Genomic DNA, 56,223 nt, shown 5'->3' with positions numbered 1-56,223 from the left:
CAGGGCCGGGGTCTCGCCGCGCGGCGTGCCGGAGACCAGCAGGGTGGTCTCCGCCATGCCGTAGCAGGGGTTGAACTGGTCGAGCCGGAAGCCCGCCGGGGCGAACCGCTCGACGAACCGGCGCAGGGTGGCGGCGCTGACCGGCTCCGCGCCGTTGCCCGCGCTGACCAGGCTGCCCAGGTCCAGGCCGGCCAGCTGGGCGTCGGTCACCCGGCGGGCGCACAGGTCGTAGGCGAAGTTCGGGGCCGACGTGTGGGTGGCGCGCCGGCTGCTGATCAGCTCCAGCCACAGGTGCGGGCGGCGCAGGAAGGCCATCGGGGCGAGCTGGTAGCCGAGGGCCCCGACGTACAGCGGCGCGATCAGGGCGCCGATCAGGCCCATGTCGTGGTGCTGGGGCAGCCAGCAGGCGCCGCGGCTGTCGTACTCCAGCGCGAAGGCCCGCGCGATCAGGCCGATGTTGTGGCGCAGCGAGCGCTGGGTGACCATCACGCCCTTGGGCGCGCTGGTCGAGCCCGACGTGTACTGGATGAACACCAGGTCGTCGTCGGCGGTCGGCGGCACCTGCCAGTCGGGGGCGGGCGCCAGGTCCAGCAGGTCGGTGGCCACGCAGGGCAGCTCGGTGACACCGGCCTGCTCCAGCATGGCGACGGCCGTGCCGTGGTTGGCCGAGTCGGTCAGCACCAGGCGGATGTCGGCGTCCCGCACGATGCCGTCGACGCGGGAGCTGTGGCCGCGCTGGGTGCTGGGCTGGGGCGCCGGAACGGCCACCACGCCCGCGTACAGGCAGCCGGCCAGCGCGGTCACGAACTCGGGTCCGGCCCCGTACAGCAGCATCACGCGCTCGCCGACGGCGCACCGCTCGCGCAGCCAGGAGGCGACCGAGCGGGCCGCGCGGTCGAGGTCACCGAAGCTCAGCGGCTGCTCCGACCAGCCGTCGGAGGCGGCCTCGACGAAGACCAGGGCGGTGCGGTCGGGGGTTTCGCGGCCGTGCCGCTCCAGTCGGGTCACCAGGTGATCGGCCATCAGCACGGCCTCTTTTCGGTCGGGGGTGGACGGTGGCGGGGCGGGACGCCGGCGCCCGCGGGGACGGCGACGGGCGGGCGCGGCGCGGGCGGGGCGGAGCGGGGTTCAGGCGCGACCGGTGCCGAGCACCTGGCGCAGCCGCAGGTCGGACTGCAGGTGCCCGGCGATGTGGGCGAGCAGCTGCTTCTCCTGGGCCTGGAGGTAGAAGTGGTCGCCGGGGAAGATCCGCAGTTCGAAGCCGGCGCTGGTGGTGTCCGACCAGGCGGCGACGTTGTCGGGCTCGCACTCGGCGTCCCGGGCCCCCACGTAGGCGACGACCGGCACCCGGTGGCGACCGGCCGCGGGGTCGGGCCGGTAGGCGGCCGACAGCCGGTAGTCGGCCCGGATGCTGGGGAGCACCAGCTCCAGGAGGCCCGGGTCCATGTCGGCCAGCGAGCTGTGGCCGAGCTGGCGCAGCTCGGCCAGGAAGTCGGCGTCGTCCGCGGCCGCCGACTCCTCGCGCTCACGGCGGTGCGGTGCCTCGGAGCCCGAGACGAACAGCCGCACCGGGCGCACGCCGTGCTCGGCGCCGAGCCGCAGCGTCACCTCGTGCGCGACCACGGAGCCCATGCTGTGGCCGAACAGGGCCAGCGGCACTCCGTCGGCGGCCAGAACGGCCAGGGCGGCGGCGATCTCGTCCGCCATCGCGTGGACGGAGGGCGCGTAGGGGTCGCCGAGGCGGTCCTGCCGCCCCGGGTAGCAGGCCGACAGCACCTCGATGTCCTCGGGCAGTTCGCGGGCCCAGGACCAGTAGGCGGTGGGTGCTCCGCCGGCGTGCGGGAAGCAGACCAGCCGCAGCCGCGGGGCCGGAGCCGTGTGGTAGGTGCGGAACCACAGCGCCACGGAGTCGGTCATGAGCGTCCTTCGGGGGAGGGGTGCGGCCATGGAGATGCCGATCTATCAGCACCGCCACGGTGCCGCCCGCTCCTATACCGCGCCCATATCGGGCGGTCGGCCGCGCGAGTCCGCCGCCCCCGCCCGGTCCGCTACAGCAGCGCGTAGAGGGCCGAAGCGTCGTCGTGCGCCTTGCCGCGCGGCCACCGCTCGCAGGCCGTGTCCGACCGCTCGACCGCCCGCACCTGGGCGATCAGCTCGCCCGGCCCCGACTCGGCGAGCAGTCGCAGGGCGTCCGCCCAGCTGCCCAGTCCGAAGCGCTCGGTGTAGCGCGAGGCGCCGTCGCTCAGCGCGGCCACCGCGTGCAGCCGCTCCAGCTCGACGAAGCCGGTCTCGGCGTGCTGCGCGGCCTTGGGGCTGGCGGCGGCGATCCACGGGCCGGTGCCGGAGTTGCGGGCGGCCCGGACGGCCAGCGCGTACTCCAGGTGCAGCGCGGCGCGCTCGGTGGAGCCGGGCACCGTCGACCAGACCTGGCGGCGCACCTCCTCACCGGCGGGGAAGCGCTGGTTGTCGCCGATCACCTTGAGCGGCCCGTCCTTGTACTGCAGCACCAGCAGCGAGTCCCCGAGCACCAGGTACTCCAGCGCACTGCCGTGCCGCCGGGCGGCGACCACCATGGCGGCGGGCGTGTTGGGGTGGGCGAGGTCGCAGCGGCCCCCGTGCAGCGCCGCCGTCTCCACGATGGCGTCGGCCAGGCACTCGGCGATCGAGCGGTCCGCCCGGTCGGTCAGCCGGGCCAGCAGGTGCACCCCCAACCGCCGTACGTACCAGGGGGTGCCGTGCCGGCACCCCGACTCCAGCCCGGTCGGCGAGCTCGCGCCGTCGAGCAGTACGAGCGCCTCCGGCGAGGCCGCCGCGAAGTCCTCGCTCTCGCGGTCCGGCCGCCGTGCTTCCCCTGCCAGCTGTACCTGCATCCCGACAGTGTGGACGCCGGGTGGGGCGCGCGCCCAGACCCGTGCACGCGGTGCGCGCCGCCGGCGCCGGACCGTCCGGTGGCAGCGGGGGTAATTCGGCCATACCGTCGGATATCGAGTGGATAATTCGGCCAATCAGGGCCTGTCAGGTTTCGCGGTCTCCTTCGAGGGGCCGGGCCGCACGGGACTGACGAGGACGAGGAGCGACGGATGTTCTGGCAGTTCATCGTGCTGGTGGCCGCGTCGATCGGCTTTCCGACCGCGGCCCTGCTGTTCCTGATCGGCGGCCCCCGCTTCCCCGACGAGCAGCGCGACCGGCGCTGACCCCGCCCGCCGCGCCGCTCAGCGGGCCGGGCCGCCCAGGGCCCGCTCCAGCGGCGCGGCCAGGGCCAGCAGCGACTCGTCCGCACCGGCCGCGCCGACCACCTGGAGCCCGAGCGGCAGGCCGTCCGCGCTCACCCCGGCGGGCAGGCTGACGGCGGGCAGCCCGGCGTAGCTCCACGGCAGGGACATCCCCGCGTCCCCGGTGCTGCCCAGCCCGGACGGAGCCGGCCCGGTGGCGGAGGGCGCGACCACCAGGTCCACCCCCGCGGCCGCCCAGGCCTCGGCGAGCCGGGCGCGGACGTGCTCGCGGACGCCGAGCGCCGTCTCGTGGTCCTCCGGCCGGACGGCCTGGCCGTGCCGGATGCCGGCCGCCGTCTCCGGCCGGTAGAGGCCGCCGAACCGGGCGAACCAGTCGGCGTGGCCGCGGGCCTGCTCGAAGCGGTTGATCGTCCGCACCTGCCGCACCAGCCACGCGAAGTCGGGCAGCAACTCGATCTCGCGCACCGTCGACCCCGCGGCGGCCAGCCGGTCCAGCTGCGCCCGGAAGGCCGCCAGCGCCGCCGGTCCGGCCTGCTCCAGGTACGGCCCGGCGGGCACCCCGAGGACGGGCGGCCCGTCGCCGGGCGGACCGCCCTGCCGCTCGCCCCGCCAGTCGTCGCAGAGCAGCGGCGCCGCCAGCGCCGCCCCGGCGAGGTCGGCGGTGAACAGGCCGACGGTGTCGAAGCTCGGCGCGTTGGGGATCACCCCGTCGAGCGGGATCCGCCCGTACGTCGGCCGGAAGCCCACCACTCCGCAGTAGGCGGCGGGCCGGACCACCGAGCCGATCGTCTGGGTGCCGATCGCCAGCGGCACCAGCCCGGCCGCGACCGCCGCCGCCGAGCCGCTGCTGGAGCCGCCCGGCGTGTGCCCGGGGTGGTGCGGGTTCCGGGTCGGGCCCGGAGCGCTGCCGGCGAACTCGGCGGTCACCGTCTTGCCCGCCACCAGCGCGCCCGCGGCCCGCAGCCGGTCCACCACGGCGGCCTGCGGACCGGCCAGCACGCCCGGGGGCAGCGCCGATCCGGCGTGCGTGGGCAGGCCGTCGACGTGGACGATGTCCTTGATCCCGACCGCCACCCCGTACAGCGGCGGGGCGGTGGCCGGATCGGGGTGGCGCGCGGCCAGCGCGCGGGCCTCGGCGTGCAGCCGCTCCGGCCGGCCGGCCTCGGGCACGAAGGTGTGCAGCAGCGGGTCCAGCCGCTCGATCCGGCCGCAGAGCCGGTCGACCCGCCCGGCGAGGTCGGCGTCACCGCCCCGCGACCGCGCGACCTCGTCGGCCAGCGACCGCGGACGGACCAGGGACTTCTCCATGCCGACCACGCTAGGGCCCGCCCGGCGGTTCGCGCCGCATCAGCGCGCGGCCGGAGCCGCCGGACGCGCCACGGGCGGCCGCCGCCGGGCTACGGGTGTTCGGTCGCCAGGTACGGGGTCTCGCGCAGGAAGTACGCGCCGCAGGTGTGGCAGCAGAGTTCGGGCGTCTTGCCCCAGTCCGCCGGATCCCGCAGCTGCGCCCCCTCGTCCAGCTCCCGGCCGCACATGGCGACGGCTTCGGAGCCGCGGACCATGTGCCAGAGCCTCACCCCGGCGGACGGACCGCCGTCACCGTACTCGGCGCGCATCTGGTGCATCATTCCCCCATCGTCCGGCGGCCCTCCGGCCCCGGCAACCGGGGGCCGACGGCGCCGCCCGCCCCGGCCGTACCCGGTCAGACCAGGCTGCCGTGCAGCCGCAGCCGGGCGATGCCGCCGTCGGGGAAGACGTCGAGCCGGACGTGGGTGGCGGGCCGGGGCGCGTCCAGCACCAGACGGTGGACGGCGTCGGGCTGGAGCCGGGTGCGGGGCACCAGCTCGAACCACTCCTGCGGGTCGGCGGCCCGCTCGTCCCGCCCGTAGAGCGCGGCCCAGCCGGCCGCGTTGCCGACGTAGTAGCCGGTGTCGATCTCCACCGCGCGGATCGCGCCGCGCCCGGCGAGGCGCAGCAGGACCCAGTCGTGGCCGGCGTCCCGGCGCCGGCGGTTCTCCCAGCCGTCGCCCATCGCCCGGGACCGGCCGGGCAGCGCGAGGTTGGCCGGGGGCGAGAAGAAGCGGTCGGAGGCGTCCTCGACCGTGCCGCCGTGCTCGATCGCGGCCAGGTCGAAGGTGCCGAGCGCGGCCAGCCAGGCGGTGTCCGGCCGGGCCTCGCCGTGCACCCGCAGCCGGGCGATGCCGCCGTCGGGGTACTGGCTGAGCCGCAGGTGGGTGAAGCGGCGGCCGTCCTCGACGGCGAAGCCGTTGGCGGCGTGGCCGCGCACCGGCGAGGCGGGCACCAGCGGGTGCCAGACGGTGGAGTCGGCGAGCAGCTCCTCCGGGCCCGGGGTGCCGGGGAGTTCGGCGCCCTCCAGGGCGATCCGCTGCGGGTAGTTGCCGCGGAAGTGCGCGGTGTCGACGATCACGCCGTGCACGACCCCCGGCACTCCCAGGCGGATCAGCGCCCAGTCGTGGTCCTCGGCGGTCGGGTGCGGACGGTCGGTGCCGGCGCCGCGGCGGCGGCGGGTCTCCCAGCCGTCCATGATCTGGCCCTTGTTGCCGAAGGTGTGCGGGCGGAACTCGGCGGGCTCGGGCAGCAGCAGGTTCTCCCGCTCGGCGAAGAGCTCGTCGTTGGCGGCGATCACGGCGCCGCCGAGCCGGCGGTCGGCCAGGTCGGTGAGGGCGGTGAAGGCGAAGCTGCCGGAGCGGTAGTCGGCGTAGGGGTTGCCGCCCGCGTAGGGCAGCGCGTCGGCGGTCTCGGTGGCGGCGGTCTCGGTGGCGGCGGTCTCGGTGGCGGTCGCGTCGGTGGTCATGCCTCCACGGTCACCCCGGCACACCCGTCAGGTCCATCACAAAGATCTGATCAGAACGTTCAGCCGGACTGAACGTCCCGGGCGGCCTCGGCCAGGGCCGCGAGCACCCGGCGCAGCGGCGGCGTCCCCTCCGTCCCCGCGCGGACCGCGGCGACCACCCGGCGGGTCGGCAGGTCGGCGGGCAGCGCCCGGACCACCGCCCCGCCGACCCGCCCCGCCGAGGCCAGCCGGGGCACCAGCGCCACCCCGAGACCGGCCGCGACCATCGCCAGGATCGCCGACCAGTCCGCGGCGGTGTGCGCACGCTCGGGCACGAACCCGGCGTCCGCGCACGCCGTCAGGGTGATCTCCCGCCAGGGGCCGGCGGCGCCGTAGATCCACGGCTCGTCGGCGAGGTCCGCGAGCCGCAGGCCCGGGGCGTCGGCCCACGGGTGCCCGGGCGGCAGCGCCACGTCCAGCGGGTCGCTGAGCAGGACGGACTCGACGAAGCGGGGATCGCCGCCGGCCGGCCGCACCGCGAGCGAGAGCGCCAGGTCGACGTCCCCCGCCGCCAGCAGCCCGTACGCCCCGGCCGCCTCCGCCTCCACCACCCGCACCGCCAGCCGCGGCGCGTCCGCCCGCAGCCGGGCGATCGCCGGGACGAGCAGCCCGCCGATCGCGGTGGCGAAGGCGCCCACCCGCACCTCGCCCGCCTCGCCGTGCAGGTACCCCGCCAGCTCCGCCTCGGCCCGCTCCAGCTGCCCGAACACCACCTCGGCGTGGCGCAGCACCAGCCGCGCCGCACTGGTCAGCCGGACCCGCCGCCCGTACGGCTCCAGCATCGGCGCGCCCACCTGCCTGGCCAGCGCCGACACCTGCTGCGAGACCGCCGACGGCGAGAGCCGCAGCCGCTCCGCCGCGGCCGTCACCGTCCCGCACTCACCGACCGCCCACAGCACCCGCAGCCGCCGCAGATCCCACTCACCCACCGCACCCATCGCGCCAGCGTAGTTCCGTCCCGGCCGCCCCGGAGGGCGCGCCCGGCCCGGCGCCGGGCGGGGTGTCCGCGGTGGTCAGCAGGCCCGCAGCAGGGCGCCGTCCTGCCACTTGAGGATCTTGTCGAAGCTGACGATCGCGCCGCGCAGGGGGTGGTTGCGGAGCTGGACGTGGTCGGTCAGGGCGTGGATCAGGAAGAGGCCGCGGCCGGACTCGGCGGTGAGGTCGGGGAGGGTGTCCAGGTCGACCGGGCGCAGGGTGGGGGCCGGGGCCCCGGCGTGGCAGGGGGGCAGCACGTGGGTGTCGTAGGGGCGGTCGTCGCGGCGGGGGCGGCGGGTGGTCAGGACCGGGCCGGGGACGCTGGCGCGGCCGCGCCGGGGGCGGCGGGTGCCCCGGCCGGTCGCGGCCGGGCGGGCCGGCGGGGCGGCCGGCCGGCGCGGCGGGAACGGGGCGGGGGCGGCGGGCGCGGCGAGGCCGGGGCCGGAGTCCGTGACCTCGATCCGCAGGAGGTCCCCGCTGATCGACGCGGTGACCTGGAAGCCGTCGTCCGAGCGGCCGCAGGCGCCGTGCTCCACGGCGTTGGCGCAGGCCTCGCTGAGGGCGACCCCGAGGTCGTCGGCGATCTGCGGGTCGACGCCCGCCGTCGCCATGGCACCGAGCAGGATGCGCCGGGCCAGCGGAACGCTGGCCGGGTCGCGCTTGAGGTGCAGAGTCCACCAGATGTCCACGGGAGGTCCCTCCTGGCTGCGGCTCCACATACAACTAGGTATCTCCGGGCGATCATGCGGTGAACCGTGCAGGGGGTCGGCTACCGCCCGTTCGGCGGATGGACTGGGGCCGGGGTGTGTGCCGAGCGGCGCACACCGGGGGCCGCACGCCGGGCCGAACGGGGCATTCGTAGGGATTTCCCACCCTGCCCTCGGTGGCGCGGGGGGCGATGAGATGATGGCCCGGCCATGACTGCCCTCGCCGCCGCCCCGCACCCGGGCGCCCCCGCACCGGACGCACCGGTGGGGGCCGCCGCCTGGGACCTGCGGCTTGCGCGGGCCGTCCCGTTCGCCCTGGTCTGCGCGCTGATCGCGGCCGCCGGGCACGCCCTGGCCGGCGGCGGGAACGTGGCCCTGCCCGCGCTCGCGACCGGCTTCGCGGCCGTCCTGGTGCTCGCGGTGGCCTTCGGCGGGCGGGAGCGCTCGCTCGGTGCCATCGCCGGCGCGCTCGGTGCGGGCCAGCTCGGGCTGCACTGCCTGTTCCACGCCTTCGGCGGGCACGCCACCGCGGCGGCCGGCGCGATGGCCGGGATGCACCACGGCGGCTCCGGCCCGCTGACGCTGCCCCAGGTGGCCGGTCGGCTGATCTGCAACGAGGCCAGTCCGGGCACGCTGGCCGGCCTGCCCGGCAGCCCGTCGGCCGAGCAGCTGGTCGCCGGCGCGGGGCTGGACCCGCGGGCGTTCGCCGTCGCGCCCTGGTGGCAGGACGGCCTGTTCGGGATGACGCCGTCGATGCTCGCGGGCCACTTGGCCGCCGCCCTGGTGGCCGGCTGGTGGCTGCGGCGCGGCGAGGCGGCGCTCTGGCGGCTGGTCAGGATCACCGCCACGGCCGCCCGGGAGCACTGGACCACCCCGCTGCGGACGGCGTTCGCGCTGGCCGCGGCGCTGCTGCGGGGCCTGCTCGGCACGCCCGCCGGTCCTGCCCGCCGCTCCGGCGCGCGGGCCGGGGACAGCCGGCCGCCGGCCCGTGCCGCGCTGCGGCACAGCGTGGTGCGGCGCGGTCCCCCGTTCGGGGCCCTCGCGTACTGACCCGCCCCCGACGGAGTGCCGGCAAGGCCCCGTACCGGGTCCGGGTGTACGCGGCGACCGCGCCGTACCCGCCGCCCCCCGCGGCGTGCGGCCCCCACTCGTCCCCACGCCGCGCGGCCCCGCCGAGGCACGGATCACCGTGTCCGGGAGCGGTCCTGCCGCCGAGCCTCCGAACGGAGACCCGAATCATGCGTTCCCTCCCCACCCGCCGTATCGCCGCCGTCGCCCTCACCGCCGCCGCGTCGGTCGTGGCGCTGGCCGGCCCCGCCTTCGCGCACGTGACCGTGAACCCGGGCAACGCCCAGCAGGGCGGCTACACCGCCGTGGACTTCCGGGTGCCGAACGAGAACGACAACGCGTCCACGGTGAAGCTGGAGGTCAACCTCCCGCTGGACCACCCGCTGGCCTCCGTCCGCACCCTGCCGATGCCGGGCTGGACCACGACCGTCGAGAAGTCCAAGCTCGACAAGCCGATCAAGGTGCACGGCAACGACGTCAACGAGGCCGTCTCCAAGATCACCTGGACCGCCGACGCGGGCACCAAGATCGCCCCCGGCCAGTTCCAGGAGTTCCGCGTCTCGATCGGCCCGCTGCCGACCGACACCGACAAGCTGGTCTTCAAGGCGCTGCAGAGCTACGACAACGGCGACGTCGTGCGCTGGATCGACGAGGCCAAGGACGGCCAGCCCGAGCCGGCCAAGCCCGCCCCCGTGCTGGCCCTCGACAAGGCCGCGGCCGGCGGCGAGCACGGCGCGACCGCCGCCCCCACGGCCACCGCCGACAGCCACGGGCACGGCGACGCCACCACCCAGGCCGCCGCCGCCTCGGACAAGGGCAGCGACTCCACCGCCCGCGTCCTCGCCGTGGTCGGCATCGTCGTCGGCCTGGTCGGCGCGGCGTTCGGCGTGCTCGGCCTGCGCCGCAAGAACGGCGGCTCCGCCTCCTGACCCCCGCACCGGCGGGGCCGCGCCCGTACCGCACCCGGGCCCGGGCGCGGCCCCGCCGGTGATCCACCGCGCACGATCGGATCCCCCATGTCCCGCACCCTCCGCACCGCCCGGCTGGCCGGCGCCGCCGCCGTCGCGCTCGCCGCGGCCCTCACCCTGACCGCCTGCGGCTCCGACGGCTCCACCGGCCCCGCCAAGGTCACCCAGCAGAAGGCCGACTCCCCGTACCAGGGCACCGTGCTCGGCAAGCACTTCGACAAGCCCGACCTCCAGCTGACCGACACCGCCGGCCAGCCCTTCGACCTGCGGCAGAGGACCAACGGCCGGAGCACCCTGCTGTTCTTCGGCTACACCAGCTGCCCGGACGTCTGCCCGACCACGATGGGCGACATCGGCGTGGCGATGACCAAGCTCTCCCCCGAGGAGCGCCAGAAGGTCGACATCGTCTTCGTCTCCACCGACCCCCAGCGCGACACCCCGCAGGTCCTGCGCACCTGGCTGGACTCGATGGGCAAGGACTTCATAGGCCTCACCGGGGACCTGGCCAAGGTGAAGGCCGCGGCCAAGTCCCTCGGCATCCTGATCGAGGACCCGGTGGTCAACGCGGACGGCACGGTCACCTCCACCCACGGCGCGCAGGTGCTGGCGTTCCTGCCCTCGGACGACAAGGCGCACGTCCTCTACCTCAGCGGCACCGAGGAGAAGACCTACGAGCACGACCTCCCGCTGCTCGCCCAGGGGGTCGCGGCATGAACGGCGCCGGCGGGCCGCGCGGGTTCCGGCGGACCGCGCTCGCGGGGGCGGTGCTGGCGACGGCACTGGGCGCCGGCGCCATCCTGGTCGCCTGCGGCGCGGGCGACGGCGAGGCCCGGGCCGACGGTCCGGCCCTGCTGAGCGTCGCCGACTCCTACATCCCGCTGCCCCCGGCGGGCGGGATGGCGGCCGGCTACCTCACCGTGCGCAACGACGGCGGCGAGGACCAGCTGGTCAAGGTCTCCAGCCCGGCCGCGCAGTCGGTCACCATGCACCGCTCCACCGCCTCCACCATGGAGCAGGTCGAGCGGCTGGACGTCCCCGCGCACGGCGCGTTGGAGCTCGCCCGGGGCGGCAACCACCTCATGATCATGGGATGGCGGAAGGCCCCCGCCCTCGGTGACGAGCTCGAACTCGACCTGACCTTCGCCCGGACCGGCACCGTCTCGGTCAAGGTGCCGGTCCGGGAACTCACCTACCGCCCCGGCCAGCAGTAAGGGATCCAGGAGATGCTGACGGCCGCGTTGCCGAACCCCACCACCCGCCGCCGGATCGTCGGGCTGCTGGGCCTGCTCGGCGCGGTGCTCGCGCTGCTGCTCGCCGGCGCCGGCCCCGCCTCCGCGCACGCCACCCTGCAGTCCACCGACCCCGCGCAGAACTCGGTCGTCGCGACCGCGCCGCAGGCCGTCACGCTGACCTTCAGCGAGTCGGTGTCGCTCTCCGGGGACTCGGTCCGGGTCCTCGACCCGGCCGGCAAGGCGGTCGACGGCGGCAACCCCGCGCACGCGGACGGCAAGGACAACACCGCCCGGGTCGGGCTGAACAGCGGCCTGGCCAACGGCACCTACACGGTGGCCTGGCGCGCGGTCTCCGAGGACTCGCACCCGATCGGCGGGGCGTTCACCTTCTCGATCGGCGCGCCCTCGGACACCTCCGTCTCCACCACCGCGCTGAGCGGCGCCGAGGCCGACGGCGTGGTCGCCGCGCTGTACGGCACCGGCCGGACCGTCGCCTACGGGGCGTTCGCGCTGCTCGTCGGCGCGGCCGCGTTCGTGCTGGCCTGCTGGCCGGCCGGGGCGGCGCAGCGCGCGGTGCAGCGGCTGCTGATGACCGGATGGGTGGCGCTGCTGGTCTCCACCGTCGCGGTGCTGATGCTGCGCGGCCCGTACGAGCGCGGTTCCGGCGTCGGGCAGGCCTTCGACCTGTCGCTGGTGCGCGCCACCCTCGACGAGCGGATCGGCACCGCGCTGGCCGCCCGGCTGCTGCTGCTCGCGGCGAGCGGGGTCTTCCTGTCGTTGCTGGTCGGCCAGCTCGGACAGCCCGCGCCGGCCGCCCGCCCGGAGGAGGCGGACGACGCGCGGGCGAGCGGCGACGCACGGACCGCCGAGGAGGCGGAGGAGGCCGAGCTGCGGCAGCTGGAGCGGCGCGCCGCCGAGCGCCCGCAGCACGAGACCCGGCTGGGCCTCGGGGTGGCCGGACTGGTGCTGGCCGTCGCCCTCTCGGCGACCTGGGTGGGCGCCGACCACGCCTCGGTCGGCATCCAGGTCTGGCTGGCACTGCCGCTCGGCATGCTGCACCTGATCGCGATGGCGCTCTGGCTCGGCGGCCTGGCCGCGATGGCGGTCGGGCTGCGGCACGGGATCGGCGCGGCGGCCGCCGAGCGGTTCTCCAAGGTCGCCTTCGGATCGGTGGCGGTGCTCGCCGCCACCGGGATCTACCAGTCCTGGCGCGGCCTCGGCAGCTGGAGCGCGCTGACCGACACCGAGTACGGGCGGCTGCTGCTGGTGAAGACCGGCTGCGTGGTCGCGATGCTCGGCGTCGCCTGGATCTCCCGGGCCTGGCTGGCCCGGCTGCGGGCCGCTCCGGCGGAGGCCGAGGCGGCCCGGCCGGTCGAGGCACCGGAGCCGGTCGCCGTCGCGGCCCACTCCGACGACCCGGTCCGGCAGGCCCAGCTGGACCGCCAGCGGGCCGCCCGGGCGAGCGCCGGCCGCGACCGCGGACTCACCCCGACCCGGGCCGGGCTGCGCCGCTCGGTGCTGATCGAGTCGGTGGCGGCAGTGGCCGTGCTGGTGGTCACCACGATGCTGACCAACTCCCCGCCCGGCCGGGTGGCGAGCGAGATCGCGGCGGCCGGCACCGCCAACGGCGCCACCGTGCCCGCGCCGGGCGTGCCCGCCCCGCAGACGGTGCCCGGCCAGACCATGGAGCTCAAGCTCCCGTACGACACCAAGGGCCGGACGCCGAACGCCAAGGGCACCGCGACCGTCACCCTCAACCCGGCCCGGACCGGCCCCAACGAAGTCCACCTGAGCCTGGACGGGGCGGACGGCAAGCCGGTCGAGGTCCCCGAGGTGGAGCTCGCCTTCACCCTGCCGGACCGCGACCTCGGCCCGCTGCCGGTGCCGCTGACCGCCGAGGGCCCGGGCCGCTGGAGCGGTACCGGGCAGCTCCCGCTGGCCGGGAACTGGGTGGTGTCGGTGCAGGTCCGCTCCTCGGAGATCGACCAGACCACCGAGATCAAGCAGCTGAAGATCGGGTGAGCGCGATGGGCAGCACCACGGACACCGGCCGGCCGCCCGGCGGCGCGGAGCCCGGCCCGCGCGCCGGCGTCACCCGGCGGGCCCTGCTGGGCACCGCCGGGGCCGGGCTGGTGGCCGGTGCGAGCGTGGGCGCGGCCGGGGCGGTCGCCCTGGACCGGGCGCCCGCGGCCGTACCCGCCGCCGGGCCGAGCGGCGCGCTCGGCGCCGGACGGGTGCCGTTCCACGGCGAGCACCAGGCCGGCATCCTCGAACCGCAGCAGGCCCGGGTCCAGCTGGCCGCCTTCGACCTGGCCGCCGGCGTCGGCCGGGACGGGCTGCGGACGCTGCTGCGCGACTGGTCCCGGACGGCCGCGCTGCTGGCCGCCGGCGAGCCGGCCGACGCGTTCGAGAACCAGGTGGCGCTGGACGCCGGCCCCTGCTCGCTGACCGTCACCTTCGGCTTCGGCGCCACCCTGTTCGACCGGGCCGGACTGGCCGACCGCCGCCCGGCGGCGCTGGAGCCGCTGCCCGCCTTCCCGGCGGACGCGCTGGACCCGGCCCGCGGTGACGGCGACCTCTTCGTCCAGATCGGCGCCGACGACGCGCTGGTCGCCGTCCACGCCCTGCGGGTGCTCCAGCGCCGGGCGGCCGGCACCGCGGCGCTGCGCTGGCAGGCGGCCGGCTTCGCCCGGACGCCCGGCGCCACCGCGCGGCCGATGACCGGGCGCAACCTGATGGGCCAGATCGACGGCACCAACAACCCCCGGCCCGGTGAGGACGGCTTCGCCGGCAAGGTGTTCTGCGCCGCCGGTGACGAGCGGAGCGCCTGGCTGAACGGCGGCTCGTACCTGGTGTTCCGGCGGATCCGGATGCTGCTGGACTCCTGGGAGGCACTGCCGGTGGACCGCCAGGAGCGGGTGATCGGCCGCCGCAAGACGGACGGCGCGCCGCTCTCCGCGCCCGCCTCCGCCGGCGAGACCACGCCGGTGGACCTCACGGCGCAGAGGGCGGACGGCACGCTGGCCGTCCCCGCCGACGCGCACATCCGGGTCGCCGCACCGGCCGCCAACGGCGGGGCGGCGATGCTGCGGCGGGGCTTCTCCTACCACGACGGCCTGCTGGCCGACGGCTCGCCGGACGCCGGGCTGCTCTTCCTCGCGTTCCAGGCCGACCCGGGCCGGGGCTTCACCCCGGTGCAGCGCAAGCTCTCCCGGGGCGACGGCCTCTCCCGCTTCCTGCGGCACGAGGCGAGCGGGCTGTACGCCGTGCCGCCCGGCGCGCCGGAGGGCGGCTACGTGGGGCAGACGCTGCTGGAGTAGCGGCCGGCCGGGGGCCGGGGCACCTCCCGCGCCCGGGCCGGCCCCCCGCCCGGGATTCCCACGGACCGGAACGCGGCGGTGGGAGGCGGGCGAAGTGACTAAGGTGATCTGCTCGGTAACCCTTTCGCATGGAGGCGGCATGTCGGCCACCCGCTACACCTACCTCGGCCCGGCGGGCACCTTCACGGAGGCGGCCCTGCGCACCCTGCCGGAGGCGGCGACCCGGGAGCTGGTGCCGCTGGCCTCGGTGCCGCTGGTACTGGACGCGGTGCGCGCGGGCGAGGCCTCGGGCGCGTTCGTGCCGATCGAGAACTCCGTCGAGGGCGCCGTCACCGCGACCAACGACGAACTGGCCGCCGGCACCCCGCTGATGATCTACCGGGAGGTGCTGCTGCCGATCTCCTTCGCGCTGCTGGTGCGGCCCGGCACCGAACTGGGCGACATCAAGACCGTCACCAGCCACCCCGTCGCCCAGCCGCAGGTGCGCCGCTGGCTGGCCGCCAACCTGCCGGACGCCCGCTGGGAGTCCTCGGCCTCCAACGCCGACGGCGCCCGGCTGGTCGCCGAGGAGCGGTTCGACGGCGCCTTCGCGGGCGAGTTCGCGGCGCCGATCTACGGCCTGGACCCACTGGTCAAGGACATCGCCGACGCGCAGAACGCGACCACCCGCTTCATCCTGGTGGGCCGGCCGGGTCGGGTCTCCTCGCCGACCGGGGCGGACAAGACCTCGATGGTGGTCTGGCTGCCGGACGACCACCCGGGCGCGCTGCTGGAGCTGCTCCAGGAGTTCGCGGTGCGCGGGGTCAACCTGATGCGGATCGAGTCCCGCCCGACCGGTGAGGGGCTCGGCAGCTACTGCTTCCTGATCGACTGCGAGGGCCACCTCGCCGACCGCCGGGTGAGCGAGGCGCTGATGGGCCTCAAGCGGATCTGCCCGCAGGTGCGCTTCCTCGGCTCCTATCCGCGCGCCGACCGGCAGGTCACCAAGCACCGGCGGCCGGGCACCTCGGACGCCGACTTCGGCGCGGCGGCCGACTGGCTCTCCCGCTGCCTCGACGGGCGCGGCGACATCTGAGGCGCGCGGGGCCGCCGGGGCGAACGGGGCGACCGGGGTACCCGGCTCCGGGTGTCCCGGGCCTGCGGGGCGGCGCGGCCGGCTGCGGCATCCGGGTGACCCGGGCCGCCCGGACATTTGATCGCCGGCTTTCGTTTTCCTGTTCTTTCTTGACTGTTTTCGACTGAACTCAGCCACCGGGGCAGGTGACCGCACCCGTCGTCCACAGGCTCCACAGCGGCGGAACCGGCTGTCCACAGGGCCGGTGGCTGTCCACAGCCGAAAGTTATCCACAGACCTGGGGACGAGTCGACAAACCGGTATAGCCATCGGCCGTTTCGGTCGGAACACCGGTTAGCGGCGCAGAGATGACTAATCGGACCAGAGTCACCCGTGTGCCAGCAAATCACCCGTCTGAGTGCTTCAATTCCCTCACCCGGGAAGGTCAAATGAGGTTTGAAACCTCAATTCCTAGGTTGCGGCCTCTCTCCCCACCCGGATCCCGGCCATCCACAGCCCACCCGATCCACCTGTGGATAACTCACCCCCCGGCGCTTGCCCACAGGAGTTATCCACAGGATGGAGCGAGTTATCCCCAGGGGAAATCCGCTACCGGTGGACGGGCCCCCGCCCGGTAGGCTTGGCCCCGTGATTGACCTTCGCCTGCTCCGTGAGGACCCTGACCGAGTGCGCGCCTCGCAGCGCGTCCGTGGCGAGGACGTCGACCTGGTCGACGCCCTCCTCTCCGCCGACGAACGGCGGCGGTCCTCGGGCAGTCGCTTCGACGAGCTCCGCAACGAGCAGAAGACGCTCGGCAAGCAGGTCGCCAAGGCCCAGGGCGAGGAGAAGACCGCCCTGCTGCAGCGCACCAAGGCGCTCGCCGAGGAGGTCAAGGCCGCCGACGCCGAACAGGGCGTGGCCAAGGAGGAGGCCGAGCGCCTGCTCCGCTCGCTGGCGAACCTCATCGACCCGGCCGCCCCGGTCGGCGGCGAGGAGGACTTCGTCACGCTGGAGGAGATCGGCACTCCGCGCGACTTCGCCGCCGAGGGCTTCGAGCCCCGTGACCACGTCGAGCTGGGGCAGATCCTCGGCGCGATCGACACCGAGCGCGGCGCCAAGGTCGCCGGCGCTCGGTCCTACTACCTGACCGGTGTCGGCGCGCTGCTGGAGCTCGCCCTGGTCAACATGGCGATCACCCAGGCCACCGCGGCCGGCTTCACCCCGATGATCACCCCGGCCCTGGTCCGCCCGGCCGCCATGGACGGCACCGGCTTCCTCGGCCAGGCCGCCGAGAACGTGTACTTCCTCGAAGAGGAGGAGCGCTACCTCGTCGGCACCAGCGAGGTCCCGCTCGCGGCGTACCACATGGACGAGATCATCGACGCGGACAAGCTGCCGCTGCGCTACGCCGGCTACTCGTCCTGCTTCCGCCGCGAGGCCGGCACCTACGGCAAGGACACCCGCGGCATCATCCGCGTCCACCAGTTCGAGAAGGTGGAGATGTTCGTCTTCACCACGCCCGAGGACGCCGAGCAGGAGCACCGCCGGCTGCTGCAGTGGGAGAAGGACTTCCTGAACGCCCTGGAGCTGCCCTACCGGGTGATCGACGTCGCCTCCGGCGACCTCGGCTCCTCGGCGGCGCGCAAGTTCGACATCGAGGCGTGGATCCCGACCCAGGGCAAGTACCGCGAGGTCACCTCGACCTCCAACACGACCGAGTACCAGTCGCGCCGGCTCTCCATCCGGATGCGCGAGGAGGGCAAGGTCCGCCCGCTGGCCACGCTGAACGGCACCCTGGTCGCCGTTCCGCGCACCATCGTGGCGATCCTGGAGAACCACCAGCAGGCCGACGGCTCGGTGGTGGTCCCGGAGGCGCTGCGGCCGTTCCTCGGCGGGCGTTCCGTCCTGCCCCCGGTCAAGTAACGCCCACCGCACCACCGCCCGAATGCAACTCCCGGGAGACGCACGGCCCATGAGCAGTACCAGCCCCAGCCCCGTCTCCCCCGGCGCCGGTGGCGACCTGCCCTTCCGGCTGGTCGCCACCGACCTCGACGGCACCCTGCTCACCAGCGAGGAGACCGTCTCCGCGCGCACCCGCACCGCGCTGGCCGCCGCCACCGGCGCCGGAGCGGTGCACATCGTCGTCACCGGCCGCTCGGCCGCCTGGGCCCGGCCGGTCTTCGACGAGATCGGCTACCGGGGCATAGCGGTCTGCGGCCAGGGCGCGCAGGTCTACGACGCCGGGGCGCACAAGCTGCTCACCTCGCTCACCCTGGACCGCAGGCTGGCCGCGCTGGCGATCGCCAAGATAGAGGCGGAGACCGGCCCGCTGGCCGTCGCCGCCAACCAGGACGGCCTGGAGGGCGACGTCCTGGCCGGTCCCGGCTACGAACTCCTGATCGGCTCCGACCTGCCGGTGGTCCGGGTCGACAAGGGCGAGCTGCTCGCCGCCCCGCTCAGCAAGCTCTACATCCAGTGCCGCGGGCTCACCGACGACGCGCTCGCCGAGACCGCCCGCCGGGTCGCCGGCGACCTGGTCGGCGTGGTGATGTCCGGCGCCGGCATCGTCGAACTGCTCCCGCTGGGCCTCTCCAAGGCCACCGGCCTGGCCGTCGCCGCCCGCCGCCTGGGCCTGCGGGCCGCCGACACCATCGCCTTCGGCGACATGCCCAATGACGTGCCGATGTTCGGCTGGGCCGCGCACGGCGTCGCGATGGCCAACGCGCACCCGGAGCTGCTGGCGGTCGCCGACGAGGTCACCGTCGGCAACGACGAGGACGGCGTCGCCGTCGTCCTGGAGCGGCTCTACCCGCGGCACTGAGCACCGGCCGGGCCGCCCGACGGCACCCGGATGCTGACCGTGAAAGAAAGAGTTTGTATGCTCCGCTGAAGCTCCGCGTCTCCCGGTGCGGTGCTCCTGTGCGGTTGTCCCGGCCCACCCGGGCCGTGCCCGCCGGACACGTACAGGATTGCTGCTTCCGCCGCTGAGAGGTACGCGCATGTCAGGCCAGTGGGACGAGAGCACGTCGGGGGCGGAAGGCCGGCGGCGCGCCGCGAACGGCCCCCGCGGCACCGGCGCCGCACGCGCGGCCGGCACCCCGCGGACCGGCGGTTCACGCGGCGGCGCCGGCACCGACGGACCGGCGGACGACGCCCGGGTGCCCGCGCCCCGGCCCGGCGGCCGGGCGGAGGCCCGGCGGGCCGCCCAGGCCAAGGGCGGCGGCCGCGGCAAGGGCGACGGCGGGCGGTCCGAGGACGGGAAGGCCGAGGGCACCGCGACGGGCGGCCGCGCGGCCGCGCGCAACAGCCGCAAGCCGAAACGGAACACCAAGAAGATCGTGGCCTGGTCGGTGGCCGGCGTCCTGGTGGCGCTGGCGGGCACCGGCGGCGCGATCTACTACAAGCTGAACGGCAACATCAAGTCCTTCGACGCGGACGCGATCTCCACCGACCGCCCGCCCGAGGCGGTCGCCGACGCCAACGGCAACAAGCCCGTCAACATCCTGCTGATCGGCTCCGACTCGCGGGCCGGCAAGAACAGCGACCTCGGCGGCGGCAACGAGGACGGTGCCCGCTCGGACACCACGATCCTGTTGCACGTCTACGCGGACCACAAGCACGCGGTGGGCATCTCGATCCCGCGCGACGCGCTGGTGACCATCCCGGCCTGCAAGCTGCCGAACGGCAAGTGGACCAAGGAGTCGCCGGGGCAGATGTTCAACTCGGCGTTCTCGGTGGGCAACAGCGAGGCCGGCAACCCGGCCTGCACCCAGAACACCGTGGAGAAGCTCACCGGCATCCGGGTCGACCACACCATCGAGGTGAACTTCGAGGGCTTCGCGGCGATGACCGAGGCCGTCGGCGGCGTCGACGTCTGCCTGCCGAACGACATCTACGAGGGGCACCTCAACCCCAACCTGGGCAAGAAGGGCAAGGTCGTCCTGCCCAAGGGGAAGCAAAAGCTCTCCGGCCAGAAGGCGCTGGACTACGTCCGGCTGCGGCACGGCATCGGCGACGAGTCCGACGTGGGCCGGATGAAGCGCCAGCAGGCCTTCCTGTCCTCGCTGATGGCCAAGGTCAAGGGCGAGGGCCTGAACCCGACCACGCTGCTGCCGCTGGCCGACGCGGCCACCAAGTCGATGACGGTCGACCCCGGGCTGGACTCGGCCAAGAAGCTGATGGACTTCGCGCTGTCGATGAAGAACATCGACCTGCACGACGTCAAGTTCCTGACCACGCCGTGGCGCTACAACGGCCCCCGGATCGACCTGGTCCACCCGGCCGTCGACAACCTCTGGAAGACCCTCCAGGCCGACCGCACCATCGACGGCGAGGACGCCACCGGCAAGCAGGAGGACGCGCCGCAGACCCCGGCCCCCGCCGAGACCACGCCGGCCGCGCCCTCGCCGACCGCCGTGGACGGCCCGCCGGTGAAGGTCGCGGTCTACAACGGCACCACCGTCACCGGGCTGGCCGCCAAGGCGGCCGAGACGCTCAAGACCAACAAGGTCACCGTCACCGGCACCACCACCGCCAAGAACACCAACAAGGCGACCACCACGGTGGAGTACGGCTCCGGGCAGAAGGCCAACGCGGAGCGGATCGCGGCGATGTTCCCGGGCGCCCAGCTGACGCCCACCTCGGCGGCCGGCATCAGCCTCGTCCTCGGCAAGGACTACGCCGCGGCCAACCCGGCCGCGACCGGCGCCACGCCCAACGTGCCGGCCCCGCTGCCCACCGAGGTGGTCAACGAGGCCCGCTCGGCCGACGACGACATCTGCAGCAACGTCTCCTACGGCTAGCCGCCGCGGACCCGCCGCCGCCCCCCGGACGCCCCGGGGCCGGCGGCGCGGCCGTCAGAGCGCGGCCCGGATCCAGCCGTCGACCAGCGCGGTGAGGTCCTGGTCGGCCTGGCCGTGCTCGACCACGTGGGTGCGGATGACGTCGCCGCCGCCGTGGCCGAAGAGGCCGCCGCGCTTGTCCGCCTCCAGCACCACCTCGACCCGCTGCGCGGTGGTGACGAAGCTGACCTCCAGCGAGTTGCAGACGTGCGCGTACTGCGGCGCGGCGGAGAACTCGATCTCCTGGTAGAACGGCAGCGTCTGGCCGGTGCCCCGGATGTGGCCGGCCTCCAGGTCGGCCGAGCGGAACCGGAAGCCGAGCTGCAGCAGCGAGTCCAGGATCCGGCGCTGCACCGCCAGCGGCTCGATCTCCAGCGGGTCGGAGTCGCCCTTGTCGAGCGCGCCCGCGATGTCGACCTCCGTCCGCACGCCGAGCTGCATGCCGTGCAGGTGCTGCCCGGCGACGACGGTGACCGGGGCCTCGAACGGCACCTGGACGGCGAACGGGATCGACCGGTTCTCGCCGGGCGCCAGCACCAGCGGCGCGGTGACGGAGAACCGCGCGAACGGGTAGAGGCCGGTGCTCTCCCCCTCCTCGTGCTCGATCTCCACCCGGGCGACCAGGGTCAGCGTGATCCCCCGGATGTCCGCCTCGACCGTCCCGCCGGTCAGCTCGACCGTTCCGTGCAGGGTGCCGCCGGGCTGCACGGCCGGCGTGGTCAGGACGGTGTCGACGCCGGGACCGCCGACGCCCAGGGCACCGAGCAGCTTCTTGAACACCATGGGGGCGCTCTCCTCGAAATAGGGGTGGACCGAAGTCGTCGGGAGGAACGCCAGGACGGCCCGGACGGTTCCCCCGCGCAGGTGCGAGCCAGTTGTAGGATGACCGGGCAAGCGGTTGTAGGATGACCGATGACCGCAGATCGACGCGCAGAGGGGAGCTCCGCCATGACCGCGTCCGGCCACAGCGAGGACACCTTGCAGGCCGCCGGCCGGCGCTCCCTGGTGGACACCGCCATCGACCAGCTGCGCGAGCAGCTCGCCGCCGGCAGCTGGCCGGTCGGCTCGCGGATCCCCACCGAGCACGAGCTGGCCGAGCGGCTTCAGGTCGGACGGAACACCGTGCGGGAGGCCATCCGGGTGCTGGTGCACGCCGGGATGCTGGCCACCCGGCAGGGTGAGGGCACCTTCGTGCGCAGCACCAGCGACCCGGCCTCCGTCCTGCGGGGCGTGCAGCGCTCCGGCGTCCGGGACGTCCTGGAGGTCCGGGCGGCGCTGGAGGCCGAGGGCGCCCGACTGGCGGCGCTGCGGCACACGCCCGAGGACATCGTCCGGATGCGGGCCGCGCTGGCCCGCGAGGCGGAGGTGATCGCGGCGCACCCGGAGCGGGCCGGCCGCGAGGCGACCGTCGAGCACGACCTCGAGTTCCACACCGCCGTGGTCGAGGCCGCGCACAACCCCGCGCTGACCGAGGTGTACCGCTACTTCGGCGCCTCGGTGCGGGAGTCGATGCGGACGGCCTTCGGGGACCACGAGATGCCCGAGGTGGTCGTGGCCACCCACGCGGCGCTGGTGGACGCGATCGAGAGCGGTGACCCGGACCGCGCCGAGGCCGCGTGTCGGACGCTGCTCGCCGAGCCGACCGCGGCCGTCGAGCAGCTCCTCGCCGCCATCGCGGCCCGGAAGTAGGCGGCACCCGCCGCCGCCCTCCCGCGTCCGTCCCCCGTTTTCACGAAAGAGCAGCACGTCCCATGGCCGTCACCCGTGCCCAGCAGCCGGTCCTCGTTCCCGCCCCGCTCCCCGTCCGCACCCGGTTGGCCCACCCCGCCCTGCTGCTGACCGGCATCGTGCTGGTCGCCCTCAACATGCGGGCCTGCCTGGCGGCGATCTCGCCGATGGTCGGCGAGATCCAGCACACCTTCGGGCTCTCCGCGACGGCGAGCGGTCTGATCACCACCGTCCCGGTGCTCTTCCAGGGCGCCGGCGCCCCGCTCACTCCCCGGCTGACCAGGCGGTTCGGCACCGAGCGGGTGGTGCTGGGCGCGGTGCTGGTGCTCGGCGCGGGCGTGCTGCTGCGGGTGCTGCCCTCGGTGGCCGCGCTGTACGCCGGCTGCGTGGTGATCGGGGTCGCGATCGCGGTGCTGAACGTCTCGATGCCGGGCCTGGTCAAGCGCGAGTTCCCGGGCCGGGCGGCGACCATGACCGGCGTCTACTCGACCACCATGCTGGTCGGCGCCACCCTCGCGGCGGGCACCTCGGTGCCCCTGGAGCACGCCCTCGGCGGCGGCTGGCGGGCCTCGCTGGGCGCCTGGTCGCTGCTGGCCCTGATCGCCGCCGTCGCCTGGCTGCCGCAGGTGCTGCGCTCGCGCCAGGAGAAGGCGGCGGTGGCGGCGGCCCCCGCCGGCCGGCCGATCGAGGGGGTCTGGCGCTCGCCGCTGGCCTGGCAGATCAGCCTCTTCATGGGCATCTCGTCACTGCTGGTCTACACCCTGGTGGCCTGGATGCCGACCATCCTGGCCGACCACGGGATGGACCGGAGCGAGGCCGGTCTGGTCTTCGCCTTCTCCAACCTGGTCCAGGTGGCCGGGGCCTTCCTGGTGCCGCTGATGGCCGGCCGGATGACCCGGCAGCGGACGCTGGCCGTGGTGATGGCCGTGCTGAACGCGGTCGGCATCACGATCCTGCTGGTCTCGCCGGTGCCCGGGGCCTGGGTGTCGGCCACCATCCTGGGCATCGCCCAGGGCGGCTCGCTCGGCCTCGCGCTCGCCTTCATCGTGCTGCGCACCGACAGCGCGGCCGGCGCCGCCCAGCTGGGCGGCATGTCGCAGGCGGTCGGCTACCTGGTGGCCGCGGCCGGACCGGTCGGCGCCGGGGCCCTGCACCAGCTGACCGACGGCTGGAACGTCCCGCTGCTGCTGATGCTGGTGCTGGCGGCGGTCGCCGCCGTGGCCGGCTGGGGCGCGGGCCGCGACCGGACGCTCTGAGGCCCGGTGCCGGCCGCGGGCCCGCCCCGCGGCCGGCCGGGCCCGCTACTCCTCGGCGGCCAGGGTCAGACCGGCCAGCTTCACCGAGGCGAGCAGCGTCGCCGCCACGGTGAGGACCAGCAGCAGCGGGACGGCCACCCCGAGCGCGACGTCCGCGGTGATCGCGCCCTCGCCGGCCACCGCCTCGGCCACCGACAGCCCCCACTGCTGGACGCTGAGCGTCTTGGCGCCCTTCACGAAGTTGCCGATCAGGGACTCCCAGATCAGCGCGTAGACCAGCCCGGCCACCACGGCGTGCCGGGTGACGACGCCGAGCAGCAGGAACAGCGCGCTGTAGGCGGCACCGGCCACCAGCGCGGCGACGGTGTAACCGAGCGCCAGGCCGTCCTCGGTGCCGTACAGCAGCAGGCCGGCCAGCAGGATCGGGACCGCCGAGAACACCCAGGTGGTGCCGACCGCCACCGCCAGCTTGGTGGTGATGATCTTCCAGCGGGGCAGCGGCTTGGCCAGCAGGTAGACGATCGAGCCGTCGTCGATCTCGGTGGCGATGGCGCCGGTGCCGACGACCAGGCCGAGGATCGGCAGCAGCGTGCCGAGGCCCAGCTGTCCGAGGATCTTTACGGTCAGGTCGTGCTTGTCCCCGCTGGAGCCGCTGGCGATCGCCGAGACGAGCAGCAGCAGGGCGGGGACCACCAGCAGCAGGATGCCGCGGCGGCGGCCCAGCAGGCCGCGCAGCGTCAGCCTGGCGACGGTCGGGTTCATGGTTGGTCGGCCTTCCTGGGGTCCGGTTCCGGGGGTGGGGCTACGCGGAGACGAGGTAGGAGAAGACGCTCTCCAGCGACTCGTCGGCCGGGGCGACGGTGTACAGCCGGACGCCGGCCTGCTGGGCGACCTTGGGCAGCAGGGTGGTGAAGCCCTGGAAGTTGACCGCCTGGATCCGCAGCCCGCCCGCCTCGCCCGCCGCCGCCCTGGCGTCCGGGCCCGGCACGTCCAGCTCGATGCCGGCCGTCGACGGGTCCGCGATCAGCGCGGCGGCCAGCCGGCGGTCGTCGCTGGAGCGGACCAGGTAGCGGTGCGGCCGGTCGGTCATCAGCCGGCGGATCCGGCGGAAGTCCCCGGAGGCGGCGTGCCGGCCGGCCACCACGACCTCGATGTGCCGGGCCAGCTGCTCGACCTCCTCCAGGATGTGCGAGGAGAAGAGCACCGTGCGGCCGTCGGCGCCGAACCTGCGCAGCAGCTCCATCAGCTGCAGCCGCTGGCGCGGGTCCATGCCGTTGAACGGCTCGTCGAGCAGCAGCACGGCGGGGTCGTGGACCAGCGCCGAGGCCATCTTGACGCGCTGCTTCATGCCCTTGGAGTACGTCCCGGTCTTCCGGTCCTGGGCGTACTCCATCTCCACCAGGGACAGCGCCCGCCGGGCCGCCGCGGCCGGGTCGGCGAGGCCGTGGAGCTCGGCATTGGCCAGCACGAACTCCCAACCGGTCAGGTAGTCGTACATCGACTCGCGCTCGGGGACCAGCCCGATCTGCCGGTACACCTGCTGGTTGCGCCAGATCGGCGCGCCGTCCAGGGTGACCGCTCCGGTGGAGGGGGCGAGGAAGCCGCTCATCATGTGGATGAGGGTCGACTTGCCCGCGCCGTTGGGCCCCAGCAGGCCGGTGACGCCGGGACCGATCGCCATGCTGACGTCGTTGACGGCGACCACGTTGCCGAACCAGCGGGAGACCTTGTCGATGGTGATGGTGGCCATGACGCCCTCTCAGATCCTGCGTTGTCAGATGTTGCGGTAGCGGCGCAGCAGCAGCGCGTACGAGCCGGCCACCATCGCGGCGGCGGTGGCGGCGAAGACCACCACGCCGAGGGCGCCGGGCGCGTGCAGCCGGTCCGGCCCGCTGCCGAGGTCGAAGAGCTGGTTCACCAGGCTCTCCACCAGCTCGTTCGGCGCGAGCAGGGCCGTCCACTGCGCGGAGTCCGGCAGGCCAGCCCGGCCTTCCGAGCTGATGCCGCTGACGACGCCGACCACGGCGGTGCTGATCGCCAGGTAGCCCATGATCGCGGCCACCCCGAAGCCGCGGCGCGGCGTGGTGGCGGCGATCACCAGCGCGACCGAGGTGGGCACCAGGGCGTACAGCACGGCGGTGACCAGGCCGTAGAGGACGTGCGCGGTGTTGTGCCCGAAGCCCAGCCCGCCGAGCAGCGCGCCGACGTAGAGCACCAGCAGCGGGGCCGTCATCAGCAGCAGCTGGGCGCAGGCCATCGCGGCGTACTTGGCCCGGACGTAGTCGGCCCGGGTGATCGGGCGGGAGAAGTACAGCGGGACGGTGTGGTGGCGGAGGTCCCGGGAGAGCAGCACGGGCGTCTGCGAGGCCAGGAAGATCGAGACCAGCAGGCCCACGATCCCCAGGTACTCCGGGTAGTCGACCGGCAGTTCGTCCTGGCGCTGGACGAGGGCGATCGCCACCATGATCGCGGCCGGCGCGGTGACCAGACCGAGCAGCAGCATCGGCAGCACCTTGGACCGGCCCGAGCGCCCGAGGCCGTACGCGGCGCGCAGGCTCTGGGTGAACAGCGAACGGGTGGCGTAGGCCCGGCCGAGCCGGGGGCCGGCGTAGCCGCGGTACCCGATGTCGTGGATGACGCCGGTGTCGAGCGACCTGGCCTCAGAGGGCAGTGCCATCTGCGGTACCTCCCTTGCTCTGCTGACCGCTGGTCTCCGTGAACAGCTCGGCGACCCGGTGGCGGCGCTGCTCCAGCCGGACCAGCCCGAGGCCGAGGTCCGCGACCGCGTCGCGGATGGTGTCGTAGGTGTCGTCGCCGGCCAGGCGCACCAGCAGGAGCCGCGCGCCCTCCGGCTCGACCGCGAGCCCGGCGGCGGTCAGCCGCTCGCGCACGGCGGCGCTCGCGTCGCGGGTGAGGTCGTCGGGGAAGTCCGTCACCTCGACCGCGAGGGTGGCCGTCACTCCGGTGAACGACGCGGTCGACGAGGAGCGCAGCAGCTTGCCCCCGTCGATGATGACCAGGTGGTCGCAGGTCCGCTCCAGCTCGCCGAGCAAGTGGGTGGTGACCAGCACCGAGATGCCGAAGTCGGTGTGCACCCGGCGGATCAGCGCCAGCATGTCGTCCCGGCCGACCGGGTCCAGCCCGTTGGTGGGCTCGTCCAGCAGCACCAGCTTCGGGTCGTGGACCAGCGCCTGGGCCAGCTTGACCCGCTGCTTCATGCCCGTCGAGTACCCGCCCATCGGCCGGTACCGCTCCTCGTACAGCCCGACGTGCCGCAGCGTGTCGGCCGTCCGCTCGCGGGCCGCGGCGGCCGGCAGCCCGGCCATCCGCGCCATGTGCACCACGAATTCCGTCGCCGAGACGTCCGGCGGCAGGCAGTCGTGCTCGGGCATGTAGCCGACCTGCTCACGGATCTGCCAGCCCTGGGTGGCGATGTCTAGGCCGAGGACCCGCCCCGTACCGGAGGTCGCCGGGGCCAGCCCGAGCAGGATCTTGATGAGTGTGGACTTGCCCGCGCCATTCGCCCCCACCAGGCCGACCACCCCGGGCTCCACCTCTACGGTGAGCTGATCGAGGGCGGTGACCCGGGGGAACCTCTTGGTGAGGCCGTCCGTCTTGATGACAGTGGACACGTCCCTCACCGTAGTGCGGCCGGACCCTCCGGGCCATGAGCTCGAATGACGACGCCCCGTGCTGCTGCGGTATGACATCCGCCCGATGATCCCCTAGGGGTTCCGGCCCGCCACCGCCCTTGTATTCTTTGCGAATTCCTAACACGGGGGCCGCCGGGGAGAGTGCCCGGCAGGGAGGGACGAGAGCACCATGTCGGATCGCGCGACCGCATTTGACCGGATGATGAACCCCTGGGCGTACGACGCCGACGGGAACCTGACCACCGCGGCCAGGCAGCAGGAGGGTGCCCGCACCCGGATCAACTCGGCGAACGCCCCCGGCGACGGCGGCACCGTCGGGGTCGACCCCGCGGCGCTGGACTCCGCCGCCAACTCGTCGGACCAGATCCACGGCCGGCTCAACGGGGACGGCCGGGCCGCCGACGACGAGACCACCCAGGTGGCCACCTCGCTGGCCAACTGGAGCACCGGCAAGGCGGCCGCGCAGACCGCCGCCACCTGGGACCAGCAGATCGCCGCCCTGAACAGCACCATCGGCGAGCTCACCCAGGCCCTGCGGGACAGCGCCACGAACTACCGGAACAACGAAACCGCCGTCAAGCACGACATGAAGGGCTGAGGGGGCGGACGACATGGTCGACTTCCACGAACTGAGCACCGCCAAGCTGGACGTCCTCGGCACCGCCGCCACCGCCTGGGAGGACGTCGCCAAGAAGCTGAAGGCGATGGACGAGGACTGGGACAACACGGTCATCGCCAAGGTCAACTCCGCCAACTGGAGCGGCCCCACCGCCGACCAGGCCCGGCCCAAGCTCCAGCGGGCCAACGAGCAGCTGACCGCCGCCGTCACCGAGGCCACCGCGATCGGCTCGATCCTCAAGGACGCCGGGAACGACTTCCAGGCGGCCAAGGCCAAGCTGGACAAGGCCGTCGCGGACGCCCGCGGCGCCGGGCTGACCGTCACCGACGACGGCACCGTGAGCTGGCCGCCGGCCGACAACGCCACCCGGCACGACCCGGACGCCAGCCGCGCCTACAACGACGAGAACCGCACCAAGGCCGAAGCGGCCCGCAAGGCGATCGACGCGGCCGTCCAGGAGGCCACCGCCGCCGACGAGCGCGCCGCCTGGGCGCTTCGCTCGGACGCGTCCGCCGACGAGGTGAAGTCCTTCAACGCCAAGGCCGTCGGCGGCGGACCGGAGGCGGACGGCATCCGGGCCGCCCAGCTCGCCGGCAAGGGCGGGAAGATCTCGGACACCGAACTCACCGAGCTCAACTCGCTGCTGGCCGCCAACGCGAACGACCCGAAGTTCTCCACCCGCTTCTACCAGGACCTCGGCCCGAAGGGGACGCTGCAGGCCTGGAACAGCATGGTCGGCGACGAGCAGCAGTTCAACGGCGCCAGCGACGCCCGGTGGAAGCAGTACCAGGAGCTGCAGAAGAACCTCGGCCTCAACCTGGCCACCGCCACCCGCACCACCAACGAGCCCCACCTGTCCGACCAGTGGGCCGCCGACCTGCGCAAGGCCGGCTCCGAGACGATGTGGGACAAGCCGTACCGCCAGAGCGGCCTGGACTACTCGCCCTACGGCTACCAGGTGCTCTCCGGCATCCTGCGGACCGGCGACTACGACCCGCACTTCCTCAACCCGATCGCCGAGCACATCACCCAGCTGGACACCGACGACAAGTACTGGCCGGCCCCGGTGATGGGCCCGCGCAGCGACCGGCGCGGCTACAACCTCCTCGGCCAGGAGGGCGGTTCGGGCTGGGAGCCGACCACCGCCGTACTGGAGGCGCTCGGCCACAGCCCTGAGGCGGCCACCAAGTTCTTCCACGACCAGCCGACCGCGTACAACACCGACGGCTCGGTCAACCCGAACGGCAAGGTCAAGCCCTCGGACTACCTGACGTACTTCACGCACGACAAGGAGTACACGCCGGACACCGTCTCGCAGAAGAACGAACTGCGTCAGCAGGGCATGCGCAGCGGTCCGGACGCCCTCGGCCACGCCCTGGAGGCGGCCACCACCGGCCGGCCGTACGACGACCACTCGGGGGTCGCGCCCAAGCACACCGCCGACCAGGCCGAGGTCATGAACCGGGTCGTGCAGACCTTCGGCACCCACGGCAACGGCGGCGTGCTCGACGACCTCAAGGGCGAGGACGCCAAGTTCGCGCCGCTGCGGGACAGCCTCGGGCACATGACCGCCGACTACATGGGCGACACCCAGCGCGCGCTCTCCCCGCACAAGGACGACCTGCCGGTCAACGGGGCCCCGGCCGGGCTCAAGGAGGCACCGGTCCGCGGCCTGCTCGACGCGCTCGGCCGCGACCCCGACGCGTACGGCGCCGTGGTCAACGCCAACCAGGCGTACTCGACCGCGGTGGTGCGCGGCCACATCGACAGCGGGCAGACCGACTTCGCCCGGCTGGAGTCGGAGATCGACTCCACCTCCCGGGCCGGCGGCGTCATCAGCGGCATCCTCAACGAGGCCCGGATCGACGAGGTCCACCAGGAGCACGCGTCCTCCGACAAGGAGTACAACGAGGCCCTGGAGAAGAACGCCGGGTACGCGCAGACGGCGTTCAGCACCACCATCGGCCTGGCCACCGAGCGGGTCCCGCTGGCGGGCGAGGCGGCCGACTTCCTCGTCGAGCAGATCACCGACAGCGTGGTGAAGGCCAACGAGCGCGACACCACCGAGGACGGCAACCAGGAGGGGCGCGACTTCGTCGCCGAGGGGCGCGAGGGCGCGGCGGTCGGGGCGAAGCAGGCCGTCATCGACGCCGCCAACGGCACCAAGCTCAGCCCGGAGGACATCCAGCGGCTGGCCGACAGCGCCGGGGACCGGGCCCTCGACGGCTACACCGACGGCTCCTCCGGCAGCCAGAGCTCCGGCGGCTGAGGGTCGCCCCGCGCCGCGGCGGCGCGGGGCGACCGGTGGGCGGCGTGCCGCGAGGCACACCGCCCACCGGGTGGCGCCGGATCAGGCCAGCAGGTCGGACTGGAGCGTGACGACCTGGCGGAACGCGGGCGGCTGGACGCCCCGGGCGTTGGTCATCGTGATGACGCCGACGATGTCGCCGGCGCTCAGGTAGGCCAGGTACCCGGTGGTCCGGCCCTCCCCGGCCAGCGTCGTGCTCTCGCGGGTGGCGAGGTCGACGCCGGAGACGCTGTCCCAGCCGATGACGGAGGCGGGCCGCAGACCCGGCAGGTCCTTCGGTTCGCCGTCGCCGCGCAGGTCGGCGAAGACGTCCCAGGCCTCGACGGAGGAGCCGAAGCGGAGCAGTCGGATCTGGGTGCGGGTGCCGTCGGAGGCGGTCCACTCCCGGACGGTGGCGGCGCGGCAGACGTCGCGCAGCAGCAGGGCCCGCAGCTTCGCCGGCTCCTTCTGCTCGGCGGCCATCGCGTCACAGGCGACCCAGTCCGCCGGGGCCGTGCCGGCGGCCGGGGTCGGGGCGGCCGACCCGCCGGTGGCCGCCGGGGCGCTCGCGGGGGCGCCGTCGGGCGCGGCGGGCGACGACGCGGCCGGGCTCGCGGTCGGTGCCGCGGTCGATGCCGCGGTGGGGGTCGCGGTCGGGGTCGCGGTCGGGGTCGGGAAGACCGCCGGGACCGACGAACCGCCGGCTTCCTTCGGGGCGGGCAGGAGCAGGTACCGCAGGTCGGCGGCGTGCCGGCTCTTGTTCTCACCGGGCGCCGCCTGGCCGGACGGCAGCGGCGGCAGGGCCAGCGCGGGGAAGGTGTAGCGGCCGTCGCCCCGGGTGGCCAGGCCCGGGATGTCGGTGCGCTCGGGCGCGGTGACGGCCAGCGCGGCGCCGGTACCGGCCAGCACGCAGACCAGGGCGGCCGCGCCCCAGCGCAGCGCCGCGTTGCGCCGGCGGGTGCGGCGGGCCGCGAGCTCCTCGGGGCTCGGCGGCGGGAGCGACGGCAGGGTCCCGGCCCCGGGGGCGACGGCCCAGGGGTCGTCCCCCGGGACCGCCTCGGCGGGCGGGCCGGCCGGAGCGGCGGGGGGCGCGAACGGTGCGAGGGGCGCCGGGGGCGCGTCGGCCCCGGCCGGGGCCGCGCTGTCGTGCGGGGTGGCGTGGTCGGTCATGCGGACGCTCCCGGGCTGGCGAGGCGGTCGAGCTGCTGGCTGAAGAGGGTGACGATCTTGTCCTTGGGCAGCGGTGCCGCACCCTCGGCGCTCATGATCACCAGGAGGTCGCCCTCGGCGGCCGAGCACTCCAGGTAGTCGATCGGCGCGGACGGCGGAGCGGGCATCAGGTAGCAGTGCGCCTCGGGGTGCCCGGGGATCCCGGGGCCGATCCGGAAGAGCCCGGTGTCACCGGTGAAGACGGCCGTGTACTCGTTGGCCTTCTGCACCTCCTGCTGGTTGAACTGCCGCAGCCTCAGACCGATCACCAGGTCGTCCGTACCGGTCTTGTAGGTGCGCACCCCGGTGGCCTTGACGTGCAGGCCCTCCCAGTACTGGCGGAGCTTGTCCCGCTTCTCCTTGGGGATCTGCTGGAGGTCGCTGTCCATCTCGGCGGAGAGCTGGTCCGCCGACAGCTCGACGTCGTTGCCGTAGCCGCCGTCGTCCGGGCCGAGCGCGTAGCCGGCCGGGACGGGCAGCAGCAGGTCGCGCAGCGAACCGAAGTGGTTGCCGTTGGCCTTGGCACCGAAGGGGGTGGGCGTGGCGGTCGGGGCGGGCGCCGCCGCCGTCGGTGCGGCGGCGGCGCTGGCGGGCGCGGGGTCGTCGTACCGGGTCTCGATGACGCCGACGCCGATGACCACGCCGACCAGCGCGGCCGCCACGGTCGCGCCGGTGGCCCGGAGGAGCCGGCGACCGGTGGGCGCGGGCCGCTCCGGGCCGGCGGCGGCCGGCCCGGGCGCGGGGGCCTGCTCGACCGGCCCGGGCGGCCCGAACGGCTCGACGGGGACCGGCGCGGGGTTCGCGGCCTCGGTCACGGTCACGGTGCTGTCGCTCATACCAGCCGCTCCCACTGCTGCTTGGCGATGTCCTTCACGACATCGGGGTTCACCGGCCGCGTGCCGAAGGCCTCGACCTTCATCACCAGCGTGCCGCGTTGCGCCAGCGCGGTGCCCAGGTAGTACTGCTCGGTGGACTCCGCCCAGTGCGAGGGCTCGCTGTCGACGTGGAAGCCGCCGTTGGCGTCGTCCGCGAACGGCTGGAGCCGGTACGCGGCGGCGGCGTACTTCGCCGAGGCGGCGTGGTCGGGGCCGTACTGGATCAGCGAGACCCGGACCTTCAGGTCGTCCTTCTTCCAGTCCACCTCGACGGCGCGGCGGAACTCCGCGACGTTCAGGGCGCGGAAGACCTCCGCCGACCGGCCGGTGTGCTCGGCGAGCTCGCCGATGGTGATCCAGCTGGGCGTGTCGGGGAAGTCGGCCCAGGCCGTGCTGCCGGCCGGCGCCGTCACCAGCAACTTCCGCAGGTCGCCGTCGACGGCCGGCGGCCTGGGCGCCGCCGCGGCGACGGCCGCCGGGTCCACCACCTCGGCCGGGTAGGACGGCCGGGCGACCTGGATCGGCGGCAACGGGGTCGGCGGACGGTTCGCCTGCACGGCGTAGCCGACGGCGCCGCCGAGCAGGGTGCCCAGCAGCAGTCCGCAGGTCAGCAGCAGCACCGGCCGGGGCCGGCGCGGGCGGTTCGGCGGCAGGACGGCGGCGGTGGGCGCGAACCCGTCGGCGAAGACCACGGCGGGCGGCGCGGCGGGCGCGTCGGGCGCGGGTCCGTCAGCGGGGGCGACCGGTTCGGCGGGCGGTGCGGCGGGGGCGGCCGGTTCGGCGGGCGCCTCGGACGCGGGGCCGTCGGCGGGCGACGGCTCCACGGGACGGGTGGTCACGGAGTGGCTCCAGGAGGGGGAAAGGTGACGTCGGGCGTGGGCGGCGGAGCGGTTCAGCCGCCGGAGGAGAGCCGCTCGCGCTGGCGCTTCATCAGCTCGCTCAGCAGCGCCTTGTCCGGGGTCCCCTTCACCTCGACGTCGAGCGTGTACTGGACGTCGCCCTGGCTGGAGATGCCGGTCATCGAGCCGGTGTACGCCTGCTGCTTGGGCTTGCGGACGTAGCCGTGGGCGGCGGGATCGCCGTCGATCGCGATCGGGTCCAGCTTCATCGTGTAGCCCTGGACGAACTCGCTCGCCATCGCGGTCGAACCGAAGCGCATCAGGGTGACCGTCACCTCGGCCTTGCCGTCCGCCGTGCGGTACGTCCGGGCGGCGGCCTCCTTGTACCCGTAGGAGCCCAGGATGCGCATGATGCCGTCCTGGTTGTCGAAGAGGTCGGCCACCTCGTCGTCGGTCAGCTTCATCCCGTCCGGCGGCCCGTAGGACTCGCCGGCGTCGGGGATCGGGAGCAGGAAGTACCGCAGGTCGCCTTCGTGCCGGCCCCCGCTGACGGTGCCCTTGAGGGTGCTCACCGGCCGGGGGACGGGTGCGACGGTGGTCGGCGCGGCGGTGGTCGGCACCGCCGTGGGCGAGGCCGACGCGGTGGTGCTCGCACTCGCGCCGACGGTCGCGGTCGGCGCGGCCTTGGCCGGGGCGGCCACGACGGCCGGCCGGTCGTCGGGCTTCCCGACGGCCACGGTGACGGCGGCGCTGGTCGCCGTCACGGCGAGCAGCCCGGCGGTGGCCAGGGCCACGCCGACGGCGCGCGGCAGCTTCCGCCCGGAGGCGGCCACCGGCGCGGCGGCCACGGGATCAGCGGCGGGTACGGGCGCGGGTACGGCAGCGGCTTCGGCCGCGGGATCGGCAGGGGTTTCGGACGACGCACCGTTCGCCGGTTCGGCGGCGGACGGCACGTTTTCGGGCGCGGACAAGGAGCTCCCCCGGGGAATGTGGAATGTCGCGCACGGGCCCCTCGCGGGCCACCCCCCGTGGCTCTCCAGGCCGACCGTCACGCGTATCACCAGGAATTATGAGAGCCGCCCGGGAGGTGTGCCAACAAAATCAATCACCGCACTCCCACCCAATGATCAATCAATCGGACATCCCGTGACCGAACCGCAATCGGCACCCGGAGACCGCGTCGGCCCGCCCGGTGGGAGACCACCGGGCGGGCCGATCGGCGGGACGGATCAGGAGTGGGCGCGCTCGGTCAGCTCGACGACCTTGCCGGCGGAGTCGATCGCGACCTTGTAGTCCCCGGCGGAGCACGGGTAGAAGCCCTTGGTGCTGGTGGGATCGGTGAGGCACTCACCGATGTGCTTCACCAGACCGGCGACGTTGACGTCCTTGGACGGGGCCAGTACCGAGTTCAGGTGGCCCTTGGCGGCGGGCGCGAACGGCGCGCTCTTCTCGGCACCGACCGGCTCGAAGACCACGTCGTTGACCCCGCACGCGGTCTTGGTGTCCTTGTAGACCAGCGTGGTCGTGGTGGTCCCCTTGACCGGGTAGACCCACTTCTGCCCGGCGGGCAGCGGCGCGGCGTCGCAGAACCCCTCCGGCTCGTCACTCGCACCGGCCGACGGCTTGGCGCTCTTGCCGCCCGTCGGCGCGGCACCCGTCGGCGCGGCGGCGGACGAGGCGGCGGACGAGGCGGCGGGCGAGGTGGCCACCGGGCCGCCGCCCGCCTGGTCCGACGCGTTGTCGGGCCCGCAGGCCGTGAGCCCCAGCGCGGCGACCGCGACCAGGCCGACGCCGCATACTCTCCGGAAAATGGGCATGCCGAAAGAACCCCCGTTTGACGCATGATCAGATTGTGAGGCGTGCGGCGGAAAGACTAGCCCCTCCCACGGACTACTCCGCGAAGCCTGCGAGAACGCGCCACAGGGCCGGCGACACCGTGCCGGGTGGGTCAGATCGGCTCGACTGCGACGCGGCGGTGACACAGGCGGCGCAGATCATCGACATCGCCGGTTACCACGGTCACGTCGCCGTGTTCCGCGTGCGCGGTGGCTGCGAGCATCGCGTCGATGGCGTACTCATGGCCGTGAAGTCCCTCGGCTGCCAGCAACCTGCTCGCCCCACGTGCGATCTCCTCGGTGACTGGCCGCACTTTGGCGAGGGAGACCGCGTGGTCGAACGCCGTCTGCGGCACCTCGGGGTCACGCGCCTCCACCAGAGTGGCCGCACTCGTCACCACCAGAAGATCCAGCGTGCGGGCGACGTCCAGCCACACAGTCATGTCGCGGTGCCGCCGGGACAGCTTGGAGAGAGCCTCGCTGTCGAGAACAAGCGTGCCGCTCACGCGGCGTTCGCCGGGGCGGAGTCTGCGCGATGAGCGGCATGGTGCGCGCGGACGCGCTCGGCCTTGGTCGTCACCTCCGCCGGATCCACCGGCCCGTGATCGGCTTCGGCGGCCTCGATGTACTCGTCGATGGCTTCGCGTTGGAGCTGGCGTTGCACGGCCTCCTCGATGTAGGAGGAGATGCCCTGCTTGCCGGCGCGGACGCGAATGGCTTCCAGCGTCTCAGCGCGCAGGGAAACACTGGTGACTCGTGTCTTGCCGGGACGCGGTGTAGTCATGGGAAAACTGTAGTACGTAGTGTGTGAGGCTGCTGGCGATCGGCCCTGCGCGTAGGGTCGCCCGTGTGCGACTGAGCACGGTGATCCTCCCCATCCACCGGTGGAGCGAGGGGCAGAAGATCTGGCGGCGGGCCGAGGACCTCGGGTTCCATGCCGCCTACACCTACGACCACCTGTCCTGGCGGTCGTTCCGGGACGAGCCGTGGTTCGGGGCGGTGCCGACGCTGACGGCGGCCGCGACGGCGACCGAACGCCTGCGGCTGGGCACGCTGGTGACCTCGGTCAATCCTCGTTCACCTATCGCATCCTGACCTGCGATGTTCCGCTGGCCCAGCCGCTGATGCCCCTACCCCTGTGAGTCGGCGGGCCAGAATCTTGGCGGGGCGCTGGCAGGATCCACGATCCGCAAGCGGCTCTGCTGGGACGGGTCGACCGCATTCAGCGAGATCAGGCGCTGGCTGTCTGCCTGTTCAAGTTCAGCCAAGGCGTGGGGCAGGCCGGCACACACAGTGGCGATAGCTGCACCGAGACCCACCAACCCGCCGTGCTTGTGATTCTGGCGGTACTCGATGCGATGCACGCCTGACTCGGCGATGGCGACTACTTCGAGTGGGCGACTGAGTTGCTTCGTGTCATTCGTGACAACGATCTGAAAGCCGTCCGCTGCCGCACGCGCATAGAGGTCGACATCCCGGGTCCCCGCCCAGCCGCTGAGTTCGGCTACGTGCTCGACGGCATGGTGCTTCAGGAGTAAGCGCACGATCCGTGCCATGGGAAGCGGCACATTCTCGTCGAGCAGTAGCTTCAAGACGCCGCCTGCCGGATTTCCGCATCCTCGTAACTGTCGACATAGTCGGCGAAGTCCGCTGCGTCGCGAGCTGCCTCTGCTGTTACGCCCGGGTAGTACTCGCCGATCTGCTCAGGTGGCACGCCGTCCCGTAGGAGAGCGGCGACCTCTGTCGCCGGGATGCGCGTCCCCTCGACGACCGGCTCGCCACCTCGCACGGCAGGGTCGATAGACACGTGCGGCCGGGGTTCAAGGAGGTCCGGGATTCGTCGACCGCCACGGTAGAAAGGCGCAAGCACGTCCACCATGTCGTGGATGACGACATTGCCTTTGCTCCGCACGAGGTCCACTGCGTGGTCCGGGTCTGCCAGGTAGATCGTGTCACCGCCCGCGACCAGCCGGTAGGCCGAGAGGTGTTCCCGTTCGTCGAGGCCCTCGCGCAACGTGCTCAGCGCCCGCCTGATCTTCTGGAGGGATGCCTCCTCGCGAAGCCGGACACAGGCTCGGAGAGCGACCACGTCGCGAAAGGAGTAGAGGATCGGACGAGAGGTCGAGATCTCCGGCACCAGGACAGCGCCGCGCTCCCCGGTGGCCCGCCGCCAGTGCGACAGCTGCCGCAGAGTCGCACCGGACAACGCGGCAGCCAGTTTGGGCTCGTACGACATGCGGCACCTCCTTGGCTCCAGACGACGATCCGACGCTACTTCATCGTCCCGTACCGGCATCAGGCTCGCCAGCATTTCACCCGGATGAGGCCGCCAGGACGCGCGGTGCTCTCGTGAGCTTTCGCCGACGGCCGCCGGCAGCGAGTTCGCTGAGGCGCTCACCGATCACGGAGACGCCCGGGCGGGGCTCCTGCTCGTAGTACCAGGGCTTGCGCAGGCGCAGCAGCTCCTCGCCGTGCTCGTCCCAGGTGAATCCGGGCTTCCGCAACAGCTTCCGGAACACCTCGTCGACGGTCTCCGGGTGGGCGGCGGCCAGGCGGCGGAGCGGCAGCGGTGCAATCGACTCCTCACGCAGGTACACGCGCAGCAGGTCCTGGCGCCGCCTGCGGCCCGGGAGGGCCGGATCGGCGAAGAGGTCCCGCAGCATCCCGTAGTCCGGGTAGAAGTTGAGCCCGTCGACTTCGTCATAAATGGCACCGACCGTTTCCGATTCCGCGAGTCCTCGCGGCAGTTCGAAGGCCGGGAAGGCCAGGCCGGGGAGCCGCCTGCCCTGGGCCCGGTCGGGATGCTCGGCGACGGCGGCTTCCTGCCGGTGCCGGTAATAGGCGTTGAGCCGCTCCTCGGTTTCGGCAGGGGGAAGGACCAGTTCGTCGCTGCCGCAGAACTCGATGAACGCGGTTCGGTCCTCTCGCATCGAGCGCCATCCCTGCTCGATCTTCTCGGGGTTGCGGAAGACCATTGAGGGCTGTTCGGCGGCCAGTTGGAGCGCCGCCTGGGCGATCTCGGTGGCGCTGGACTTCGGGTAGGACGACATCATTCCGGAGATCAGCCACGCGCCGTCGACCGAGTGGACGGGCACCAGGCAGGTGTGCAGGAATCCCCCCTTGGACACTCCGTGGAAGGCCACCCGCCCGACGTTCGAGTACGTGCGGTACTCCAGGTCGTCGATCAGGTTCAGCAGGACGACGGCATCCCCGTCCTTGCGCCGGATCTCGAAGATGCCCTCGACCGGGTCACGCCAGCCGAGAAGCATCTCCCGATCCGCCCCGGTCAAGCCCCGTCGTCCGGCGACGAACCGGTCCACCACGGTCGAACCGTCCGGCAAGCGGTACCGCAGGATGAAGTTGTCGATGATCCGGATCGCATCGCCTTCCTCCAACTGCCGCTGGGGCCCCGCGGCCTCCAGGAGGAGGGGCGTCAACCACCGGTCGAAACGCGCGCTCTGGGCGAAGGCGACGAGTTCACCCTTCAGTTCGGAGCTTCGCTCGATCAGGTCTCGCAACGATGCCTCATCCTCGTTCCGTACCACGACAGCCATTCAAGCCCTCTCGATCTTGAAAGTTCCGGCGCTCACTGCATCCAGTAGTAGCGGTACGCCTCGACCCACTCCGCTCCGTCCGGAGCCGGTTCCGGCGACTGAAGGTCCAGCAATCCGATCGTCTGCCGGAACTCACCGCGGGTGCACAGGGCGACGATCCTTCCGTCCAGTGAAAGGTCGATGCCACGCACGGTCACCTCGGCGCCCAGCACCGAGGTGCTGAACGGCACCGCCAGGTTCTCCTCGACGGCGGTGAACAGAGCCGACAGCTCCTCGTGCTCGTCGTAGGTGTCGACCGTCGCTTCCTCGACCAGCGCGGCCAGTTCTCGCCTGCTCAACGTGCCCACGGCGCCACGCTAGCGGACCTGCTCGTGCCGACTTGCGGGCGGTCCGAAGTCCCGTCGACCCGCGCGCGTATCGTCACTGCATGCGCTTGAGTACCGTTATCCTCCCCATCCACCGGTGGAGCGAGGGGCAGAAGATCTGGCGGCGGGCCGAGGACCTCGGGTTCCATGCCGCCTACACCTACGACCACCTGTCCTGGCGGTCGTTCCGGGACGAGCCGTGGTTCGGGGCGGTGCCGACGCTGACGGCGGCCGCGACGGCGACCGAACGCCTGCGGCTGGGCACGCTGGTGACCTCGCCCAACTTCCGGCACCCGGTCACGCTGGCGAAGGAGATCGTGTCGCTGGACGACGTGTCCGGCGGGCGCCTCACGCTCGGGATCGGGGCCGGCGGGACGGGGTTCGACGCGACGGCGATGGGCCAGGAGGCGTGGTCGCCGAAGGAGCGGGCGGACCGGTTCGGGGAGTTCCTGCCGCTGCTGGACGAGCTGCTGCGCGAGGACGCCACGACCCGCGGGGGCACGTACTACTCCGCGGTCGAGGCGCGGAACATCCCCGGCTGCGTGCAGCGGCCGCGGGTGCCGTTCTACGTCGCCGCGACCGGACCGCGCGGACTGCGGCTGGCGGCGGAGCACGGGCAGGGCTGGGTGACGTACGGGGACCCGAAGGGGCCGGCGGACGTGCCGGTGGCGCAGGCGCCCGCCGTGATCGCCGCGCAGATCGCGAAGCTGACCGCCGCCTGCGAGGTGCGCGGCCGGGACGCGGCGGAGCTGGAGAAGGTGCTGCTCCAGGGCTCGACGGCGGAGAAACCGCTCGCCTCGCTGGACGCGTTCGTGGACTGGGCGGGCACCTACCGGGAGCTGGGGATCACCGAGCTGGTGATCCACTGGCCGGTGCCGGGCTCGATCTTCGAGAACGACCTGGCCGTCTTCGAGAAGATCGCCACCGAGGGCCTCGCCCAGCTGGGGTGAACCGGAGCCGGCCACCGCGGGTGCGGTGGCCGGCCGGTGGCCGTCACGGGTGCGGGCGGGTGCGCTGGGTGGGGACGTGCGGGGTCGCGTCCGGGGTGGTGCGCCGGGCCAGCTCGGCGAGGGTGTCGAAGATGAAGTCGCCGATCAGGACCGGGTCGCGCGTCTCGCGCGGGGCGTCCGGCGGGGTGGTCGGTGGGCGCTCGTCTCGGGCGTGGCGAGTTCGCATGGCTCTTCCTGCCGACGGGGTGGCCGGGATCAGTCATGCCCGGGAAGAGGAAGCAGGACACCCGGCACGGTGCGGGAACGGCCGGAAAGAACGGCTCGGGGGCCGAAATACGGTGCGGCGGCGGGCGCTTACGCCGATCGGATACCGGCCGGGGGTATTGTCTCGCCCGTGGCGGCGGGCGAACAGCGCAGCGGGGGACGCGGCCGGGCGGCGGCCCGGCCGCTGCTGCTCTGCGCGCTGCTCGCCGGACTCTTCCTGATGCACGGCTCGCCCACGGCGCCGGGCGGTTGCCACCGGCCCGCGGCCGTCGCGGTCGCGGGCTCGGCGGGCCACCGCGCACCGGTCGCCCACCACGCCGCCCCCGCGGACGCCCCGAGGCTGGACGGGCGGCCGGCGCCGGACGCGGCTCCGCAGGCCGTCCCCTGCGTGTCGGCCCGGGACCGGGAGGACGCCGGCCTCCCGGCGGCCGCCCCGCTCGCGGCCGGGGCCGCGGCCGTGCTCCCCACCGTCCGGATGCCCTCGGCCCCGCGGGAGCGGCGGACCACCGGGCCGCGGGCACCGCCCGACGCCGGACGCCGGCTGCTGCTCCGGGTGTGCGTCGCACGGACGTGACCGGGCCCGCGCCGGAGACCCCGTACAGGGGCTCCGGGCGCGCCGCGTCCTGCTCGCACCCACCGGAAGAGAACCGACCAGATGTCCCTCAGCACCCGTACCCGCACCCGCACCCTGGCGCTCACCGCAGGCGCCGCCGTCCTCGCCCTCGCCCTGACCGCCTGCGGCTCCGCCGCGACGGGCGGCACGGGCGGCACGGACCGCGCCGACGGCATGACCGGCGGCCACGGCATGGCCGGGATGGACCACGGCGCCGCGAGCACCGCGGCCACCACGGCCGCCCCCGCCGCCGGGGCCCCCGCCGCCGAGCGCAACGGCTACCGCCTCACCTCGGCCGTCGACACGCTCCCGGCCGGGGCTCCCGCCGAGTACCGGTTCACCGTGACCGGCCCGGACGGCGCCCCGGTCACCGCGTACGAGACCGACCAGACCAAGCGGATGCACTTCTACGCGATCCGCTCCGACCTGACCGGGTTCCAGCACCTGCACCCCGAGATGGCCGCCGACGGCACCTGGACCGCCCCGCTGGCCGCGCCCGCCGCCGGCACCTGGCGGGTCTACGCCTCGTTCGTCCCGGACAACGGCGCCGGAAAGGGCGCCGGCCTGGTGCTCAGCCGGACGGTGGACGTCCCGGGCAGCGGTGCGGCGGCCGACGCGCCGCTGCCCGCCGCCACCGGCACCACGACCGTGGACGGGTACACCGTCACCGTCGAGGGCGCCCCGGCGGCCGGGCGGGCGGGCGAGCTGAAGGTCACCGTCGCCAGGGACGGCAGGCCGGTCACCGACCTCCAGCCGTACCTGGAGACCTTCGCCCACCTGACCGCCTTCCACGCCGGCGACCAGGCCTTCGCGCACCTCCACCCGCAGGCGCGGGCCGAGGCGGGCAGCACCGGCGGCCCGACGCTGTCCTTCCACGCCGAACTGCCGGCCGGCGGGGACTGGCGGCTCTTCCTCCAGTTCATGACCGGCGGCACGCTGCACACCGCCGCGCTGACCCTGCGGGTCGGCTAGCGGGCCGAGCCGTCAGGAGGTCACCGTCGCGGCGGTGACCTCCCGACGGCGGTAGGCGAAGATGGAGCGGTGACCACTCCCCGCACCGCCCCCCGCCTGATCGCCACCGACCTTGACGGCACCCTGCTGTGCGCCGGCGGCACCGTCTCCGAGCGGACCGCCGCCGCGCTGGCCGCCGCCGAGGCGGCCGGGGTCCAGGTGGTCTTCGTGACCGGTCGGCCGCCGCGCTGGATGCAGCAGGTCAGCAGCCACATCGGCGGCCACGGCGTGGCGATCTGCTCCAACGGCGGCGCGGTGGTCGACGTGCGGCGCGGCGAGCTGCTGGAGTCTTTCCCGCTCGGCGCGGAGGCCGCGCTGGCGGTGGTGACGGCGCTGCGGGCGAAGCTGCCCGGTACCGCCTTCGCCTTCGAGTACCCGGCCGGGTTCGCCCGCGAGCCCGGCTACGAGGTGCGGATGTGGGGCCAGGACGAGAACCACCCGATCGGCCCGGCCGAGGAGCTGCTCGGCGCCGGGGGGCCGGTCACGGGCCTGTTCAAGCTGCTGGCGAAGCACCCGGACCTCGACCCCGACAAGCTGCTCTCGGTGGCCCGCGAGGCGGCCGGGCACCTCGCCGAGATCACCCGGTCCGCGCCGATCCCGCTGCTGGAGATCAGCGCGCCCGGCGTCACCAAGGCGAGCACGCTGGCCCGCTGGTGCGCCGGGCGCGGGATCGACCGGAGCGAGGTGGTGGCCTTCGGCGACATGCCGAACGACCTGGAGATGCTGGCCTGGGCCGGTACCGCGTACGCCGTGGCCAACGCGCACCCGCAGGTGCTGGCGGCGGTGCCGCTGCACACGGTGAGCAATGAGCTGGACGGCGTCGCGGCGGTGCTGGAGCGGCTGCTCGGCCACTGAGCCGAAACACGAAGGCGCCGCGAAGGGGCCGCGAAGGGGCCGCGAAGGGGCCGCGAAGGGGCCGCGAAGGGGCCGCGAAGGGGCCGCGAAGGGGCCGCGAGGAGGCCGGGAACGCGCGGAGGCCGGGCCGGACCGGCATCCCGCCGCTCCGACCCGGCCGGGCCCGGCCGGGCGGTCCGGCTACCCGAAGCGGCCGTTGACGTAGTCCGCGGTCCGCTGGTCCCGCGGATCGGTGAACAGCTGCTCGGTCGGTCCGGCCTCGACGATCCGCCCCGGGGTGTCGTGGGTGGCCAGGAAGAACGCGCAGGACTGCGAAACGCGCTGCGCCTGCTGCATGTTGTGGGTCACGATCACGATGGTGAGCCGCCCCCGCAGCTCCGCGATGGTCTCCTCCACCCGGCGGGTCGAGGTGGGGTCGAGCGCCGAGCACGGCTCGTCCATCAGCAGGATGTCCGGCGAGACGGCCAACGACCGGGCGATGCACAGGCGTTGCTGCTGCCCACCGGAGAGCGCGCCGCCCGGGGTGTGCAGCCGGGTGGCGACCTCGTCCCAGAGGCCGGCCCGCCGCAGGCTGCTCTCCACCAGGTGCTCGCGCTCCTCCTTGGAGACCTTGATGCCGGCCAGCTTCAGCCCGCTGGAGACGTTGTCCTGGATGGACATCGCCGGGAACGGGTTGGGCCGCTGGAACACCATCCCGATCCGCCGCCGGACCTCGGCGGGCCGCCGGCCGGGCCGGTACACGTCGTCGCCGTCCAGCAGCACCTCCCCGGCGAGCTGCGCGCCACGGACCATCTCGTGCATCCGGTTGAGGATCCGCAGGTAGGTGGACTTGCCGCAGCCGGAGGGGCCGATCAGCGCGGTGACCTCCCCGGCGGGCATGCCGAGCGAGACCCGCTCCAGCACCTTGTGCGAGCCGAACCAGGCGGAGACGTCCCTGGTCTCCAGGCCGGCCAGCGGGGCGCCGGCGGCGTCCGCCGGGTGGACGGGCGGCAGGGTCAGCGTGGTCTCGCTCGCGGAGCCGCCCCGGTCGAGCGGGGCGAACGGGTCGAGCGGGGGTACGTCGGTCATCGGTGCATCCGTCATCGGTACGGTCCTCCGGGCGCGCTTCAGTAGAGGTTGGGCAGCAGGGCGGCGGCGTTCTCGTACACGGCCCAGAGGATCGCGGCGATCACCGGCGCGATGCTGAGCCAGGCGGCCGAGCGGCGCCAGATCCGGGCCAGCAGGATCGCGGCGACCACCGCGCCCAGCAGCCCGAGCGACCACAGCTGCAGCGTGGCCAGCGCGCCCTTGTCGGCGGCCAGCGCCTTGTCGTACGGCACGGTGGCGGGGCGCCCGCCGGGGTTGACCTCCGGGTCGCCGTCCAGCCGGGCGCCGATCATCACCGTCGAGCCGGGGATCCAGTCGGAGTCCCCGGTGACCAGTACCAGCCGGTTGCGGACCGGGTCGCTGATCGGGTGGTCGCCGTCCCCGTACACGTTGACGGTGTAGGTGAACCTGCCCTGCCCGGTGGTCGCCTCGATCCGGTCGCCGACCCGGAGCCTGGACAGCTCGGCGAACGGCGCGCCGAAGGTCGCCCCGCGGCCGAACACCACCGCGACCCCGCTCTGCCCGGGCAGCGCGGTGTCCCGGCGGTGGCCGGGCCCGCGCATCAGGTCCCGGCCGGTGGTGCCCTCCACCACGACGGCCCCGTGCAGACCGATCGCCGGGATGTCGAGCAGCGCGACCGGGTCCCCGTCGGCGGCGCCGCCGGTCGGCGCGACCGCCTTGGCCAGCTGGTCCCGGAAGGTCTTGTACGCGGTCGACTGGTAGTGCCGCTGCTGGAGGTGCGAGAGCGTGAAGAGGTACCCGACGAATCCCATCGTGAGCGCCGCCAGCAGGCTGACCGCCCAGGCCCCCTGGAGGAACCGCCGCCGGGCCGGCCGGGCGGCGCCGGGGCCCGCCCCGGCCGCCCTCGGGTCCGGGGCGGGCGCCGCGGCGGCCGGCGCGGCCGGGGTGCCGGGGGCGGGGGGCGCCGGCTTCTCCAGCGCCGGGGCGGTCACGACCGGCCGCCGGCGGAGTTGCGGCGCCGCATCAGACGGCGGCCGAGCAGCGGCGGGACGAGCACGACGGCGAGCAGTTCGAGCGCGGTCAGGGTGGACAGCATCCAGTCGTCCGGCCGCCCGTCGACGGCGACCACGTTGGCCGTGACCTCGCCGGCGGCGGCGCGGCCGCGCGCGACCACCTGGCCGGTCTGCGGGTCGACGACGTCCTCGGCCGCGGCCTGGTCGCCCTCGGTGCCGGTGCCCGCGGCCGGGTCGACCGCGCCGGGCTGGTCGGCAGTGCCGCCGGTGCCGCCCCCGGCGGTCCCCCCGGCCCCCGCCGCGCCACCGGTGCCCCCGGTGCCGGACGATCCGCTGCCGGTGCCGCTCGCCGAGGGGGTCTTCCCCGCCCCGCCGCTCGCGCCGCCGCCCGTCCCGCCGGTGGCGGAGCCGGCGCCCCCGGTGGCGGAGCCGCCGGTGCCGGAGCCCGAGCCGGACCCGGACTTGACCGCCTGGCCGCCCTGCACGGTGCAGTCCAGCGGGGCGCCCTTGGCGTCGCACGGGCTGGGCTGCGGGGCGTTGTCCAGCACGGTCAGCCGGCCGGCCGAGTTGAAGGTCGGGTTGGCGCAGTTGGAGAGGGTGTTGGCGTCGACCGGGCTGGCGTTGCCGGGGATGTGCTGGGTCTGCAGCAGCCCGCCGCGGACCAGGTTGCGCGGGATCGGGGAGTAGCCGAGGCCGTCCGCCTCGCCCTGGCCCTCGCAGAGCACGTAGGCGAGGAAGCGGCTGAGGGCGCTGCCCTTGTCGTTGGTGAAGCGCGGCGGCGGCGGGAGGGCCGCCCCGGCCCGCGGCACGATGAGGTAGCTGTAGCTGGAGAGCGGGTACGACCTCGGGTCGTTCATCGAGTAGACGCCGTCGAGGTTCTGCTGGAGGTAGTCCGGGTCGTCGGCGGCGGTGCTGTCGTCCACGCCGCGGATCTTGGCGGCGGTGAGTGCGACGGCGACGTTGGAGGCGGTCGGCAGGGTGTAGTAGCCGGCCGGGTTGAGCACCTTCACGACCGGCCAGTTGCTGCGCTTGGCGAAGGCGTACTCGTCGTAGCCGATGGTGCCGAGGCCGGACGGGGCCTTGATGTAGCCGGCCACGACGTCGGAGCCGTTCTGCGCGGTCATCCGGCCCGACGGCGGGAAGAACTCGGTGTAGTCACCGCAGCTGACGCCGTTGACGCTCTTGCAGTACTCCTCCCACTGCGCGCCGTGGGTGTGGCTCATCCAGCGGGTGAACTGGGCGGTCGCGCCGGAGCCGTCGGAGCGGACCACCGGGGTGATCGGGAGGCTCGGCAGGGCCTTGCCGTAGTCCGCGGTGATCTTCGGGTCGTTCCAGTTGGTGATCTTGTTGGTGAAGATGTCGACCACGGTCTGCGGGGAGAGCCGCAGGTCGCGGACCTGCTTGCCGGCGACGACCAGGTTGTACATGAAGGTCGTCCCACCGGCGGTGATCGGCACGTAGGAGAAGCCGTACCGGGGGTTCTCGGCCTTGCCGGAGCCGCCCGCCTGGCCGGCCTGGCCGAGGCCGGTGTCGGTCTGCGAGCGGAACGGCACGTCGGAGGCGGTGAAGTCGTCCTGGCCGATGCTCCACTGGTTGCGGCCGGCCGCCGACCCGATCGGGTTGAAGTTGATCTGGATGCCCTGCGGAGCGACGTCCTGGCGCCACTGGTCGATGGCCGGGCCGGCCCAGCTGGAGCCGTCGGCGTTGAGCGCGGTGGCCGCGAAGGCGGGGGTGCTCTGCCCCAGCAGGAGGGAGCCCGCGGCGAGGATCAGGGACAGCAGCACGGCGAACGTGCGTGCCACGGGGCGGCTTGCGGCCTCCCACGACATGGGAACTCCTCTGGTACTGAGGGCGTTTGGGCGGGACATCAGTGCTCCCCGAGGGCGGTGGCCACGCCGGCGGGCCGGGCGGCGGTACGGGCGGCGGCCGCGGTCGAGGGCCGGGCGGAGCCCCGGTGCCCGCCCCGGGCGGAGGCCTCGGCGACGGCGGCGGCGCGGTCGATCCGGCGCTTCTGGCGGCGCGTCAGCTGACCCGGCTTGCGGCCGCCGACGACGCGGGCGGTGACGAACAGGACGAGCACCACGATCATCAGGGTCAGCGCGGCGGCGAAGGCGCGCGCGATCATGTCGGGGTAGGGCTGCTTGACGTAGTTCCAGATGTACAGCGGCAGCGAGACCTGGTGCTCGCTGAACGGATTGCCGTTGAACTGCGAGGTGAACCCCGAGGTCAGCAGCACCGGGGAGGTCTCGCCGACGCCGCGCGCCATGCCGAGCACCACGGCCGTCACCAGTCCGGGCCGGGCGGTCGGCAGCACCACGTTCCAGACCGTGCGCCACTGGCTGCCGCCGAGTGCGTACGAGGCCTCCCGCAGCGTGCCGGGCACCAGCCGGATGACCACCTCGGCGGCCCTGGTGACGATCGGCATCATCATCACGGTGAGGGCCAGCGAGGCCGCGAAGCCGCTCTTCTCGAAGCCGAAGGTGATGATCACGACGCCGAGGATGAACAGGCCCGCGACGATCGACGGCAGCGCGGTCATCGCCTCGACCAGGGTCCGCACCGGCCGGGCCATCCGGCCGCCGACCTCGGACATGAAGACCGCCGCCGCGATGCCCAGCGGGACCGCGAACAGCGTGGCCAGGCCGAGCTGTTCGAGCGAGCCGACCAGCGCGTTGAGCGCGCCGCCCGAGGTGATCGGGGAGAGCGGGGCGGTGTGGTCCATCGACTCGGTGAAGAAGTTGAGGTGCCGGGCCGCGTCGTAGCCGCGCACCAGCACGTAGCCGATCTGGTCGGCGATCAGGCCGACGACCAGCAGTCCGGAGCTCCAGGCGACGACCGAGACCAGCCGGTCCCGGACCATCAGCGGGTTCCACTGGAGGCGGCCGATGGCGAAGTAGCCCACCAGGAACAGGGCGTACCAGCAGAGCAGGAAGCCCTGCGCACCGCTGAACGGCAGGATCCGCTCGTAGAGCATCCAGTCCAGGGCGAGCGAGCCGACCAGCGCACCGACCAGGGTCAGCACGTCCTCGCGGGTGAAGCCGCCGAGCCGGACCCGCTTCTCGGGGCGCGGCGCGGCGGCGGCCGCGGGTGGGTCGGCCGGCGCGGCCACGGTGGCCGGGGGCAGGTCGAGGGTGGTCATCGGGCGGTCCCTTCACGGCGGAGCGGCAACGGGCGGCGCGGTGACGGGCGGCCCGGCAACGGGCGGCGCGGCGACGGGCGGCGGGTGGCGGAGTGGGCCATGGTCAGTCCGCCGTCGAAGCGCCGGAGCGGGACCGGTTGATCACGAAGCCGGCGCCCAGGTTGACCAGCAGGGTGAGTGCGAAGAGCACCAGGCCGGCCGCCATCAGCGCGGAGAGCGAGAGCTCGTCCGACTCGCCGAAGCGCAGCGCGATCAGCGCCGAGATGGAGTTGGCGCCGTTCTCCAGGATGTGGCTGATGGCCTTGAAGTTCGGCGAGATGATGAGCGCGACGGCGATCGTCTCGCCCATCGCCCGGCCGAAGCCCAGCATCACCGCGCCGATCACACCGCCGCGGCCGAACGGCAGCACCACCGCGCGGACCATCCCCCACCGGGTCGAGCCCAGCGCGTACGCGCCCTCCCGCTCGCCCTGCGGGGCCTGCGAGAACACCTCCCGGCTGAGCGAGGCGACGATCGGGATGATCATCAGCGAGACGACCACCCCGGCGATGAAGGTGGAGGAGGTGTAGGAGGTCCCGATGTCGCCGGTGCGCACCTTGAGGAAGGGGATCGCGTCGCCCAGGTGGTTGGTCAGCCAGCGGACGAAGCCGATGATGCGCGGCTGGAGGAAGAACAGCCCCCAGAGGCCGTAGACGATGCTGGGGATCGCGGCCATCAGGTCGATGAGCGAGACCAGCGTCGCCCGCAGCCTGGTCGGCGCGTACTCGGAGATGAAGATCGCCGTGGTCAGCGCCACCGGCACGGCGATCACCAGGGCGATCACCGCGATCAGCAGGCCGTTCGGCAGGACGGCGGCGATCCCGAAGTTGTGGGCCTGGGTCTGCCACTTCTGCTCGGTGAGGAAGGACCAGCCCACCTCGCCCAGCGCGTTCGCGCCGCGCAGGATCAGGAAGAACGCGATCAGTCCCATGATCGCGAAGACGGAGAGGCCCGCCACCCTCAGCACTCCCCGGAACACCCGGTCTCCGGGCGTGGCGGGGGCGGTGATGACGCGGGGGACATCGGGTTCTGGTGGACGTGGAGCCCCGGCGTACGGTGCCGCGGGCTCGGCGGCGGCTGTCATGGTCTGCTCTCCGGCGCGCTCGGTACGGAAGTACTCGGTACAGGGGAGGCCCCGGGCCGTGCGCCCGGGGCGGAGGACCCGGCGGGGCCGTGACGGCGGCCCCGCCGAGCCGGTGCGACCGCTGGATCAGGGCCGGCGGCGCACCCGCGCCCAGGTCCGGCCCACGGCGGAGACGGCGCGTTCGCCGGCGGGCGTGCCGCCGAGGAAGAGCGCGGCGGGGCCGCCGATCAGCAGCACCAGACCCGCGATCACCGCGATCGGCAGCAGCAGCCGGGCGGTGCCGGCGCGGTCGGCCGCCGGGGAGCCGGCGGCGACCGGAGCGGCCGCGAGCGGGCCCGCCGAAGCGCCCGGCGTGGCGGTGGCCTTGGCCCCGCCGGCCGCGGCGGCCGGAGCCCCCGCGCCGCCGGTGGCCGCGCCACCGGTGCCGCCCGCGCTCGCGGTGCCCCCGGTGCCGGTCCCGCCGGCACCGCCGACGGCGCCGTCGCCGAGCCCGCCGGTGCCGGAGCCGGCGCCGGTGGACGAGCCGCCGGTGCCGGTGCCGGTGCCGGTGCCGTCGCCGGTGACCGGGGTGGTGGTGACGCCGGTGCCGCCCGACTCGCCGCCGGTGGCGCCGCCGGCCCCGCCGGTCGTCCCGCCGTCACCGCCGGACGGGGTGGTCGGCGGCGGGGCGACCTGGTTGCCCGGCCACTTGTTGTCCTGCGTCTCCACGTGCTTCGCCGCGTCGAGCGTCTGCTGGCGCTGGGCACCGGTGAGGCTGAGGAAGCCCGGGGCGAGCTTGCCCGGCTCCACGCCGTAGACCTGGCCGCCGTTGGCGACGGTGGTCAGGAACCGGGTGATCGCGGGCGCCTTGTCCGCCGCCCCGCCGGTGGGCACCATCGCGTACTGGACGGTGGTCAGCGGGTAGGCCTGGGTGTCCCGGGCGAAGGCCGTGCCCGCGACGCCGTAGGGCAGCAGCTGGGTCCCGGTGGCGGCGTCGGTCGGCATGTCGCCGACCGCCGACTGGAACCCGTTGGTGGTCGGCGAGACGAAGCCGCCGGCCGGGTTGCGCAGGGTGGCCTCGGGCAGCGAGAAGGCCTTGGCCTGGGCGCTGTCCATGATCGCGAACAGCTTCCGCTCGCCGCGGGCCATCGGGTCGCACTTGAGGTGGTTGCCGGTGGCCGGGTCCGCCATCCAGAGCTGGCAGGTGGACCGGTTCTCCAGGATGGTCCGCAGCACCTGGGTGAGACCGCCGAGGACGGGGTTCCACTCGTACTGCCGCATCCGCTTGGCGGCCTCGCTGACGTCCGTCGGCCCGGTGAAGTCCTGCGGCTGGAGGGTGTCGGCCGGGTACCCGGAGTAGGCGCCCCGCTGGTAGAAGGTGTTCACCCGCATCCCCCACGGGTCGTCCTCGCCGTCCAGGAAGCGGACGGCCTCCGGGTCGGCGGCGATCCACGCGGTCAGCTGGTAGACGAGGTCCGTGGTGCCGCCGACGATGGTCGGCTCGAACTCCGCGGGCGTGCACGAGCGGGGCCAGTGCAGCCCGCTGCTCTCCGGGAACCGGTTGTACTGGAGGAAGTCCTCGTCCAGGAAGACGCAGCTGGGGTTGCCGCTCACCGACGCGACCGGGCTTCCCAGCGGCGCGTAGGACTGGGTGAGCAGTTTGGCCATCAGGCGCGGGGTCAGCTTCATGTCGCGGAGCTGGCGGCCGGTGTCCGGGTCGTCGACGAGGAAGACCGCCGAGATCCCGGTGGTGGCCAGCGGCGCGTAGACGTACGGCCGGGCCGGGGTCGCGGTGTCGGGGTACGCGGTCAGCGCGACGTCCACGCCGGCCGACCCGCCCAGGAACGCCGCCCTGGCCTGCGGCTCGCCGCCGGAGGAGGAGTACTGGAAGGCGAGCGGGGAGGACGCCAGGCAGAGGCCGGTCCGCCACTGCTGGACGGCCCGGTTGGCCATCTCCAGGCCGGCCGCCTTGAAGTCGGCGGCGCGGTTGTCGCAGTCGGCGGCGGTGGGCGAGAAGTGCAGCGGGACGACGGTCCGCTTCTCCCAGGCGCACTGCTCGCCGACCTGGTAGCCGGCGTACTGGTTGCCGTCCCACGCCCCGGCGTAGGCCTCCAGGCCGCCGTCGCTCGCGGTGTTGAAGAAGCCGTCCACGTCGCTGAGGTGGTCGGCGCAGTCGACCGCGCCGTTCCGTGCCTTGTACGGGTCCTGGGTGTCGCCGCCGTAGTTGGGCTCGACCACCAGGGAGCACGGGTGCGCGGCGTCACAGCCGAGCGAGGGGCTCTGGGTGGCGGTCCAGATCTCGATGGAGGTCTCGCCCGAGCCGTCGGCGCCCGTCGGCGCGATCGCCATGTTCGAGGGGAAGTCCGGCGTCGTGGTGCCCTCCGCCGGGGCCTTCTGGTTGAACCCCTTGCCACCGTCGGCGTTGTACAGCTTGCTGCCGTAGCAGTCGGTGATCTTGGGGTCGAGACCGCGGCACTGGTAGACCCGGACGGCGTAGAGCGCCTGCTTGGACCCCTTGGTGACGATGGTCAGCGGGGTGCCCGAGGTGTCGACGGTCGGGGTGAATCCGCTCCAGGAGACCTGCAGCACCTGGTTGGACAGGTTCTGGGTCTGCGCGACCGTCACGCTCCCCTCGGCGCCCTCCTCCCAGGTGTTCGGGTCCCACACCTTGGGGCCGGGCTTGGTCACGGCGGACGAGGTCGCCGCCGCGGCCTGCGACGACGTGCCGAGGCCGATGGGGGCCACGCCGAGCGCCACCACCACCGACCAGACGAGGGCGACCGCCGGCAACCTCCGGCGCCACCCCCCGCGTCTCGTACCGGGTAGTAGTCGGAGTCTCATGACGGGCACCTCCGTGCGAACGCGCACCGCCGTGACGCGGCGCGAGGTGGATCAGGCGGCGAGCAGGCCGGCGGTTCCGGTTCGCATCCATTCGGCCAGCCCTACATGGCCGGATCCGGTCGTACCGATGTACGAGACCACAACGCGACGACTCTGTAGCGGAGTTGGGAACTCCACCTGCGAACGGCGGGCCGGTGCCGTCGCACGGGCCCGCCGTTCCACCGAGCCGGTCGCAGGTGTCGGCTGCCGGTGGTGAAGCTCAGCTGCCGGTGGTGAAGCTCAGCGAGAAGTTGCCGATCGACTGGCCGGCCTTGAAGAAGGTGGTGTTCAGCTTGGTGTCCACGTACTGCGCGCCCTCGGCGTCGACCTTCAGGTCCGCGGCGGTCACCGTCTGGGTGGCGCCGGTGCGGGTGATGTCGGTCGTGCCGGCCGGGTCGAGCAGCGCCACCGGGGCGGTGCCGCCGACCGGGACCCCGGTGATCGCCCAGCTGTCGGCGCTGAACGCCAGCTGCTTGAAGACCGCGGTCTTGCCGGTGAACAGGTTGACGAAGAGCAGGCTGCCGCCCAGCTGGACGTTGCCGTAGTAACCCTGGAGGTTGACGTCGCCACCCGTCACCGGGAACGACGTGGAGAAGCCCGTGCTGGTGTCGTAGGACGGGGTGGCGGTGGGCAGCGGGATGACCACCAGGCCGTTCAGGGCGGAGTCCTTCAGGAAGGCGGTGCTCTCGTGCACCACCGCACTGCCGGTCGGGGCCGCGGGGGCGGCGTCGGCGGCAGCCGCACCGCTCATGCCGGTCACGGCGAGGACGACTGCGGCACCGGTGGCGGCAAAGCGGGCGCTGGTACGGGTCATGCTGAACTCCTTGGGAGAGGTGATGTGCTGGGTGGTGCGGGCGGTCGTTCGACCGCCCCGACGGCCTTCCTCCTCCGCACGGCCCGGCGGGCGGAGGATGCCGAAGTCGATGGGCGCCCGGCCGGCTCCGACAGGCACGAAGGGGTGCCCGGGTGTGGCCGGCGGCCACGGGCCGAAGCCCGTGGCCGCCGGATGGTGCGGGGTGTGATCAGCGGGTGTGATCAGCTGTGGGTGGTGCTGCCGCAGGCCGCCGCCGGGAGGGGCAGGAAGCCGTAGCTCTTGATGTCGTTGGTGCCGTTGGAGCAGATCCAGCCCGAGGGGCCGAAGATCGCGCGCAGCGCGGTGCCGTGGGCGTTGGTGGCGGTCCACTCGGCGTCACGGACGACGTTGTAGACCACGCGGCCGAACGCCGAGGCGGCGAACGGGGCGTTGATGGTGTTGGTGGTGGTGTTGACCGGCACCAGGGTGCCGACGTTGCGCAGGGTCAGGCTGGCCGGGGCGGAGGTCGGGGTGGAGTGGCCGCCCACGGTCTGGGACAGGTACGAGGCCACCGAGTACGGGAAGACGGTGTCGGCGCCTGCCAGGCGGGTGTCGACGCCCTCGTTCTCCTCCGGGCCGTCCTGGACGCAGCTGCCCACGGTCGGGTTGCCGATCGCGGTCAGGAAGAAGGCGCGGGTGCCGGAGCTCGCCTGCGGCAGCCAGGGCTTGATCGTGGCGTTGGTCAGCGAGGCGTTGATCTGCGTCCAGTTGGTGATGGAGCAGTCGTAGATGCCCTTGAGCTGGGCGGCGGTCAGGCTCGCCGGGGCGTGGCCGCCGGAGTTGGCGGACCAGGTCACCGCGTCCTTGGCGAACGCGACGAAGATGTCCGACGCCGGGTCGGTGGACTTCGGGGCGCGCGAGGAGCGGGCCACGTCCAGCGCGGAGCCGGAGGTGTTCAGCTCGGTGATGCCGGCGCCGGAGCCGTTCGGGCGGACGATCGAGGAGGCGCCCGACTTCAGCGTGATGTTCGTCGAGCCCGTGGCGTCCCAGCTGTAGTAGCGCGGCGAGGTGGTGTCGCCGATGCTCGTCAGGTAGGCGTTGTAGTCGGTCGAGAACCGGGTCGACACGGCCTGCGTGGTGTCGGAGCCCGCGCTCACGATGTCCTGGGCGGCCGGCGTCACGCTCGGGTCGGCGCTGGCGGTGCCGGCGGCGACGGTGGCGAGCGAGGTGGCGATGGCGGCGACGGCGAGCAGCTTGGCAGCGGTCTTGCGCATGTTCCTGTTCCTCCGGTGGGAGAGAGGTGCATCGCTTGCCCGGGCCCTGGTCGGGGGTCCGGGGCCGGTGGCCACATCCGCGGTGGCCGCTCCGGCAGAGCTGATCCTGTCGGGACGGGCTGTTCCCCCGGAAGGGCCGTCAGTGGCGGCCGGCGATTGTCGACTCATCGGTTCGGACAGGTTTAGTGACTGGTCAGCCCGGCCGCAGCGGGGTGGAAAGCCGCAGGTCGGAGGCCGATGACGTTCTTCTCCAGGTGGCGGCTCGGGGGGTTGCCGGAAACCTGCGCTTCACCGGACCTGGGGGAACGGGCGCGGACGGGGCCAGAGCCGGGGCCGGGCTCGCCGGGCGCGGACGGCGGGACGCACGGCATCCCGGCCGGCCGGAACGGGGGTCTGACGAGGCGCCATCCGCGTCGGCCGTCAGGGCGCCGCGCACCGGGCGAGGGTACTACCAGGGCCGGCGGGCGTCCCGGCCGGTTCTGCGGAGCTCCTGGCCGATCCACTGGAGCCCGGCCAGGAAGCCGTCGACGCCCGCGTGGCACTGGTCGCGCCGGAGGTAGCCGCGGGCGCTGCGGGCGATCGGGCCGGCCTCGACCACGCCTGGCCGGGTGCTGCGCACCGGGAGCTGGGCGGTCCAGACCCAGAGCCGGGCCTCGGACTGCCCGACGGTACACCGCAGGGCGGCCCGCTCGATGATCAACTCTCTGACCGCGTCGGCGAGTTCGTCCTCGCTGCGATAGGTGCGGACGCCGACGCCGAGCTGTCTCCCGTTGGCGGCGCGCAGCGACCAGCCGAGGCACCGGTCGGCGGCGGGCACGATCAGCAGGCGCGGACCGCGCCGCTCAGCGGCGGGCATCGGAGGGTCTCAACGGTGCCGTGAGTTCCGGGAGTTCGAGGGCGGGCTGCTTGGCCAGCAGCACCACGAACCGGCGGAAGGCGTTCTGGCAGGTCGCGTACCGCTCGTAGGCGCGGCTGGAGCGCACCTCGGGGAGCAGGCGCGAACCGGGGACGACCCAGACCCAGCCGATGCCGTCGCGGACGTGGGTGATCCGGGCGACCAGGGCGTCGGCGCCGGCGCGTAACCCGTCGAAGCCGCGCTCGGCGTCCGCGGCCGTCTCGTATCCGGCCGCGGTGACCGCGACGACCCGGCCGTTGGGGGCCTTCAGCTGCCAGCGGTAACGCCCGTCCGGTGCCCGTTCGACCCGGAATCCCCCACGCCCTGCACCTGCTGCGGTGTGACCGCGGTTCGACGCGTCCACTGCTCCCCCAGTCCGGTTCCCTCCGAGACGGGAGTAAAGCTATGTGTGCACACGAGCACGCCGGAAGGGAAGGAAATGCACAACTTGCTCCGTTGGCCGCGAAGTTCTCCCTCGTTAAACATTCACCGACTGCACACCAACCACACGCCCGGCCCCCTCACCGAACTCCCTTGACCGGCACAGACCGTTCGATAGCGCGCGAAGACTCAGAGCCGCGCGGTCCAGCGCACCCGCGTCCCCTTTCCGTACGGACCGGGCTCGTGCCAGGCGTCCCCGCCGAGCACCTCGGCCCGTCGGGTGAGGTTGCGCAGACCGCTGCGGCGGCCGCCGGCGGGGATGCCGACGCCGTCGTCCGTCACGGTCAGCAGCACCCCGGGGCGCCCGGCCCGGTCGAGTGACTCCGGGTCACCGCTCACCGGGCGTCCCTCGTCGTCCAGGTGCACGGTGGCGTCGACCTCCACGCCGACCCGCGAGGCCCGTGCGTGCCGGGCCGTGTTGGAGAGCATCTCGCGCAGCGCGGCCAGCAGTTGACGGCCGGTCTTCTCGCCGACCAGGCTCTCCACCGGGCCCGTGAAGGTCACCGAGGGCTTGAAGCCGAGCGCCGCGGCGGCCTGGCTGCCCTCCCGCAGCACCCGCGTCCGCAGGGTGTCCGGCGCGTCGCCGTGGTTGTCGTGCTGGAGCGCGTAGATGGTGGTGCGGACCTCCTGGATGGTGGCGTCCAGCTCGTCCACCGCGTTCCCGATGCCGACCTTCACCTCGGGCACGACCGCGCGCCGGGCGGCGCTCTCCAGCATCATCCCGGTGGCGAACAGCCGCTGGATCACCAGGTCGTGCAGGTCGCGGGCGATCCGGTCGCGGTCCTGGAAGACGGCGAGGCGCTGCTGGTCCCGCTGCCCCTCGGCGAGCCGCAGGGCCAGCGCGGCCTGCGAGGCGAAGGTCTCGGCGAGCTGCTTCTCGGTGTCGGTGAACGGCACCGCGCCGCGCGGGCGCCAGACGCAGAGCCCTCCGAGCACCCGGCCGGCGGCGACCATCGGCACCGCCATCGACGGGCCGAAGCTGCGCGCCAGGCGGATCACCACGGTCGGGTCGCTGGACATGTCGTCGAGGTAGACGCTGTCGCCCTGGAGGAGCCGGGCCCCGAAGCTCTCCTTCGGCAGCAGCTCGCCCTGGACGAACTCCGCGGCCTCGCCGGAGGCGTGCGCCACCCGCATCTGGCCGTCGCCCTCGCCGTCCACGGTCGGCAGCAGGATCATGCCGAGCGCCGCGTCCGCCAGCTCGCGCACCTGCTCGGCCGCGACGGTCAGCGCGACCTCGGCCTCGTCGGCGGAGAGCAGCGCCGTGGTGACGGCGGCCGCGCCCGCGATCCACCGCTCGCGCCGCCGCCCCTCCTCGTACAGCCGGGAGTTCTCGATCGCGACGCCGGCGGCCGCGGCGAGCGCGTGCACCACCTGCTCGTCCTCGGGGGTGAAGGCGCCGCCGCCCTGCTTCTCGGTGAGGTAGAGGTTGCCGAACACCTCGTCACGGATCCGGATCGGCTCGCCGAGGAAGGTC

The 56,223-nt window shown here is 73.8% G+C and carries 54 protein-coding genes and 1 pseudogene (2 of these 55 running past the window's edge); 19 read left to right on the top strand and 36 right to left on the bottom strand.

What is annotated here, in order from left to right; all coding sequences use genetic code 11:
• The 8 genes from ACZ34W_RS04895 to ACZ34W_RS04860 form a co-directional block, all read right to left on the bottom strand.
• A protein-coding gene (locus tag ACZ34W_RS04895) for a fatty acyl-AMP ligase (RefSeq protein WP_329488954.1) crosses the window boundary here: on the bottom strand, positions 1-1,023 show its 5' portion. 729 nt of this gene lie to the left of the window's left edge; only the first 1,023 of its 1,752 coding nucleotides appear in the window; its start codon is at positions 1,021-1,023; its stop codon lies beyond the left edge, outside the window.
• Positions 1,024-1,128: 105 nt separating this feature from the next.
• Entirely contained in the window at positions 1,129-1,917 is a 789-nt protein-coding gene (locus ACZ34W_RS04890; RefSeq protein ID WP_329488953.1) for a thioesterase II family protein, read from the bottom strand.
• Positions 1,918-2,048: 131 nt separating this feature from the next.
• A complete protein-coding gene (locus ACZ34W_RS04885; RefSeq protein WP_329488952.1) occupies positions 2,049-2,870 on the bottom strand; it encodes a protein phosphatase 2C domain-containing protein in 822 nt (273 codons plus the stop codon).
• A gap of 342 nt (positions 2,871-3,212) precedes the next feature.
• Complete coding sequence (locus ACZ34W_RS04880; protein WP_465601844.1) at positions 3,213-4,541, bottom strand: amidase; 1,329 nt, start codon at positions 4,539-4,541, stop codon at positions 3,213-3,215.
• A gap of 89 nt (positions 4,542-4,630) precedes the next feature.
• The gene (locus ACZ34W_RS04875) at positions 4,631-4,861 is read right to left on the bottom strand and encodes a hypothetical protein (RefSeq protein WP_329488950.1); all 231 of its coding nucleotides are present in this window, start codon (positions 4,859-4,861) and stop codon (positions 4,631-4,633) included.
• A 74-nt stretch (positions 4,862-4,935) separates the two neighbouring features.
• Positions 4,936-6,048 carry an allantoicase gene (alc, locus tag ACZ34W_RS04870; RefSeq protein WP_465601841.1) on the bottom strand — a complete coding sequence of 371 codons (1,113 nt, stop codon included), beginning with the start codon at positions 6,046-6,048 and terminating at the stop codon, positions 4,936-4,938.
• Between the two features lie 59 nt (positions 6,049-6,107).
• The gene (locus tag ACZ34W_RS04865; protein WP_465601888.1) at positions 6,108-7,016 is read right to left on the bottom strand and encodes a LysR family transcriptional regulator; all 909 of its coding nucleotides are present in this window, start codon (positions 7,014-7,016) and stop codon (positions 6,108-6,110) included.
• Between the two features lie 84 nt (positions 7,017-7,100).
• Positions 7,101-7,751 carry an ATP-binding protein gene (locus tag ACZ34W_RS04860; protein WP_465601838.1) on the bottom strand — a complete coding sequence of 217 codons (651 nt, stop codon included), beginning with the start codon at positions 7,749-7,751 and terminating at the stop codon, positions 7,101-7,103.
• A 228-nt stretch (positions 7,752-7,979) separates the two neighbouring features.
• Between ACZ34W_RS04860 and ACZ34W_RS04855 the strand changes: the two genes are divergently transcribed.
• The 10 genes from ACZ34W_RS04855 to ACZ34W_RS04810 all read left to right on the top strand — a co-directional run bounded on the left by ACZ34W_RS04855 (position 7,980) and on the right by ACZ34W_RS04810 (position 20,213).
• The gene (locus ACZ34W_RS04855) at positions 7,980-8,819 is read left to right on the top strand and encodes a hypothetical protein (RefSeq protein WP_465601835.1); all 840 of its coding nucleotides are present in this window, start codon (positions 7,980-7,982) and stop codon (positions 8,817-8,819) included.
• Positions 8,820-9,007: 188 nt separating this feature from the next.
• Positions 9,008-9,766, top strand: a complete 759-nt coding sequence (locus ACZ34W_RS04850; RefSeq protein WP_465601832.1) for a YcnI family copper-binding membrane protein — start codon at positions 9,008-9,010, stop codon at positions 9,764-9,766.
• An 87-nt stretch (positions 9,767-9,853) separates the two neighbouring features.
• Positions 9,854-10,519 (top strand): SCO family protein, encoded by a 666-nt coding sequence (locus ACZ34W_RS04845; RefSeq protein WP_465601829.1) that lies wholly within the window; start codon positions 9,854-9,856, stop codon positions 10,517-10,519.
• Positions 10,516-11,016, top strand: coding sequence for a copper chaperone PCu(A)C (locus ACZ34W_RS04840; protein ID WP_329488944.1), 501 nt, complete (start codon positions 10,516-10,518; stop codon positions 11,014-11,016). Before ACZ34W_RS04845 ends, ACZ34W_RS04840 begins: the two co-directional genes overlap by 4 nt.
• Positions 11,017-11,028: 12 nt before the next feature.
• On the top strand, positions 11,029-13,059 hold the full coding sequence (locus ACZ34W_RS04835; RefSeq protein ID WP_465601825.1) for a copper resistance CopC/CopD family protein: 2,031 nt from the start codon (positions 11,029-11,031) through the stop codon (positions 13,057-13,059).
• Positions 13,060-13,064: 5 nt separating this feature from the next.
• The gene (gene efeB, locus ACZ34W_RS04830; RefSeq protein WP_465601822.1) at positions 13,065-14,357 is read left to right on the top strand and encodes an iron uptake transporter deferrochelatase/peroxidase subunit; all 1,293 of its coding nucleotides are present in this window, start codon (positions 13,065-13,067) and stop codon (positions 14,355-14,357) included.
• Positions 14,358-14,496: 139 nt separating this feature from the next.
• Positions 14,497-15,432, top strand: a complete 936-nt coding sequence (gene pheA / locus ACZ34W_RS04825; protein ID WP_329488941.1) for a prephenate dehydratase — start codon at positions 14,497-14,499, stop codon at positions 15,430-15,432.
• Between the two features lie 627 nt (positions 15,433-16,059).
• A complete protein-coding gene (serS, locus tag ACZ34W_RS04820) occupies positions 16,060-17,334 on the top strand; it encodes a serine--tRNA ligase (RefSeq protein WP_329488940.1) in 1,275 nt (424 codons plus the stop codon).
• Positions 17,335-17,383: 49 nt separating this feature from the next.
• The gene (locus ACZ34W_RS04815) at positions 17,384-18,232 is read left to right on the top strand and encodes an HAD family hydrolase (RefSeq protein ID WP_329488939.1); all 849 of its coding nucleotides are present in this window, start codon (positions 17,384-17,386) and stop codon (positions 18,230-18,232) included.
• 178 nt (positions 18,233-18,410) lie between these two features.
• Positions 18,411-20,213: an LCP family protein gene (locus tag ACZ34W_RS04810; protein ID WP_465601816.1), complete on the top strand. Its 1,803-nt coding sequence runs from the start codon at positions 18,411-18,413 to the stop codon at positions 20,211-20,213.
• Positions 20,214-20,267: 54 nt separating this feature from the next.
• Here the strand turns inward: ACZ34W_RS04810 and ACZ34W_RS04805 are convergent, their stop codons facing one another.
• Positions 20,268-21,035: a sporulation protein gene (locus ACZ34W_RS04805; protein ID WP_465601813.1), complete on the bottom strand. Its 768-nt coding sequence runs from the start codon at positions 21,033-21,035 to the stop codon at positions 20,268-20,270.
• Positions 21,036-21,200: 165 nt separating this feature from the next.
• Here ACZ34W_RS04805 and ACZ34W_RS04800 point away from each other — a divergent pair, with 165 nt between their 5' ends.
• Together ACZ34W_RS04800 and ACZ34W_RS04795 are read left to right on the top strand one after the other, a co-directional pair.
• Positions 21,201-21,941 (top strand): FadR/GntR family transcriptional regulator, encoded by a 741-nt coding sequence (locus tag ACZ34W_RS04800; RefSeq protein ID WP_329488936.1) that lies wholly within the window; start codon positions 21,201-21,203, stop codon positions 21,939-21,941.
• A gap of 62 nt (positions 21,942-22,003) precedes the next feature.
• On the top strand, positions 22,004-23,236 hold the full coding sequence (locus ACZ34W_RS04795) for a CynX/NimT family MFS transporter (protein ID WP_465601808.1): 1,233 nt from the start codon (positions 22,004-22,006) through the stop codon (positions 23,234-23,236).
• A 45-nt stretch (positions 23,237-23,281) separates the two neighbouring features.
• Here ACZ34W_RS04795 and ACZ34W_RS04790 read toward each other — a convergent pair whose 3' ends face one another.
• From ACZ34W_RS04790 to ACZ34W_RS04775, 4 genes are read right to left on the bottom strand one after another with little or no spacing between them, the layout of a single operon-like run.
• Entirely contained in the window at positions 23,282-23,998 is a 717-nt protein-coding gene (locus ACZ34W_RS04790; RefSeq protein ID WP_329488934.1) for an ABC transporter permease, read from the bottom strand.
• Positions 23,999-24,038: 40 nt separating this feature from the next.
• Positions 24,039-24,986: an ABC transporter ATP-binding protein gene (locus tag ACZ34W_RS04785; protein ID WP_352297736.1), complete on the bottom strand. Its 948-nt coding sequence runs from the start codon at positions 24,984-24,986 to the stop codon at positions 24,039-24,041.
• Between the two features lie 24 nt (positions 24,987-25,010).
• Positions 25,011-25,913 (bottom strand): ABC transporter permease, encoded by a 903-nt coding sequence (locus tag ACZ34W_RS04780; protein ID WP_465601803.1) that lies wholly within the window; start codon positions 25,911-25,913, stop codon positions 25,011-25,013.
• On the bottom strand, positions 25,897-26,868 hold the full coding sequence (locus tag ACZ34W_RS04775) for an ABC transporter ATP-binding protein (RefSeq protein ID WP_465601800.1): 972 nt from the start codon (positions 26,866-26,868) through the stop codon (positions 25,897-25,899). The genes ACZ34W_RS04780 and ACZ34W_RS04775 overlap by 17 nt, the downstream gene beginning before the upstream one ends.
• Before the next feature lie 190 nt (positions 26,869-27,058).
• On the opposite strand from ACZ34W_RS04775, the gene ACZ34W_RS04770 reads away from it, so the two are divergent.
• Together ACZ34W_RS04770 and ACZ34W_RS04765 are read left to right on the top strand one after the other, a co-directional pair.
• Positions 27,059-27,487 (top strand): hypothetical protein, encoded by a 429-nt coding sequence (locus ACZ34W_RS04770; protein WP_352297741.1) that lies wholly within the window; start codon positions 27,059-27,061, stop codon positions 27,485-27,487.
• A gap of 13 nt (positions 27,488-27,500) precedes the next feature.
• Positions 27,501-29,777, top strand: a complete 2,277-nt coding sequence (locus tag ACZ34W_RS04765) for a hypothetical protein (protein ID WP_329488928.1) — start codon at positions 27,501-27,503, stop codon at positions 29,775-29,777.
• A gap of 81 nt (positions 29,778-29,858) precedes the next feature.
• On the opposite strand, the gene ACZ34W_RS04760 is transcribed toward ACZ34W_RS04765, so the two are convergent.
• From ACZ34W_RS04760 to ACZ34W_RS04730, 7 genes are all read right to left on the bottom strand, one after another.
• Positions 29,859-30,965 (bottom strand): hypothetical protein, encoded by a 1,107-nt coding sequence (locus tag ACZ34W_RS04760; protein ID WP_465601797.1) that lies wholly within the window; start codon positions 30,963-30,965, stop codon positions 29,859-29,861.
• Positions 30,962-31,840, bottom strand: coding sequence for a hypothetical protein (locus ACZ34W_RS04755; protein WP_329488926.1), 879 nt, complete (start codon positions 31,838-31,840; stop codon positions 30,962-30,964). The genes ACZ34W_RS04760 and ACZ34W_RS04755 overlap by 4 nt, the downstream gene beginning before the upstream one ends.
• Positions 31,837-32,718: a hypothetical protein gene (locus ACZ34W_RS04750; RefSeq protein ID WP_465601794.1), complete on the bottom strand. Its 882-nt coding sequence runs from the start codon at positions 32,716-32,718 to the stop codon at positions 31,837-31,839. The genes ACZ34W_RS04755 and ACZ34W_RS04750 overlap by 4 nt, the downstream gene beginning before the upstream one ends.
• Positions 32,719-32,771: 53 nt before the next feature.
• Entirely contained in the window at positions 32,772-33,566 is a 795-nt protein-coding gene (locus ACZ34W_RS04745) for a hypothetical protein (protein WP_465601791.1), read from the bottom strand.
• Between the two features lie 381 nt (positions 33,567-33,947).
• A complete protein-coding gene (locus ACZ34W_RS04740; protein ID WP_465601789.1) occupies positions 33,948-34,535 on the bottom strand; it encodes a hypothetical protein in 588 nt (195 codons plus the stop codon).
• 131 nt (positions 34,536-34,666) lie between these two features.
• On the bottom strand, positions 34,667-35,059 hold the full coding sequence (locus tag ACZ34W_RS04735) for a type II toxin-antitoxin system VapC family toxin (RefSeq protein ID WP_465601786.1): 393 nt from the start codon (positions 35,057-35,059) through the stop codon (positions 34,667-34,669).
• A complete protein-coding gene (locus tag ACZ34W_RS04730; protein WP_465601783.1) occupies positions 35,056-35,337 on the bottom strand; it encodes a hypothetical protein in 282 nt (93 codons plus the stop codon). The genes ACZ34W_RS04735 and ACZ34W_RS04730 overlap by 4 nt, the downstream gene beginning before the upstream one ends.
• A 65-nt stretch (positions 35,338-35,402) precedes the next feature.
• Here ACZ34W_RS04730 and ACZ34W_RS04725 point away from each other — a divergent pair.
• Positions 35,403-35,639, top strand: a pseudogene (locus tag ACZ34W_RS04725) (LLM class flavin-dependent oxidoreductase); the annotation flags it as partial.
• A 44-nt stretch (positions 35,640-35,683) separates the two neighbouring features.
• Here ACZ34W_RS04725 and ACZ34W_RS04720 read toward each other — a convergent pair.
• From ACZ34W_RS04720 to ACZ34W_RS04705, 4 genes are all read right to left on the bottom strand, one after another.
• Positions 35,684-36,145 carry a DUF5615 family PIN-like protein gene (locus ACZ34W_RS04720; protein WP_465601780.1) on the bottom strand — a complete coding sequence of 154 codons (462 nt, stop codon included), beginning with the start codon at positions 36,143-36,145 and terminating at the stop codon, positions 35,684-35,686.
• Complete coding sequence (locus tag ACZ34W_RS04715; protein ID WP_465601776.1) at positions 36,142-36,789, bottom strand: DUF433 domain-containing protein; 648 nt, start codon at positions 36,787-36,789, stop codon at positions 36,142-36,144. Before ACZ34W_RS04715 ends, ACZ34W_RS04720 begins: the two co-directional genes overlap by 4 nt.
• Before the next feature lie 76 nt (positions 36,790-36,865).
• Entirely contained in the window at positions 36,866-38,071 is a 1,206-nt protein-coding gene (locus ACZ34W_RS04710) for a hypothetical protein (protein ID WP_465601772.1), read from the bottom strand.
• 68 nt (positions 38,072-38,139) lie between these two features.
• The gene (locus ACZ34W_RS04705) at positions 38,140-38,454 is read right to left on the bottom strand and encodes a hypothetical protein (protein WP_465601769.1); all 315 of its coding nucleotides are present in this window, start codon (positions 38,452-38,454) and stop codon (positions 38,140-38,142) included.
• An 80-nt stretch (positions 38,455-38,534) separates the two neighbouring features.
• Between ACZ34W_RS04705 and ACZ34W_RS04700 the strand changes: the two genes are divergently transcribed.
• Positions 38,535-39,422 carry an LLM class flavin-dependent oxidoreductase gene (locus tag ACZ34W_RS04700; RefSeq protein ID WP_465601766.1) on the top strand — a complete coding sequence of 296 codons (888 nt, stop codon included), beginning with the start codon at positions 38,535-38,537 and terminating at the stop codon, positions 39,420-39,422.
• A gap of 43 nt (positions 39,423-39,465) precedes the next feature.
• Here the strand turns inward: ACZ34W_RS04700 and ACZ34W_RS04695 are convergent, their stop codons facing one another.
• The gene (locus tag ACZ34W_RS04695) at positions 39,466-39,648 is read right to left on the bottom strand and encodes a hypothetical protein (protein WP_329488919.1); all 183 of its coding nucleotides are present in this window, start codon (positions 39,646-39,648) and stop codon (positions 39,466-39,468) included.
• A gap of 168 nt (positions 39,649-39,816) precedes the next feature.
• Here ACZ34W_RS04695 and ACZ34W_RS04690 point away from each other — a divergent pair, with 168 nt between their 5' ends.
• The 3 genes from ACZ34W_RS04690 (at position 39,817) to ACZ34W_RS04680 (ending at position 42,165) form a co-directional block, all read left to right on the top strand.
• Positions 39,817-40,260, top strand: coding sequence for a hypothetical protein (locus ACZ34W_RS04690; protein ID WP_465601763.1), 444 nt, complete (start codon positions 39,817-39,819; stop codon positions 40,258-40,260).
• Positions 40,261-40,341: 81 nt separating this feature from the next.
• A complete protein-coding gene (locus tag ACZ34W_RS04685; protein WP_465601760.1) occupies positions 40,342-41,271 on the top strand; it encodes a hypothetical protein in 930 nt (309 codons plus the stop codon).
• A 69-nt stretch (positions 41,272-41,340) separates the two neighbouring features.
• Entirely contained in the window at positions 41,341-42,165 is an 825-nt protein-coding gene (locus ACZ34W_RS04680; protein WP_329488916.1) for an HAD family hydrolase, read from the top strand.
• Positions 42,166-42,345: 180 nt separating this feature from the next.
• Here the strand turns inward: ACZ34W_RS04680 and ACZ34W_RS04675 are convergent, their stop codons facing one another.
• The 11 genes from ACZ34W_RS04675 to ACZ34W_RS04625 all read right to left on the bottom strand — a co-directional run.
• Positions 42,346-43,233 (bottom strand): phosphate ABC transporter ATP-binding protein, encoded by an 888-nt coding sequence (locus tag ACZ34W_RS04675; RefSeq protein ID WP_329488915.1) that lies wholly within the window; start codon positions 43,231-43,233, stop codon positions 42,346-42,348.
• Positions 43,234-43,271: 38 nt separating this feature from the next.
• Positions 43,272-44,204, bottom strand: coding sequence for a class E sortase (locus ACZ34W_RS04670; RefSeq protein ID WP_465601757.1), 933 nt, complete (start codon positions 44,202-44,204; stop codon positions 43,272-43,274).
• Complete coding sequence (locus ACZ34W_RS04665) at positions 44,201-46,027, bottom strand: substrate-binding domain-containing protein (RefSeq protein ID WP_465601754.1); 1,827 nt, start codon at positions 46,025-46,027, stop codon at positions 44,201-44,203. The genes ACZ34W_RS04670 and ACZ34W_RS04665 overlap by 4 nt, the downstream gene beginning before the upstream one ends.
• Before the next feature lie 65 nt (positions 46,028-46,092).
• The gene (pstA, locus tag ACZ34W_RS04660) at positions 46,093-47,364 is read right to left on the bottom strand and encodes a phosphate ABC transporter permease PstA (protein ID WP_329488912.1); all 1,272 of its coding nucleotides are present in this window, start codon (positions 47,362-47,364) and stop codon (positions 46,093-46,095) included.
• Positions 47,365-47,467: 103 nt separating this feature from the next.
• Complete coding sequence (pstC, locus tag ACZ34W_RS04655) at positions 47,468-48,487, bottom strand: phosphate ABC transporter permease subunit PstC (RefSeq protein ID WP_329488911.1); 1,020 nt, start codon at positions 48,485-48,487, stop codon at positions 47,468-47,470.
• A 126-nt stretch (positions 48,488-48,613) separates the two neighbouring features.
• Positions 48,614-51,256 carry a hypothetical protein gene (locus tag ACZ34W_RS04650; RefSeq protein WP_465601749.1) on the bottom strand — a complete coding sequence of 881 codons (2,643 nt, stop codon included), beginning with the start codon at positions 51,254-51,256 and terminating at the stop codon, positions 48,614-48,616.
• A gap of 310 nt (positions 51,257-51,566) precedes the next feature.
• On the bottom strand, positions 51,567-52,160 hold the full coding sequence (locus ACZ34W_RS04645) for a hypothetical protein (protein WP_465601746.1): 594 nt from the start codon (positions 52,158-52,160) through the stop codon (positions 51,567-51,569).
• A gap of 221 nt (positions 52,161-52,381) precedes the next feature.
• Positions 52,382-53,413 carry a PstS family phosphate ABC transporter substrate-binding protein gene (locus ACZ34W_RS04640; RefSeq protein ID WP_465601743.1) on the bottom strand — a complete coding sequence of 344 codons (1,032 nt, stop codon included), beginning with the start codon at positions 53,411-53,413 and terminating at the stop codon, positions 52,382-52,384.
• Positions 53,414-53,861: 448 nt separating this feature from the next.
• Positions 53,862-54,269, bottom strand: a complete 408-nt coding sequence (locus ACZ34W_RS04635; protein ID WP_465601740.1) for a hypothetical protein — start codon at positions 54,267-54,269, stop codon at positions 53,862-53,864.
• Positions 54,256-54,672, bottom strand: a complete 417-nt coding sequence (locus ACZ34W_RS04630) for a YegP family protein (RefSeq protein ID WP_465601737.1) — start codon at positions 54,670-54,672, stop codon at positions 54,256-54,258. The genes ACZ34W_RS04635 and ACZ34W_RS04630 overlap by 14 nt, the downstream gene beginning before the upstream one ends.
• A gap of 206 nt (positions 54,673-54,878) precedes the next feature.
• Positions 54,879-56,223 carry the 3' portion of a sensor histidine kinase gene (locus ACZ34W_RS04625; protein ID WP_352295222.1) on the bottom strand. 320 nt of this gene lie beyond the right edge of the window, so the window shows 1,345 of its 1,665 coding nt (coding positions 321-1,665); its start codon lies off the right edge, out of view; it ends in the stop codon at positions 54,879-54,881.

Source organism: Kitasatospora sp. NPDC022856, assembly GCF_055561235.1.
This window is presented reverse-complemented; position numbering and strand designations above follow the sequence as displayed.

Coding starts and splice junctions, on each gene's coding strand:
- pstC (WP_329488911.1), bottom strand. CDS start 48,487: ATGACAGCCGCCGCCGAGCCCGCGGCACCGTACGCCGGGGCTCCACGT.
- ACZ34W_RS04795 (WP_465601808.1), top strand. CDS start 22,004: ATGGCCGTCACCCGTGCCCAGCAGCCGGTCCTCGTTCCCGCCCCGCTC.
- ACZ34W_RS04730 (WP_465601783.1), bottom strand. CDS start 35,337: ATGACTACACCGCGTCCCGGCAAGACACGAGTCACCAGTGTTTCCCTG.
- ACZ34W_RS04645 (WP_465601746.1), bottom strand. CDS start 52,160: ATGACCCGTACCAGCGCCCGCTTTGCCGCCACCGGTGCCGCAGTCGTC.
- ACZ34W_RS04810 (WP_465601816.1), top strand. CDS start 18,411: ATGTCAGGCCAGTGGGACGAGAGCACGTCGGGGGCGGAAGGCCGGCGG.
- ACZ34W_RS04800 (WP_329488936.1), top strand. CDS start 21,201: ATGACCGCGTCCGGCCACAGCGAGGACACCTTGCAGGCCGCCGGCCGG.
- ACZ34W_RS04755 (WP_329488926.1), bottom strand. CDS start 31,840: ATGAGCGACAGCACCGTGACCGTGACCGAGGCCGCGAACCCCGCGCCG.
- ACZ34W_RS04770 (WP_352297741.1), top strand. CDS start 27,059: ATGTCGGATCGCGCGACCGCATTTGACCGGATGATGAACCCCTGGGCG.
- ACZ34W_RS04835 (WP_465601825.1), top strand. CDS start 11,029: ATGCTGACGGCCGCGTTGCCGAACCCCACCACCCGCCGCCGGATCGTC.
- pstA (WP_329488912.1), bottom strand. CDS start 47,364: ATGACCACCCTCGACCTGCCCCCGGCCACCGTGGCCGCGCCGGCCGAC.
- ACZ34W_RS04790 (WP_329488934.1), bottom strand. CDS start 23,998: ATGAACCCGACCGTCGCCAGGCTGACGCTGCGCGGCCTGCTGGGCCGC.
- ACZ34W_RS04845 (WP_465601829.1), top strand. CDS start 9,854: ATGTCCCGCACCCTCCGCACCGCCCGGCTGGCCGGCGCCGCCGCCGTC.
- ACZ34W_RS04805 (WP_465601813.1), bottom strand. CDS start 21,035: ATGGTGTTCAAGAAGCTGCTCGGTGCCCTGGGCGTCGGCGGTCCCGGC.
- ACZ34W_RS04885 (WP_329488952.1), bottom strand. CDS start 2,870: ATGCAGGTACAGCTGGCAGGGGAAGCACGGCGGCCGGACCGCGAGAGC.
- ACZ34W_RS04715 (WP_465601776.1), bottom strand. CDS start 36,789: ATGTCGTACGAGCCCAAACTGGCTGCCGCGTTGTCCGGTGCGACTCTG.
- ACZ34W_RS04890 (WP_329488953.1), bottom strand. CDS start 1,917: ATGACCGACTCCGTGGCGCTGTGGTTCCGCACCTACCACACGGCTCCG.
- ACZ34W_RS04840 (WP_329488944.1), top strand. CDS start 10,516: ATGAACGGCGCCGGCGGGCCGCGCGGGTTCCGGCGGACCGCGCTCGCG.
- alc (WP_465601841.1), bottom strand. CDS start 6,048: ATGACCACCGACGCGACCGCCACCGAGACCGCCGCCACCGAGACCGCC.
- ACZ34W_RS04740 (WP_465601789.1), bottom strand. CDS start 34,535: ATGCCCATTTTCCGGAGAGTATGCGGCGTCGGCCTGGTCGCGGTCGCC.
- ACZ34W_RS04700 (WP_465601766.1), top strand. CDS start 38,535: ATGCGCTTGAGTACCGTTATCCTCCCCATCCACCGGTGGAGCGAGGGG.
- ACZ34W_RS04880 (WP_465601844.1), bottom strand. CDS start 4,541: ATGGAGAAGTCCCTGGTCCGTCCGCGGTCGCTGGCCGACGAGGTCGCG.
- ACZ34W_RS04640 (WP_465601743.1), bottom strand. CDS start 53,413: ATGCGCAAGACCGCTGCCAAGCTGCTCGCCGTCGCCGCCATCGCCACC.
- ACZ34W_RS04855 (WP_465601835.1), top strand. CDS start 7,980: ATGACTGCCCTCGCCGCCGCCCCGCACCCGGGCGCCCCCGCACCGGAC.
- ACZ34W_RS04850 (WP_465601832.1), top strand. CDS start 9,008: ATGCGTTCCCTCCCCACCCGCCGTATCGCCGCCGTCGCCCTCACCGCC.
- ACZ34W_RS04635 (WP_465601740.1), bottom strand. CDS start 54,269: ATGCCCGCCGCTGAGCGGCGCGGTCCGCGCCTGCTGATCGTGCCCGCC.
- ACZ34W_RS04695 (WP_329488919.1), bottom strand. CDS start 39,648: ATGCGAACTCGCCACGCCCGAGACGAGCGCCCACCGACCACCCCGCCG.
- pheA (WP_329488941.1), top strand. CDS start 14,497: ATGTCGGCCACCCGCTACACCTACCTCGGCCCGGCGGGCACCTTCACG.
- ACZ34W_RS04685 (WP_465601760.1), top strand. CDS start 40,342: ATGTCCCTCAGCACCCGTACCCGCACCCGCACCCTGGCGCTCACCGCA.
- ACZ34W_RS04785 (WP_352297736.1), bottom strand. CDS start 24,986: ATGGCCACCATCACCATCGACAAGGTCTCCCGCTGGTTCGGCAACGTG.
- ACZ34W_RS04760 (WP_465601797.1), bottom strand. CDS start 30,965: ATGACCGACCACGCCACCCCGCACGACAGCGCGGCCCCGGCCGGGGCC.
- ACZ34W_RS04675 (WP_329488915.1), bottom strand. CDS start 43,233: ATGACCGACGTACCCCCGCTCGACCCGTTCGCCCCGCTCGACCGGGGC.
- ACZ34W_RS04765 (WP_329488928.1), top strand. CDS start 27,501: ATGGTCGACTTCCACGAACTGAGCACCGCCAAGCTGGACGTCCTCGGC.
- efeB (WP_465601822.1), top strand. CDS start 13,065: ATGGGCAGCACCACGGACACCGGCCGGCCGCCCGGCGGCGCGGAGCCC.
- ACZ34W_RS04780 (WP_465601803.1), bottom strand. CDS start 25,913: ATGGCACTGCCCTCTGAGGCCAGGTCGCTCGACACCGGCGTCATCCAC.
- ACZ34W_RS04815 (WP_329488939.1), top strand. CDS start 17,384: ATGAGCAGTACCAGCCCCAGCCCCGTCTCCCCCGGCGCCGGTGGCGAC.
- ACZ34W_RS04875 (WP_329488950.1), bottom strand. CDS start 4,861: ATGATGCACCAGATGCGCGCCGAGTACGGTGACGGCGGTCCGTCCGCC.